The sequence below is a fragment of the Anabaena azotica SJ-1 genome (assembly GCF_047275885.1).
GTDB classification, from domain to species: Bacteria; Cyanobacteriota; Cyanobacteriia; order Cyanobacteriales; family Nostocaceae; genus Trichormus_B; species Trichormus_B azotica_A.
This window is the reverse complement of record NZ_CP178454.1, coordinates 5,188,744-5,246,414: the sequence shown is the minus strand read 5'-3', so window position 1 is coordinate 5,246,414 and position 57,671 is coordinate 5,188,744. Positions and strand designations below refer to the sequence as shown.

The window sequence follows — 57,671 nt, the reverse complement described above, 5'->3', positions numbered from 1 at the left end:
ACTGAAGTAAAAGATCGGGAATTTTATTGAGATTAAATATATCAGCAGAATCAAAACCTAAACCTTTGCCAGCCATTGTATAGCTTTGCATCCTGTATGTACCAATAGTTTTACCAGTATTTTTAGCAATAAGTATCAAGTGATGACAAATATCATCAAATTTATCTCGATCCATTTGTGTAACATTAGAACCAGAAAATCCCAAACCTAGTTCTAAATTAAAAACCTCAAAACGCAAACGGAAAACAGATTCTAATTCTTCCTCATTTGCAGCCAGTCGTACAATATAATTGTCATTTTGCAAAATGGGAAAATCAATGGGATGTAGTTGAGAAGAGATGATATGGTAATACATTTACATCTGTTTTCCTACTTATACAGCAAATGAGAGCAAAAATCACGGGACTAGTTCAAAAACCCTTTGAAGCTCTCTTTCCTATCCCTATGGCTCCTGCGTCGCCACGCAAGCTATCGGGACGCTACGCGAACGCTTTCTTTGCGTCCTTTGCAGTTTGTTTATTTCATGCCTTAGATAAGTTGTATGGTCAGATAAAAATAAACTTACACATTTGGGATGCTTCCAATGATTATGAAGCTGAAATTACTTTTATTATCGACATATTGAACAATAAAATCTGGCAATAAGATACAGATTTATCTAATTCACTCACAATTTAAATAGTAAATAGGGTGTGGAGAAAATTAACCCTCAAAAAACCCCCGAACATATCTACGGGGGCTGAAATAATTTTCCTTGCATTTGCAAACGCTAATAGCTAGTTAATTACGATGATTATTACTGTAGCGAACCCTTGTACCAGCCCAAAGTAACTTCTCCCGCAGCGTTTGATAATATGAATTATTCTCCCGCAAAACAATAAATTTAGCCCGACAATCAGCCATCCGCACATCAACACGATGCCCCGGCCAAATTGAAGTAGACAAAACCCCATCCATCCACAATTTTGTACTTAAATCATAATCACCCAGAGGCCAAATACTTACCACCGAACCAGGAGGTAAAATTAGAGGACGACTAGAAAGACTCATGGGACAAATGGGTGTAATAGTAATTGCCTCCATGCCATCATGCATAATTGGTCCACTGGCCGAAACAGTATAACCAGTAGAACCAGTGGGAGTAGAGACAATTAACCCATCTCCCACATACTGATCTACTACCTCACCATCAATTTCCATTTCCAGGATTGAGGTAATCATCCGGTCAGCAGAAGCGGGTTTCACACAAAACTCGTTCAAAGCGAGAAACTGTTCAGTCACCGGTTCTAGGTTTGTCCGATGACCCTCATATACAGCTGCTTGCAACATCATCCTTCGCTGGAGAGCATAACGATCTTCAAACAGCCGGTCCCAAACTTGTTCTGGATCTTGAAACTCATCCATTGACTCGGTTAAAAACCCCAAATGGCCTCCCACATTCACTCCCAGAATGGGGATACCAGCTGGGGCTAAATGCCTAGCACCGGTTAAAACAGTACCATCACCACCAAGTACCAAAGCTAAATCAATTGGTTGAGTTGAGGATGCTAAAAACACCGGATAGGGGTTATCTTTTGGTCCACTAGGCCCCACCAAAACTTGGCACTGAAGGTCTTCTAGTTGTTTAGCACAGAGTTCTGCCCAGCGTTTACTCTGGGAATCTCGCGCTTTATAAGCAATTATTACCTGCTTGAGTTGCACGCACTATTACCACTTCAGGAGATTGAACTGCTCCATATCGACGGTATCACGGTTGCGATAAATGGCCAGCACGATCGCTAACCCAACCGCCGCTTCAGCAGCTGCCACGGTAATCACAAAAACTGTGAAAACCTGACCCTTAATTAATGTTGAATCGAGAAAGTTGGAAAATGCCATTAAATTCAGATTAACAGCATTCAGCAACAACTCAATTGACATCAGTACCCGCACAGCATTACGGCTAGTAATTAAGCCATAGATGCCAATGCAAAATAAAGCTGCTGCTAGTAATAAAAAGTATTGGAGTTGCATAATTTGGTAATTGGTAATTGGTAATTGGTAATTGGTAATTGGTAATTGGGCATTGGTTGATCAACCTTCCCATCTCCCCATCTCCCCATCTTTTTATTCTTCAGTACCGCTACCAGTTGATACCAATTCTCTGGGGCGTTCTGGCAAGGTTAAGATTGTTTGTGGCATATCAGAAGAAGCTACTTCATCTGGTAAATACTCACGACGAGCCAAAATAATTGCTCCCACCATTGCCATCAGCAACAAAATAGAAGCCAATTCAAAGGGCAGCAAAAAGTCGGTGAAGAAATGTTCACCAATCACAACTATAGAACTTTCGCCAGCTACTGGCACAGAGGAATATGCCCAAGGCGTTGCCAGTACCATCGTACTTAAAAGGGCAAACAGTCCTATACTCACCACAGCTGTAATTATTTTCCGCAACCCAGCACTGGGTAAAGGTGAAAAATCCTGACGCTTGTTGACCAACATAATGGCAAACAAAATCAGCACGTTAATCGCACCCACATAAATCAGAATTTGTGCTGCTGCGACAAAATCACCATTTAGCAACAGGTACAGTCCAGCCATGCTGATGAATACACCACCTAGCAAAAATGCTGAATAAACGATGTTAGAAAACAGCACTACACCTAATGCTGCCCCAATCATCATTACACCTAATATGCCAAACGAAACAACTTGTACTCCTTCCGCTAGATTCACTTTTTTCGATCCTTTTGATGTTTGATAAATGCTGATTGGTGATTGGTAATTGGTAATTGGTAATTGGAAAAAACGATTTATTACCCATTACCTATTAGCTATTAGCTATTAGCCATTACCACTTTCCACCAAATCTTCTGGGAAAGAACCAGCACGGGGAGCATCTGCGGGTACACCGTGGGGTTCGAGTACGCCTTTAGGTAGGTAAACTAGTTCGCGCAAGGGAGTCACCATTGGATCGTCTGTTACCTTGTAAGGCAGTCGTCCTAATGCTACGCTGTCATAGTTAAGTTCATGGCGATCATAGGTAGCAAGTTCGTATTCTTCTGTCATGGATAGGCAATTAGTGGGGCAGTATTCTACGCAGTTACCACAGAAGATGCAAACTCCGAAATCAATACTGTAGTGTTTGAGTTTTTTCTTTTTGGTGGATTTGTCCATTTCCCAATCAACTACAGGGAGATTAATGGGACAAACACGCACACAAACTTCACAAGCGATGCATTTGTCAAATTCATAGTGAATCCTACCCCGAAACCGTTCCCCAGGAATCAATTTCTCGTATGGATACTGTACGGTAATAGGACGACGCTGCATGTGGTCAAAGGTGACAGATAAACCTTGCCCAATGTAACGCGCTGATTGTACTGCTTCTTTGGCGTAATCACCAACTTGTTTGAGGAACTTTAGCATTATTTGTGTCTCTCTTTAAGAATTTTGGATTTTGGATTTTGGATTTTAGATTTAAGATTCAATCCAAAACCTAAAATCTAAAATCTCCTTATCCACCGAAGGCGACGGGAAAAGCTAATTTTAGGGCTGCGGTTAATAGGAGATTAACCAAACCAACTGGTAGCAAGAACTTCCATCCTAAATCTAGTAATTGGTCAATTCTTACCCGTGGTACTGTCCAACGGATGAGGATGGCCAAAAATACTAGAAAATAGGCTTTTAGTACGGTCATTGTAATGCCTAAAGCGGCTGTTACTACTTGGAGTACAGGGTCAGTAGCACTCACTCCTAGCACTTTGCCGAGTAAATCAATAGGCACAGGAAAATGCCAACCACCCAAGTATAAAATTGCTACTAGCAAAGAAGAAAGGATCAGGTTAATGTAAGAACCCAGGTAAAATAAACCAAATTTCATGCCTGAGTATTCGGTTTGATACCCTGCTACTAGTTCTTCTTCTGCTTCGGGTAAGTCAAAGGGTAATCGTTCACATTCTGCTAAAGCGGCAATCCAAAAAATGAGGAAACCCAGTGGTTGTCGCCAAATGTTCCAACCTAAGATACCAAAATTAGATTGTTGATTGACGATATCAACTGTGCTAAGGCTATTAGACATCATTGCGATCGCTAACACACTCAACGCCAAGGGAATCTCATAACTAATTGACTGCGCTGCTGCCCGTAAACCACCCAACAGGGAGTATTTGTTATTGGATGCGTAGCCTGCCATTAACAAGCCAATGGGCTGAATGCTAGACAATGCAATCCATAAAAATACTCCCATCCCCACGTTGGTAATGACGATATTCTCCCCAAAAGGGACAATCAGAAACGATAAGAATACCGGAATCACCACAATTACTGGGCCAAGAGTAAAAAGCCAGCGATCTGCTTTTGCTGGGACGATATCTTCTTTAAAGATTAGCTTTAGACCATCTGCTACAGGCACTAACAACCCAAAAGGCCCTTGATATTCAGGGCCAATTCGTTGCTGTGCCGCAGCAGAAATTTTCCGTTCTAGCCAGGTCGCAACCAGTACGCCCACCGTTGCACCAATCAGCATCAGGATCATTGGTAATGGCATCCAAATCGCTTTGGCTGCCCCTGGTGGTATTCCTAAATCCCTGACAGATTGAATAAAAGTTCCTTGGAGGTCAATTCCTGCATTCATTTTTGCTACTCTTTAAATCGTCAAGTCATGGTGAATCACAACTAGTTGAGTTAATAACTGTCAATTCACTGGTTGATAATCTCTACCGAGATGATGCCTAATTGTAGATTTGTTGCCAATCCATGAGTTTAGTATATCCTTGGATGGTTTTCACCCCATGAACCAAGATGACAACTTCTGCTTATGGTTGGGATTAAGAAAGAAAAGGGTTTAGGGTATGGGGAGGATAGGGCGGATGAGGGAGATAGCGGGAGCAAATGTGAAATTTCTGCTTTTAACTCCCAATATTCCTGCCCAAATTGTCTGATTTTCCGGCACTGGTGGCTGTGATGACAGCACCAATTTTAAGATATCGAGTTGAGATATTTAAGTGCAAGCCCACTTCATCAGGCAGATGACACTTATCAATCTGTCCACTGTTGGATTTTAATCCCAAATCTCAAATCTAAAATTGGTTACTTGTCACCTAATTGCGGAAAAATTCCTCTTAACTCTCACCAATGGTGAAGAGTCAACTATTTTCCAGTTGGTTAACGCTTGTCCATGGGAGTGTAAGTGATTTCGTGACGACCGTTATAAACTTGGGTAGGACGGAAAATCCGGTTTTCTGCAAGTTGTTCTTTCCAGTGTGCTAACCAACCAGCCACACGAGCGATCGCAAAAACAGGTGTAAACAAATCCGTGGGAATTCCCATTTTTCTATACACCAAACCAGAGTAAAAGTCAACATTAGGATAAATTCCTTTGCTGCCAACTTTTTCTTCCATTACCCGTTCCACTTCCAAGGCAACTTCATAATACTTGTCGTAGCCAAACTTATCGAACAATTGCTCTGCCAATCGTTGTAAGATAGTTGCCCGTGGATCTTTTACCTTATATACACGGTGTCCAAACCCCATAATTTTCGCCTTCTTTTGCAGACGATCTTCTATGTAGGAACGGACATTATCCACACAGCCAATTTCTTCCAACATCTCAATCACTTCTTCGTTTGCACCACCATGCAGGGGACCGCCTAAAGTACCTACTGCACTGGCAACGACCGCATAGGGATCAGTTAAAGTGGAAGCTGTGACTCTCGCACTGAAGGTAGAAGCATTCATTGTATGCTCAACGTGCAGAATCAAACAGATGTCAAAAATCCTTGCTGCCAAAGGATCAGGTTCTTTCTCATTGAGCATATACAAGAAGTTAGCAGCGTAATCCAAATCATCCCTTGGCTTTACAGGGTCATTACCCTTCCGCATCAATTGAAAAGCCGCTACCATCGTGGGAATTGTCGCTACTAAACGTACCACTGCATCCCGAATATAGACAGGGTTATGTAAGTCACGACGAGAATAAAATAAACCCAAGGCAGCAGCAGAAGCTTGTAGCGCATCCATTGGATGTCCACTTTCGGGAAAGCATTTCATCATATCCCGAATGCGGTATTTGATCCGTCTGTGGGTACAAACTTCCACTTCAAAAGCCGCCAATTCTTCCTTGCTGGGCAATTCTCCCCAGATTAAGAGATAAGCAGTTTCCAAGAATGTACTTTTTTCTGCTAATTCTTCAATCCGAATGCCACGATACTCCAGTATTCCCTTTTGCCCATCTACATAACTAATACTCGATTGGGCTGCGGGAATGCCTTCTAAACCAGGCTTGTATTCGCACACCGTCATGGCTACACCGTTTGCTTTGTGAAATATCTGAACACGCTAACTTACCAGAGATTATTTTCACCATAACAGTTGCCGATTTAACAACAATTCTATGCGAAAGGTCGAAAAACTGTTATAGCAGGTACTTGGGTGGTGTCAACCAGAACATTTGACTACGACCCAAAGGAGAACCATCATCAGGTAGTTTTATTCCGATCATACCTGCTTTTTTCAGGACGAGGCGCTCTTTTGCTTCCCCCCACAGGAGAATTTCTGCCCAACTGCTCAAACAAGGCTCATGTCCTACTAATGCTATGGTAGTTTGTTGAGTATAATTTCTTATTTCTAACCAGTCTTTTAACCAGCTATTAATATCGCCTTCAAAGCTGAGATAGTGAGATATTTCTAATTGAGAACTGAGTCCGGCTGCTATAAGTATTTCTGCTGTTTGTTGGGCGCGGACTAAGGGACTGGTGAGAATTAAATCAAAGTGTAAATCTAGTTTTAATAATCTTTGGGCTACTTTTTCGGTTTTTTGTCTTCCTTCTTTGGTCAGTTGACGTTCTTCATCTTTTAGCCCTGGTTGATGTTCTTGGGCGATGCCATGACGAATTAAATATAGTTCCATATTCTTATTGTTGAGTATTCAAATATAAGTTAGGTTTTATCAAATTTATGGATATGGTAATAGGTTTAAATTTTGAATAAACCTATAATCTCGTTGGTTTTTAGTAACAAATGGATAATTCCCCGCTATTGCTGTTGCTGCAATTAGACCATCAGCAATTAATAAACCATGACTGAGCCGATAAGACCGCAATAAATCAACAGCTTTGTCTGAAATAGCTTCATCAAGCTTAATGATATAAAATTGTTTGAGGAATTTTTCTAATGTCTGTAGTTCTGCTTTGTTAGCACAACCAATCATTAGTTCCATTTGTGTGACTATACTAATTGCCAAGCTAGAATTTGCTTTCAAATTTTGTAAACAGTTTACTGCTTCGATAACACCGCGACCAACATCAATGATGATATCAGTATCAACAATAGTTGAGTTATTCATGAGAATTTGACCACTCATTTTTTCTCACACCACGTACCCAAGTATTGCTATCTGTTAAATCTTGACGTTCACTCCAAATACCGATAAATCCATCATTTATCAAATCAACATCTAGTGACTGAGTAGGAGGTTCAATCCTTGTATATTTTTGCCGTAAAAAAGCAATAAAATCTATCACTTGACGCTGTGCTTCAGCGGGAAGAGATGAAAATTCATTTAACAATTCTTGTTGTGTCATTTTTATACCTCTCAACAAGGTGAACATTATGAAGTTAAAGGCTCGATTTTTAAAGATATACCCATCTATGTAATAGCAAATGCTGGATTATAGTGATGATCTTCTAAATACATGAAGTTTCACCTACATTTTCGCATACTTTTCCGATTCTTGTTCGAGATAAGTCCAATCCTTAACCTGTTGAGTGAAATGTTTCATTATATCAATAAACTCGATATCACTCACATCTTTCAATTTTAATTGAACTTCTTGATAAACTTTCATTTCACTAACCTAAAATCAGAAAAAGTTAAAATTCCATCTTACTATGAGGATAAAAGTCTAAATCTAAAATTTCATCAACAGCAAAAGGACAAACAATAGGAAAGTTATCCTCGGCTAAACCAGTTTCCACAATTGCTTCTCTTCGCGCTCTTTGATAAGTAGTATTAATCCAATCCGCATCATTTAAAAATCGCTGCAAACTGGGACTTTCTGTTAATAACTCATCTAAATTCAGTCGTTCACGGGTAATGGTAATTTGCCAACTATTACTGCATTTTTCGGGCTGATATTTCCACTTTAGTAAATGCGATAATACCAACCTTAACGCACTCTGCAAAGCCCTCTGTTGACTCTTGCCCAAATCCACCACTTCCTCAATTAAGTTTTCTAAATCTAGCGTTTCCCAATTTCCTGATTTTAAAAGTTCTGCTGTTTGTTCTACCCAAGCATAAAAATCTTGGTCATACAAGCTTTGTAATATTTGCAGTTCTATAGTTTTCATGGGATTTGTCTGATACACTGCTTGCTAGTTAGGAATTTACCACCAAAAAAATAATTTGTAGGGGTTTGGCAATGCGCCTTACCCCCACTGAATCAACACCGTCTTTGAATCGGTTTTAACGTAATTCGGCTATTGATTCTTGTACTTGAAAACAATTCATTTTCTACGACTGAATTGGGTTATCTCTAGGATTTACCAATTTCAATAACTTCTGTTTAATTTGTGCGTCGTAAACTTCCCATTTCATTTTGGCATAAGCAGAATTTTCATTGCCCCCAGATAAAAAACCCATGGGAATTTCAAAGCCACCTGCACCTGTACGTCCACCACCAAAGAACCGCCCAGTGCTGTCTTGTCCAAAGGCTTCTTTAATAAATTCATCAGGGTCTAAAGTAAGTTTTGTGGTTCTTAGGGAACCTATGACTACTTCTAATTCGTCATCTTCATCGTGAACAATTCCATAAACTACTGCGGTGTGAACGTTTTCTTCTGTCACTAGAAAATCAGCCGCTTGCGGAATAGCATCCCGGTCGTCGTAGCGTAAATAACCAACCCCAGCAATGGAAAAGTTATTTTGGACAATGCGATTTTTGAGCGATCGCTCGATCACATCCATGACCCGCTTGGAACGATTTGCCTGTAAAATGGCATTCAGCAACTGAGCATCATAAAATCTGCTCAGATAGGCAGCAGCCATAAAATCTTCTTCCTGCGCTTGCATCAACCTATTGGTATCTGAGCGCAAACCATGCATCAAAGCAGTTGCACATTTAACGTGCTGGCTAATACTACTATCTAATCCCAGCAAACCCGCTTGTAAATACTGGGTAAATATAGTTGCAGTTGCACGTACATAAGGACGAACATCGACAAACTCGGCCTTTAGTTCTCCCTGCAAGCTATGATGATCCACCAGCACCACCAGGGGAAGTCCTGCTTGTTGTACTGCTGATAACAGCCCAGATGTGGTTCCCTGGTTATCAATTAGTACGAACCCTTGATAAGATGATAAATCTTTATTTTTCAGGGTTTGCATTGTCCACCTTTGAGCAGGTAAAGTAGTTAGCTTAACCAAGGCAATATTCTCTTGGTGGCTTAATGTCCCAGCATAAATGATTTCACATTTGATATCATACTGTTGAGCAATTAACTGGTAAGCCCAAGCACATGAAAGAGCATCAGGATCAGGGAAATCTTGCAAAATCACTAAATGACGCTCATGTCTGTGTCCAAGCAAGGTTTTCTGCAATTCTTCTGATTTTTGATGTGCTAGAGAATTACCTCGTTGAGCTAAATATATACCTCCATCACCATTATTTGATGGTGGTAAAGAAGGACGGGTAAGGGGTGGAAGTTCATAAGAAGATTCTTTATCTATCTCAACTTCCTCCGGATTCGGTTCTGTGGTCAATGAAAAACTCTCAAATTGAGTAACAGGAGAATTCAAGTACATAGGGCATTTGGTGTTCAGCGCGGTGGCTTGTGTATGCCTTCCGAGATACTCCAATCATTGCATCATTGGTTTAGCCACACACTATGATCTTGACAGAAATCAACTGTCTTTGCACTGCATACCTTGGTCTATTTTTTGTCAAGAGTATTAGTCAAGGATTTATCACATCTGTCTGGATTGAATATTGATTTTGGCATCAACGTTATGCAATTTTTGTGAAAACCTGATTTTGACAAAAATATTGATTTTTGCTAAAAAATTATAGGCATAAAGATATATACCTCATAAAAATGAGGTAGAATAGCTATTCTGTGTGTTATTTGCTGTCCTGGATTTAGGCAGAACGTTCATATGGCTTTTAGGAATTTGCCCCTTCAGCCGCAAATAAACACCAAGCAATGTCAAACTAAACCGTCTACTTGTGGTAAACTGTCCTGACAATCGTCAAACAGCAAGACCTACAGGTAAAAATTTGTTTCCCTGCTTTACTCATTGACTCTGTATAATGTCAAAGTCCTATTACATATTTTTGCCACTCTTGGTGAAGTCCACTCTTGAGATGTTTAGTCACCTCAAAGTAAAGACTACTGTAAGGTTGACGAGGTGGATGGCGCAAAGGCATCCGGGCTTCTTGAGGTGTACGACAGCCTTTTTTGACGTTGCAGCGTACACAGGCAGTAACAATGTTTTCCCAGGTATCACCCCCTCCACGCGATCGCGGCATTACATGATCTAATGTCAACTCGTCTCCTGTATAACCACAGTATTGACAAGTATGTCCATCGCGATGCAATATATTCCGGCGCGTCAAAGGAATTTCTTTATAGGGAACACGCACGTAATGACGCAACCGAATCACGGTTGGCAGTGGAAAATCCGAGTAGATGAATTTACCGTTATGTTCTACGTGTTCTGCCTTGCCTTTAATCAACAAAACTATGGCACGTCGCCAACTCGTAATGTTGAGCGGTTCGTAAGAGGCGTTCAGGACTAAAACCTTCCCCATTGATATTAGCTCAAGGTATTAGTTTTAAATATTTTAACACAGATATATCTTCCTGGGGAGATGAGAATAATTTATACTTCCTAAATAATTTAGTAGGGGAGATGGGGAGTAGGGGAGCAGGGGAGTAGGGGAGCAGGGGAGCAGGGGAGCAGAGGAGCAGAGGAGCAGGGGAGCAGGGGAGCAGGGGAGCAGGGGAGCAGAGGAGCAGGGGAGCAGGGGAGCAGGGGAGCAGGGGAGCAGGGGAGCAGGGGAGCAGGGGAGCAGAGGAGAAATATTTTCTTCCTAATCCTTACTTAATTAATTCTTTCTTCTGACTCCTGACTCCTGCCTTCTGCCTTCTGCCTTCTGCCTTCTGCCTCCTGCCTCCTGCCTCCTGACTTCTGCCTTCTGCCTTCTGCCTTCTGCCTTCTGCCTCCTGCCTCCTGCCTCCTGCCTCCTGCCTCCTGCCTCCTGAACACTTGTGCAAACTCCCGGATAAGCGGTAAACTTTCCTGATTAAATTGATATGGCTTTGAGCGGGGCAATCAGAATCATCAGATCGTCTGGAAGCTTTGCAGTGGTGTGATAGGAGTGAAGAGAAATGTTCAGTAGCAAGCAAACCCCTAGTTTTGCTGATAGTCAAGAACGTGATACCTATGCTTGGTTTTCGCAGCGAGCTTGGGTAGAAATTGATTTGGGTGCGTTGTCCTATAATGTTAAGCAGTTAGTAAGATTTTTATCATCACGTACCCAGTTAATGGCAGTAGTAAAAGCTGATGCCTACGGACATGGGTCGGTAACAGTTGCTAAAACAGTTTTGGAAGCTGGTGCGAGTTGCTTGGGAGTGGCTACAGTTCCGGAAGGGATTCAATTAAGGGAAGGTGGTATAAAAGCTCCGATTTTAATTTTAGGAGCAACTCATACTCTAGAACAAATTCATGCGATCGCTCACTGGAAACTTCAGCCAACACTATGTAGCCCCAAACAGGCCTTAGAATTTTCTAACACTCTTGAAGCTATTAATTATAATTCTGCCGTCTCTGTACACATCAAATTAGATACGGGAATGTCTAGATTAGGCACAAATTGGCAAGAAGCCGGCGATTTTGTGCAGTTGGTACAGGGATTACCCCATCTGGATATAAAGAGTGTTTATTCTCACCTAGCGACAGCAGATAGTCCTGATCCGGCCATCATGCAAGAACAGCATAGACGATTTGAGGAAGCGATCGCACAAATCAAAGCCAGAGGCATCAAAATTCCCAGCTTGCATTTAGCCAACTCAGCCGCCACCCTAGCAGATCCAACACTGCACTATGACATGGTACGTGCAGGTTTAGCCATTTACGGACTTTATCCCGCTACCCACCTAGAAAATAAAATCAAACTGCAACCCGTTTTACAACTCAAAGCACGGGTTACCCAGGTTAAAACAATTGCAGCAGGAACCGGTGTCAGCTATGGTCATCAGTTTATCGCACCCAGAGAAATGCGTATTGCTGTTGTCGGAATTGGTTATGCAGATGGAGTTCCCCGCAGTCTTTCCAACCAAATGCAAGTTTTACTCCGTGGACAGCGTGTGCAGCAAATAGGCACAATTACAATGGATCAAATCATGCTAGATGTTAGTTCTATACCCGATTTACAAGAAGGGGAAATAGTCACCCTACTAGGAGAACAGGGACAAGAACAAATATCCGCAGATGACTGGGCAAATCAATTAAACACCATTTCCTGGGAAATTCTCTGCGGCTTCAAGCATCGTTTACCCCGTGTAGCGATAATGTAGAGTGTGGGGTGTATGGGGAAAAGATTTTTTCCAATCACCCATTACCCTTAATTTTTAATTGATATGACCTCTTGCCATCCATAATTTGTTATGCTAATATTGAATACTGATGCGGATGTGGCGGAATTGGCAGACGCGCTAGATTTAGGTTCTAGTACCGCAAGGTGTGAAGGTTCAAGTCCTTTCATCCGCATTTATTCAGTTAAATATATTTTTCGTTGATCAAAATCCTGAAGCATAGATCATCTGTTTTGTCTTTCTCTCGCTTCTCAATATAGAAAGACATAACTTTGTATACAATTTTTTTCTGCCATTAATCAAAGATTTGATCAGCTTTATGTATCTGGTCTTCGGCCTTGTGCATTTTGCCTTCTATGATCTGGGGTTGAGACTTTTAGGGTTTTCAGCCTATTTTCTTATAATCGCAATATTCAGTAATAAGTTATTGAAAATCTACAAATTGGCTAAGATTTGATAATCTTGAACTAACACTGCTATCGTTAAGTTTTACTATCAGCGACAAAATCAGACTTTGTATTTAGGACTACAAAGGATTTGAGGCTTTATACTTGATTTTAAGTATTACCACATCTGTTGTCTATTAGCAGCTTACTTGTTACCTGCACGGATAGAGGTTTAGCAATGCTTATCCTTTACAAACCAAATAGAACTGCTATAAGCCCATTAGAATCATAAGTATTGAATCTAGCTAAAGAAAAAGCAAAATGATGACAACTCCTTTAGGTAGCTACAAGTTGTTTCACAAACTACATCCCCTCTCTCTTCTAGCACAATTAAGCACTAGGAAAGTCACGGGAAATTTAAGTGTATTCACTGGTTTGGTTTCTTGGTCAATCTATCTAGAACAAGGTAAACTAACTTACGCTACTTATTCAGATAAAGTTTTTGAACGTCTTGAAAGTCAATTACAAAGATTAAATCAGCAAATACCCGCTTTTAATCATGCCTCTTATGAACAGATGGGATTGGTATCAGAAACCAATCATAATCAGTTGATAGCAAATGCTGATTATTATGCTATCTGCTGGTTAGTAAAGCAAGAATACATTACTCCTGCACAAGCGGGAATGCTGATAGAAGAATTAGCAAAAGAAGTGCTAGAGTCCTTTATTTGTTTAAAAGAAGGTAATTATCAACTTCATGCTGATCATGATTTACATGACCTACCAAAGTTCTGTAATTTAGAGTTGCAATCAATTGTTGAACATTGTCAAAAACAATTAAATTATCGAGAAAATATTAAGCCAGGGATCGCATCTAATAATAATTCTCAAACACAAGCTGAAAACCAACTAGGAGAAAAATATTCAAAATCAAAAAAAATCTCCCCTGCCAAACAGATCAACCCTAAAAATACCCAGTCTTCTTTGAGTAAGGAGTTTTATACAATTGCCTGTATTGATGATAGTCAAGCCGTCTTGAATTCCATCCAACATTTTTTAGATGAGCAAACATTTTCAGTGGTGATGATTAATGATCCCGTTAAAGCTTTAATGCAAATTATCAGAAGCAAACCAGATTTGATTTTACTAGATGTGGAAATGCCCAATTTAGATGGTTATGAACTATGTTCATTATTAAGGAGACATTCATCATTTAAAAATACACCCATTATTATGGTGACTGGTAGAACGGGGTTTATTGATAAAGCAAAAGCTAAAATTGTTAGATCATCAGGATATTTGACTAAGCCTTTTACAAGAGCAGATTTGCTAAAAATGGTGTCTAAACACATTGGTTAATTTAGTAATCATCAACAATCAAACCCAAATATTCGTTGACAATTGATATAAATTTTTTAAGCAATGACAAATTCCAAACAAACCCTTTATTATCAACCCAGCCAAAAGTCTTTACCAGATAGTTATCTCAAGTTTCAACTCAATCAACAAACTACGGCAGTTTTATCAATTCATCATACTCAAGAAGCGATCATTGTACCTGTTACATCAGTAACAGCCATGCCTAATATGCCCGCTTTTATATTAGGATTAATGAATTGGCGTAGTCGAATTATTTGGGTAATTGATTTGCCAAAGATGTTTAATTTAGAAGGAGTAGATTATCGTCTTCAGCAGTACAATATTATTGTTGTCAACGTGGAATCAATGGTTTTAGGTTTAGTTGTGCAGGAAATTAAAGGTACAACTAAATTAATGGCGGATGATATTCATTCTCCTATCGGACAAGTTGCAGCTAGTTTAGTCCCTTATTTATGTGGTTGTGTGGAACAAAAGGAAGAAACATTGCTAGTTTTAGATGCACAGAATATTGTAAATTATGCTAATTCTTGCACTGATTACAGTAGCAGTCAGGTTTAGCAGTGTGTTCTACTCGTTTAACTATCTTGGTGCATTACTTTATCAATCTTATTTTGTACTTTCTACAAATTACAATACACTGTAAGTGTTCAAGTTTAGGAAAATCAGATTTTACTGATATTATTAAATAGATTCAGGGGGAATTAATTTATGTTTAATAAAACTGATACCACTCAAAGTGGTAATACTCACAATCCGGCATCTTTGCTGGCATCATCGAAAGTTAATGAAAATAAACGAGAAGTTATCAATCAATCTGATATCACAATTCCTGATGATAATCATAGAAATTATATAGTTAGATATCTACAGAAATTTAAACTTAGTGCCAAAGAAGTAATTTTTGCCATTGCTGTAGGTACATTGCCTGTATTGGGAATTGGCTTTATGGCTTATAGCTTTAGTAGTAAATCTATTAATAAGCAAATTGTGAGAACTCAGGAAGCAGAAGCAACTAGTTTAAGTGATAGTATTAACCGTTTTATTTTATCAAGACAGGGAGATATTAAAATTATCTCAAATCTACCATTTTTGACAAATCAAGAAATTAGTAAAATTACCAGTTTTTCGGAAAAGCAAGCTATATTAAATCGGTTTGTTGATACCTATAAAATTTATGACCATTTGGCAGTTTTTGATCTTAATGGTCGAGTGATGATCCAATCTAGAGGTGGAACTAGTGGACAAGAAAACGTCCGGAAATATTTTCAAGAAGTTCTACAAAGTAATGCTCTAGTTATTAGTCAGCCGGAAACATTAAAAAATAACAAAGTGGTGATATATATTGCCGCACCTGTAAAAGATATTGTCACCCAAAAAACTATTGCTGTGGCGCGAACTCGCATACCCATAGATATGTTAGCAGCGGAAATAAAAAAATATGCCCCTAATAGTGATGACTATTATTTGCTAGATGATTCAGGAAAATTTATTTTCAGTCCCAAGCAAGATTTATTAGGACAGGAAGCTACTGTAATATATCCTGGTTTGTCTAAAGTGCTAAACAAACGAAATGGTGGTGAATTTCCACAAGCACAAACAATTAATCAACCATTACAACTAGTTAGTTATGTGCCATTTAAAAAAATTGAAGGTTTACCAAATTTAAACTGGCAATTAATTTTAGCTAAAGATGCGGCGATCGCTCTATATCCCCAAAGACAACTTTTGATAGCAATTGCTCAGATCACAGCCATAACAGCCTTATTGATGACATTGCTTGCCGCTGGGTTAGTGAAGGTGTTCACAAAGCCAAATCTCTCTGAATCTGCAAGGATAGAAACCTTAGCCGATGATGAAACTAACATTCCCCTGAGCCAGCAAAAAAATGAAGAATTACCCACTGCGCTTAAAGAATGGGATATTCAGGCTCATCAAGAATCTACATTTGAACAACAATGGCAAGAAAAAGATACTTTACGTTTGCAACTTGTGAAGTTAATCAACCAAATAGAAAGTGCTGCTCAGGGAAATTTAACTGTACAAGCTGATGTTATGGATGGGGAAGTTGGTCATATTGCCAATATTTTTAACTCAATAGTCGCAAATCTCCGCAATATACTTATCCAAGTTAAACAAACTACTGGTCAAGTTAATACATCCCTTGATTCAAATCAAAATTATTTCCATGACTTAGCACAGGAAGCAACTACACAAGTTGAAAATATCAATTGCTCCTTCACCATAATTGAGCAAATGACTAACTCCATGCAAATTTTAGCAGCTGGCGCTCAAGAAGTGAGTGCGATCGCTCATCATGCTCATCAGACTGCTGCTCAGAGTGAAAAAGCGATAGATTTGACAGTGCAGAATATTCTGTCTTTACAAGAAACTGCGGGTGAAACTGCTAAAAAAGTCAGGTATTTGGGTGAATCTTCTCAACAAATTTCCCGCGTGGTGTCTTTAATTAATCAGATTGCTATGCAAACTAATTTGTTAGCAATTAATGCGGGAATTGAAGCAGCGCGTGCAGGAGAAGAAGGTCAAGGTTTTGTTGTCGTTGCTGAAGAAGTAGGAGAGTTAGCGGCTCGTAGTGCGGCTGCTACCCAAGAAATTGAGCAAATTGTCGAAAAAATTAAACGAGATACAAATGAAGTTGTACAAGCAATAGAAGGGGGCAATAATCAGGTAGTTGAAAGCACCCAAATTGTTGCAGATGCCAAGCAGAGTTTAAATGATATTTTAAATATTTCTCAGCAAATAGATACCTTACTAAATTCAATTGCTACTGCTTCTAGTTCTCAGTTAGAAACATCTCAATTTCTTAGCAAATTGATGCAAGATATTACTGTTATTTCTCAACGTACTAAAGATTCTTCTCTCCAAATTTCTGAATCTTTACACAATACTGCGGTTATGTCCCAGCAATTAAAAAAGAATGTAGAAGCTTTCAAAATCAATTAATTAAGATGTTGCATTTTTCATTTTCAAATTTAAGTTTCTAAACTGAAATTGCTAAAAACGTTACTAAAGATATGTTTTTGATTTTGAATTTCTCATTTTATAAGTTTATTTTTGGCTAACGATTAGTGACTAACAACTAATGAGGACTGATAATTTATGACTAATGATAAAGAAATGGAAATCCAGATGCAATTCCTGGAAGAAGCAACCGATTATTTGAATACTTTAGAAACTATTTTGTTGGAAATTGATACGAGTAAACATATCGAATTAGACAAGATTAATGCAGCCATGCGAACTGCTCATTCTATTAAGGGTGGTGCAGCGATGATGGGTTTTAAAGTATTGAGTAATTTAGCGCATCGTTTAGAAGATTCTTTTAAAGTTTTAAAAACTCGAAATAAATCTCTAGAAATTGATACTCATTTGCAGAGTTTACTGTTATCTGGAGTTGATTGGTTAAGGCAAATTGTGGATTTGCTATCAGAAAAAAAATCTCTAGATGATAAGTGGTTAAAAACTTTTTGTTATCCCATTTTTGATGAATTGCATCAGCGGTTGGGTGATCCTTCTCCAGAGGATATTACCACCATGATATCACCGGAAGATGGACAAGAAATAGTTCCTTTGCTGTTTGAAACTGAGGTGGAAGAATGTTTACAACATTTAGAATCTTTATTAGCAAGTCATCCAACAAATGATTTAAAAACGGCCGTAGAGGTGATGGCTTCCGAGTTGAGTGGGTTGGGAGAAATGCTTCAATTACCTGCTTTTATCCAGCTTTGTAAATCAGTTAATCACCATTTAGAAAATCAGCCTAATCGTTATTTGGAAATTAGTCAATTAGCATTGCAAGCTTGGAGACGATCGCAAGCTTTAGTTCTGACAAATCAAAGGGATAGATTACCTACAGAAATTAACTTAGGTGAAGTAGTCGTTAACCTTAGTCCTCAGCAAATCAATATTCCCAAAATAACTATCAAGCCAGAAAATACCTTGGTAGCTGAGAAGCCAGTTTCTGATTTTGAGCCTTTAGAAATAGAGTTACCACCAGAAATTAATGCTGTTGAGTTTTCTGAACAAAATATAGCATTTATTCCTGAGATTCCCTCTTTAGATTATAAACATATTGAACGTAAAGGAGAAATTGTTGGTGTTTCTAAAGATAAGGAAAATCATGAAAACACAGTGAGAGTTCCCAGTAAGCAATTAGAAGAAATTAATGATTTATTTGGGGAAATAATTATTCAACGGAATGGCTTAAATTCCCAATTAGAAAGATTACGCAAACTGGTTTTAGGACTGAGCCAAAGAGTGCAAACTCTTGACCAAGAACATCAAGAAGTGCGTTCAGCATATCAAAAACTTTTTAACAAAACTATGTCTTCTGGAGTATCAACACCAGATGAGCAGGTTACAGAATCCGGGGTAATTAGTTTAGAAATAGATCGCTATCAAAAATTAAATCTGCTATCTCAGGAGGTGATGGAAACTATTGTGCAGGTAGCAGAAGTTGCCAGTGATATTCAGCTGAGTGTGGATGATACAGATCAAATTGCGCGGAAGTTAAATAAAACTTCTAAGCAAGTACAGAGAAAGTTAACACAGGTGCGGATGCGTCCTTTATCTGATTTGGTCGAAAGATTTCCTAGAGCCATCCGCGATTTAAATATTGAGTATGGTAAAAATGTTCAATTAAAAATAGAAGGTGGTAAAACATTAATTGAACGTAGCATTTTAGAGGCTTTAAATGAGCCTTTAATGCATTTATTACGGAATGCGTTTGATCATGGAATTGAAGATTATGCTACCCGTCATGCTCAAGGGAAACCCGAACAAGGATTGATTGAAATTAAAGGATATCATCGGAGCGATCGCACTATCATAGCTATCAGTGATGATGGTAGAGGTATTTCTCTAGAAAAAATCCGCCAACGTGCTATAGCTATGGGTTTGGATACAGCATTAATAGCTGCGGCCAGTGAAGAAGAACTTTTATCACTGATTTTTGAACCTGGGTTTACCACCTCTGATCAAGTTACGGCTTTATCTGGTCGTGGTGTGGGAATGGATGTAGTACGTAATAATCTACAACTTGTCCGGGGTGATATTAAAGTTGATACACAGCCAGGAATTGGTACAACTTTTACTTTATCAGTACCATTTACACTGTCTGTAGCGCGAGTTTTATTAGTAGAAAGTGAAACAGGTAGCGGTTTAAATCACCGCATGATTTTGGCATTTCCTACAGATGTAGTTGCAGAAATATTTTTACTAGAAAATGATCAAGTTTTCGCTATGGATGGTGGGGAATTTCTCAAATGGCAAGATACCATGCTACCTTTAATGCGACTTGGGAATTACTTTGATTTTAATTGTTCCCACTACAATAATTTAGAATTGGAAAGTCCCACGGGAATTAATGCCAGCAGTGTGTTAATTATTAAAAATGACCATCAACCCGTAGCTGTGCAAATAGATCGCTGTTGGGGTGAGCAAGAAGTGGCTATTCGTCAAGTTGAAGGAAAAATCCCTTTACCTGATGGTTTTAGTAACTGTACAATGCTCGGTGATGGTCGGGTAGTGCCATTAATAAACACTAATGAATTAGTATCTTGGATTACTAACAATCAACGTCCCCATAGAAGTAGTCAGTTAAGTAATAAATCACCCGCAACTAAATTAAAAACAGCTTTTCTCAAACCACAAAAGCATAAACCCATTACTAGCCCTACTCACCAAAAAGGCATGATTTTAATCGTCGATGACTCAATTAATGTCCGACGTTATTTAGCTTTAACTCTAGAAAAAGGAGGTTATCAGGTTGAACAGGCTAAAGATGGTCAAGATGCTTGGGAAAAGTTAGAAAGTGGTTTAAAAGTTCAAGCTGTAATTTGTGATATAGAAATGCCGCGTCTTGATGGTTATAGCTTTTTAGAACGAGTTAAATCTAATGATAATTTAAAAAATATTCCTGTGGCTATGTTGACTTCTCGTAGTAGTAATAAACATCGTCAACTAGCAATGCAATTAGGAGCAAGAGCTTATTTTTCTAAGCCTTATAATGAACAAGATTTGTTGAGAACATTGGAAGAAATGATTTTTAGAATGGTGGAAAATAGCTCTGTCAATAATTGAATAAATGTCAGAGTAGTAAGGAAAGAAATAACTGATAACTGATAACTAAATTCAGAAAATTATTCGGTTTTAGGCTTATCAGAACTAGATTCTTCGGTTGTGGTTGTTTCTTTTTTCTTCTCCTGTTGTTCAGTTGCTTGTTGAACTTGTTGTAGGTGAATGTTATTGACTTGGTTAATAAACAATTCTACTGCTTGACTTACTCTTTGTTGTTGTTCAGCTTCTCCAGAAACATCATAACAACGGTAAGATGGTGAAATTCCCAAGATAAATTTCTCTTGTTCTGCTTCTAACAACTCAACAGTTGTGTTAGCTGCAACCGCATTTTTTTGGAAAGGAAATGAAGTCACAATACTAGCGACGATAGAAGCAAGAGCCGGACAAATTACTGGTAGCCACTTTAGCCAAGCTTGTCCTGCTTCTAATTTATCTACCAATACTAAAATTGGTGTAACACCTGACAAAATAACGGTAGAAATTTGCAAGACATAGTAAAGATTTCTTGCCCAATTTCTCGTGGCTTTGTAGTCATTGATCAAATCTTGACAATACTCTAAAGCTTTGGCTCTAGCAGGAACGATGGTATTGTTTTCCAATGAATTACTATTAGTTAATAACGAGGTATAAATTTCTGCTTTTTTTTGGAGTTCAGCCTGTTGTGCTTCCTTGCGAGCATTATTAACTGAGCTTCTGTTGAGCAAAAACAAAAAAATTGCAATAGCTAAAGCTCCTGCTCCAACTATTACATATTGTTGATTACTGGAGTCGAAATAAATGATGATTGCCGCGCTGATAAAAACAGCTGCTAATAGATAATCAATCAGCTTTAAAAACAATAGCATTTTTTCACCTGGCTAAGAAAATAGATGAAATGTACAGACAATTTCTGGCTCAATTAAAAATTGAGTGAAAAGCCCGAACAAGGTTTATTTCACAAACAACCAATCATGTTACACTAAAGTAGCATTCAATACAAGATTATTAAGCTACTAGTTACCAAAAATACAGTCCTGAAAATACTAGCACCCAGGTTGAATCTAAGAAAGATGAGATAGTTAAAATTTACTTAAATTTTTTGAATAAGTAACTCAACATAACCAAACATAAAATTTTAGAACTTTTGTTCACGAATAATTACAGCAGGAGTCAGGTGTATGACTCTCTTGTTGTCTAGGTTTCAATTTAGATTCTGTACCTCATTGATTTGCCCTCTCTTGTAAGAAAAAGTAGAGCTATTTTATGAAAGTCAGACCATACACAATCAATGATACTGAAGAAATTTTGAATTTGTTTTATGATACGGTTCACCAAATCAATATTCGGGACTATACGCAAGAACAAGTAAATGCTTGGGCGACTGTTATACATGATAGGGAACTATGGATGAACAGATTTAATAATAGTTTTACTTTTGTAGTAGAGAAAGAGGCAAAAATTTTAGGATTTGCTAATTTAGAAAATACTGGATATATTGATTGTTTTTACGTTCATAAAGATTTTCAGGGACAAAGGGTAGGAAGCATACTTTTAGAAACAATTGAATTAAAAGTTAAATTTTTAGGTGTTAATAAATTATTTACAGAAGCTAGTATTACAGCCAAACCTTTCTTTGAAGGTAAGAATTTTGTAGTTTTAAAACAGCAGGAAGTAGAACGCAGAGGACAAAAATTTATAAATTTTCTTATGGAAAAGGTTTTTATTTAATCCAGATACAATCTACATTTTTAGAGACATTGGTATTGATATAGCAGGGAATAGGGAACAGGGAACAGAGTTGAAAGTCTTTTAGTGTATGGATTTTTAACGTTAATTGTGTATCTCATTCAAGTGCATACCGCTATATTGTTGTTATTTTAATTAATTCAAAAATATTCTGTCTAAAGATTGAAAATCAATCATGAAGATAAAGTTTATAAGTCTTTAGATATAAATTATGTTTATTCCATTAGCTAGAAGTCTTGATAAAACAAACTCTTTAAATTAAACCCAAGCCAAGATAAATTTTTGGGTAAATGAAAGCCAGAAATAAAATTTCTACACCTGTAGAGATGTTGTTTGTAGCGTTTTTATAATGTGGGCTATTGAAATCTAAACCGCTGTATATACCAATTTAAGCTCAACTTTTCAGCAAATAACGTTGATTATTCTCTAAAAACCATGACCACCCAAGAGCAACTATATCAATGGCAAGAACTAGCTCAACAGTTGCGTGTGGATAGTATTCGCGCTACAACGATCGCAGGTTCGGGTCATCCTACCTCTTCTATGTCTGCCGCTGATTTGATGGCGGTTTTTCTATCTAAATATCTTCGCTACGATTTTGATCATCCAGATAACCCGAATAGCGATCGCTTTATTCTTTCCAAAGGACACGCTGCACCTTTGCTGTATTCTATGTATAAAGCGGCGGGAGTCATTTCTGACCAAGAATTACTATCATTACGTCGGTCTGGTAGCCGTTTAGAAGGTCATCCCACACCAATTTTACCTTGGGTGGATGTCGCAACGGGTTCGCTAGGGCAAGGTTTACCCATTGGTGTAGGGGTGGCTTTAGCGGGTAAATATTTAGATCAATTACCTTACAATGTTTGGGTATTATTGGGGGATAGTGAAACGGCTGAAGGTTCGATTTGGGAAGCTTTTGATCATGCTTCTCACTATACTTTAGATAATCTAATTGCCATTATTGATGTTAATCGCCTTGGGCAACGTGGTCAAACTGAATTAGGCTGGAATACACAAGCCTATGCTAACCGTGCTAAGGCTTTTGGTTGGCAAGCCATAGAAATTGATGGTCATAATTTAACAGAAATTGACCAAGCTTTTAGTGCAGCGGTAGCTGTAAATGACCGTCCCACGGTGATTATTGCTAGGACAAAGAAAGGCAAAGGTGTAGCATCTTTAGAAGATTTAGGTGGTTGGCACGGTAAAGCACTGAAAGCAGAACAGGAAAAACAAGCTATCGCAGAATTAGGTGGAGAACGTCACATTACTATTACCGTAGATAAACCCGAAGCACAAAGCCAACCCGCTGCACTGGGAGTATCTCAACCCCTACAACTGCCCACCTATCAAAAAGGTAATCAAGTAGCCACCCGTCGCGCTTACGGTGATGCTTTGTTGGCTTTGGGGACTTCGCAACCTGATGTGGTTGTCCTTGATGCTGAGGTGAATAATTCCACCTATGCGGAAGATTTTGCTGAAGCTTTTCCAGAACGCTACTTTGAGATGTACATTGCTGAACAGCAAATGATAGCTGCTGCTGTGGGCTTACAGGTACGAAAATACAAACCCTTTGCTTCTACTTTTGCAGCCTTTTTAACTCGTGGTTATGACTTTATCAGGATGGCTGCGGTATCTCGTGCCAACATTAACTTAGTTGGTTCTCATGCAGGTGTCTCCATTGGTCAAGATGGTGCTTCCCAAATGGGATTGGAAGATTTAGCAGCTTTTCGCGCTGTGTGGAATAGCACTGTATTGTATCCTTGTGATGCTAATCAGACGGCTAAACTAGTGGCACAGATGAGCGATCGCTATGGTATCGTTTACCTCCGTACCACCAGAGAAAGCACACCTGTAATTTATGGTAGCCAAGAACAATTTTCCATTGGTGGTAGTAAAATTATCCACCGTTCCCAGCGCGATCAAGCCACAATTATTGCCGCAGGTATCACTGTACATGAAGCCCTGAAAGCTTATGACAGATTGAAAAATGAAGGCATCACAGCCCGTATTATTGATGCCTATTCCGTTAAACCCATTGATATCCAAACTCTACATCAAGCAGCGAAAGATACCAACGGTAATTTAGTAGTTGTAGAAGATCATTGGCCAGAAGGAGGATTAGGTGCGGCTGTCTTAGATGCCTTTGCAGGGAATAGTAGCACCCCTGCCTACAAAATTTCGCAATTACAGATTATTAAACTTGCCGTTCAAGATATGCCAACTTCTGGAACTCCTGAAGAACTACTCCATGCTGCTAAAATTGATGCAGATGCCATTGTGGAAGCGGTGAAATCGCAAGTGAGACGACTGGTAGGAGTATCTTAGCCAGATTGGTTCAGAAGCCCACACTTAGCAATTTTTCAAGTGTGGGAGGAAGTTTTCAGCAGTTTTGTAGATTTTGTAGATTGGGTAGATTTGGTAGATTGGGTTGATGCGATCGCAATTCTCAATCATCTACTTTCACTTTTTAACCAAAATATAAGGTGTCGCATATTCAGGTAATTGCTGGATATGCTGCCTAAAATCTTTTTGATCCTCAAAAATACCTGCCAAAAAATCGAGTTGATGCAAATTTGGTAAAAATGCCCCACCAGTATCAGCCATTACACCCATTTGTAGACGTTTGCGTCCACCTTGATTATATTCCATCACAATCACTCTACCCAAGCCAATATTCAGGACATCTCCAGCAAAAGTTACACCTGGCTTAATAGAAATCTTCGCATCAATCTTATATCCATAACCTTTGATTTCATCAACTTTTCTAAAATACCAATAACGTTTTTGTGATATGGGTTTTACTCCTCTTACATAAGAAATTCCATTATTTCTATCCACATTAAAAAACTCTTGTGAACCATCTGTAAAATTAATCAAAATAGTTCCCTGCATTAATGCTTCCTCTAAACCTTGACGGGTCAGATATGCCAAAGCTTCTACCCTGCCAAATTCTTTGCCACCAGGCTCATAAATACCTGACAAAACATCTTGTTTAGTGTATTTAGTGTAGAAATTATCATTTCCTAAATTCTCTTTTAAACTATAAATCGGTATATTATATTTGGATGTTTTAGACCGAGAACCAGGATGTTTAAAAACGGCATATTTTGTAATTCTTAATTGTTTTTGTTGCGGATCATCAAGATTATAAGCTGACCATTTAATTACTCGAAAATTAGCATTGATAAAATTAGGATCTTGTAACCGAGTAGGACGATTATTACTAATATCTTCCTGCAAAACAGTAATCATAAAATCCAAAGTTTTGAGAACATCCTGAACAGTCACACCTTGGCTTAATAACAATCCATTGCGAGAAATATTAGGATCTTTGTCAGCATTATCTTGAAAATATTTGCGCGTATTAGCGAGAACAGTTAATAAATCAGCTTGATTGAAATTAACTTTAGCCGTTGGTAATTGTACAGATTTTAAAATGTGTTTCCCATTGACACTATATTTATATTTTTGCCATTCATCAATTACAGAATAGAATATAGATGTAGCTTGATTTTGCTGACTGAGTAAATTAATAGGTTGAGTTTGTGTAATTTGTGCTTGCGTAATTACTTGCGGAATTTCTGACTGTGCATATAGATTTTGGTGAGCTAAAACAACCAGAAAAAAAGTAACAATACCTGCTGTGATTTGAAATTTACGATTGAATAAGATACTCATAAGGCTAAGTCGGGAACTAAACTTCTAAATTCATTTCTAAGCTAAAAGTAATGCTTCTTACTGCATCACTGATACGTATTAATAATTACTTTTATCTTTATCAACAAAAGCAATTATTAAACCCAATTATTAGCAGATAATCTGAGATTCTGCACTAAATATTTGTCTAGATTCATGAAAAATTTTTGGAACTTGACAAAATGTAAGCATTCAGGAATGGAATGATAAGATCCCCGACTTTTTTGATTATCATTTTAATAAAATTTGAATTGATTGCAGAAGTGGGGGATCTGGGTATCAACAAAAGCTATAGCTGAATACTTACGACAAAATTACCAATAAACTTTTTAATTTTAGGGAAAAACCGTGAATCTTTCTCCTCTGCTCCCCTGCTTGTCTCAATGTGCAACTTAAATGTTTAATAGCTTATTCCTACTCATCCATCTCTTTCAATGTAGCCAATGCAGAAGGAGATAAGCGACTTAGATAGCGGAATATCCAGTATTTAAATATAGTATTTAGAATTACTGGAAATGTAGCAATAAACAAAAATATTACATTTCTACTTGCTGGTAAACCTAAATGCTCTGCGAAACCTTCTAAAAGAATCTCCCACCCATGGGGAGAGTGAAATCCTACAAATATATCTGTCAATAAAATAATTAAAAAAGCCTTCGCACTGTCACTTAAACCGTAAACAAGTTTATCTATAAAAGATTTAACAATGATGATATCTTTTTTGCTCAAAACAACTACTATAGCAAAAGAAATCAGTGATATAAAATCAGCAAATAAATTGCTGATAGCACCGTTAGTTTTTTTGCGGAATTCTTCTGCTATCTCAATCGCTTTATTTTTAACCTTGGCTTCAACGTTCTCAGATGAAAGTTGTGGTGCTTGACGGAGTAGGGATCTAAATTTCAATCCTTGCTCAAAAGTTTTTAATTCATTCAGTGCTTTCTCCTCCATTTCTGAATTGATAAAAATTTGCGTTGTTTTTTCGGTTTTGAAATGTTTCACCACAGGGCTAACTAATAATAGTTTAGAAAAATGCTGAGTTAATAGTGGGACAAGAATCAGTAGTAAGAAAAATTTAACTGCCCTGATCGTTCTATTTCTAGAATTTCGATATTTTTTGACAAATTCTTCTTCTGCTTGGGGAGTAAAATCTTGAGCAATTTTATTAAAAGTTCTGCCAATTGACCCTGGAAATACACCAAGATTGTGATTTACAGATGCTTCTTTAAAAATTGTTGTATTCGATGAATTTGGCTGTTTTTTAACTGCTCGAATAGAATTTTCTATTGGTTCATTACTAATTTGATTTGGAGCTATATATTTAGATATTACTTCATCAATAAAATTGAGTTTTTCTAATAAACTAGGATCTGAACTATTGACCAAACTAAGTCCTAATTGAAATTCAGCTAATCTAACTTTAATAATAGCTAAATTCCTATTTAAATTTCCTTGCCAAAAAGCCATCACATTTTCACTAAAATCACCTGATTCATGGGTAATTTTTTTACCACCAAATTGCTCAATTTCAATTTTTTGAATTGCTTGTGCTGCTTCATAAGCTTCTAAAATAGCTCTTTCTGGAGTATTTGAAAACCACTGATTCAATAAACTCCAGGATTCCTTAATTTTTTGGCTGATTACTCTTGTATTTCGAGTAAAAAATGTTCTATTCATAAAAATATCCTAAATACAGTTTATTGACCGTGCCAATTTTAGATTTTTTGCGATTAATAACGCCCTGTTACCAACCTTGCATTTCAACTAATTCCATACACAAATCATTAATTTTTTCCAAATCTGGTCTGTGAGGTAAAGTAGATTGGTCATAATAAATATCCATTTGATTCACTAAATCTTCTGCCATTTTCATCAACTGTTCATAAGTATACTCTCCTCTGAGAATAGCTTTTAAATCATCAATATCTCCAGCAATGTTTCTATTGACAATTACTTCTCCTGTTTGCAATATTTCTAAGCCACTACGCAGTAATCTAATACAGTGCATTCCGTGTTTCAAATCATAACCTGACTTTCTTTCCATTTCCGCCCTAGCGGGATTTCTATTTTGCTGCCAAGATATATAAGCCTTCCATTCTCTTAACGCAATTTGATAGCTTTGACTTTTTTGCAACAGACGAATAAAATCTTTACGGCTATTAGTGAGATTTCGGCTGTATTCTAAAGCTTCATCTGCTAAAGCATATTGTTTTAATATGCCTTTAAAATCAATATCTGCTGTTAGCAATGTGTATAATTGCTCGGATTCTTCTAAAAATTCAATTTTACCCCTAATCAAGAGATAAAGATACTCTAAAAAAGCATTGAGTTCATCTTTGCTCAAAGGTGGTTCATCTTCTATACCAAAATCACTAGGTATTGGTTTTTTTGTTGGTGGATTTAACAACCATTTGCGATGAGTTTCCATTTTTTTGATTTGAGCAAAAGCATAGCCAGAATAGGTATGTTTAACTTTTTTACTCAAAAATAACTGTCTGTGATTAATTAAATGCTGTCCAACCTCAGTTAAAATAGGATATGTGGGCAACCAAAGTAACTCTAAAACGTTGGGATTAGCACCTGCTAATAAATGTAATACTTTCCTTAACTCATAAATAACAGTATCTTCATTACCATCTATGAAGGGAAATATACCTGGTTCATCCCAGCCAGTATCTTTTTGTTCTATGCTATCGAATCCCAAATAGTAACGTTTAGGAGCAATAAATACGCCCCGATAATCATAATCGGAATCGGGACGATTTAAACCATAGCCGTGACTACCTGCCAAGCCGATAAAAATACTTCTTTGTTCAACTGCTATTCTTTTCATATCTTTTTATCAAACCTGATGATAACTAGTGGCACGACACCCATAAAATGTTTTTTTACTGAAATAATATTGTTGATGTAGTCCCTAGATTTTATTTTTACCAAATTGTATTATATATAAAGGCTAAATAATAAAGGCTAAATAAAGGCTAAAAAAAAATCTGAGCAACTCTACCCGTAGATACTGCCCAGATGGTTAAATTTTTATTCTGTCTGTGTCTCAATTGACTACAAACACATACGTCTCCATTCCGGTAATCAAGTCAAGTTTTCTAGATAAGATTTTTGAATCAATGATAATCTTGACCGAATGCTGCTCATTAAGATAAGATTTTAGATTGTCTGTCTAACTTCCTGCTCGGATCAGGTAGACATACTGCAAAAGCTGGTAAAAGCCATAAATTATAGTCTCTACAGGAGATTAAGACCAGCTACCTGTACGGCAACTTCAAGGACAATTTCATGACCTACGCAATTATTGAAACTGGCGGTAAACAAATTAAAGTTGAAGCAGGTCGTTTTTACGACATTGAACTGCTGAGTACCGAACCAGACGAAAAAGTGACCATAGACGCAGTATTGCTGGTGCAGCACGAGGGCGAAGTCTCAATTGGACAGCCGCGAGTGACAGGTGCGACAGTAGAAGGGACGGTGATGCGACATTTTAGAGGTCGTAAAGTCCTGGTTTACAAAATGAAACCTAAGAAGAAAACCCGCAAAAAACGCGGACACCGCCAGGAAACAACCAGACTTTTGATTAACTCCATTAACCTCAACGGTGAGGTTTTGGCATATCAAGAAGCGCCAATTACTCCAGAAAGTCCTAATCCTGTGGATAGCATTCCTGAAGAAGCTGTTGCTGCTGAATCATAAAAATAAGTAGATAAATTTAAGAGGAAATTATGGCTCACAAGAAAGGAACGGGTAGTACAAGAAACGGTCGTGACTCTAATGCTCAACGTCTGGGCGTAAAGCGTTTTGGTGGTCAAGCTGTGCGTGCAGGAAATATTCTGATCCGTCAGCGTGGTACTAAATTCCACCCTGGTAATAACGTTGGTATTGGCAGTGATGATACTTTATTTGCTTTAGTTGATGGTGTTGTGACTTTTGAAAGAAAGGGCAAAACCCGGAAACAAATCAGCGTTTATCCTGCTGTTGCTGAAGCGGTAGCTAGTTAAGTTTTAGTCATTAGGAGTAGGGGTTAGGGATTAGGGATGAAGGATTATTTATCTTTTTCCTGAATCCTTACCCTGGGCTAACTCCTGACAAACTTATTAAATAAACCTGTGTAATAAAGCGCCTGTAGCTAAACCTGTTAATGACAAGATAGATGTCAACCAAAAAGCTATACCTTGTTTGAAGCCAGCGGTCTGAAAGTCTATCTTCACTAAAATAGTAGCTGAGAGTACCAGCAAAGTATCAAGGAATACTCGAAACCAGGCAATCATGAGAAAGAAGAGGAAAGCTGCTAATACAGTGATGCCAAAAGACCTGATATTTGATTGAAACAGCATAGTGTAATACTCTGCTAGTTTTGACCATGAAGCAGTAAGACTGGCTAGTAAAAGCAATGTAGCTAATGCAACTATCAACCACACGAACCAAGGGGCTTTGGTTTCGGATATGACCCAGCCCAAAGTGCTGTAACTCAGCACTGCTAGTGCTAGGGAAAACCAAGGAATTCTGTTTAAGGTTGGCATAGATTGGTGTTCCCAGTAGCTGTTGGAGATATTATTTTACAATTTTCAGTTGATTGGCTCAGTTAAACAAGGGTTTAGGTTGAGGATATTGATCCTTTTTTCAACTATTTTCCAACTATGAGATGAATCAACTATCAATTTTCCCGGATTATTTTGTAAAAATTAGTTAAATTATGATCTTAAACATTTGTAAACTATTAGCAGTCGAGTAGCCGCGTGTCACATTTTATTAAGGTTAAGGGCTGATCATGAAACAACTAGTTATTGTTGAGCGCGTATGCCTGATTGGTCATATCGTGTCTATGGTGTTTGGACTAGTAGGGATATTATTAATTATTCCTAATGCGGAAGTAATTTTGAGCTTATCTGAAGTCGGGCAGACTGTCATGCAGTGGAGTATGGCAGGTGGCGGGGTGGCTTATATGATTTTAGGTGCTGTAGGTGTTTTCCTGTATGCTTACCGGACTTTGGGTTTAGGCCGTGCTTTGTGTTTTCTGTTGCCTTCGGTGTTAATTTCTTTGACTAGTGAGTTATTGGGAACTAGCACAGGTTTTCCTTTTGGTCACTACAGCTATTTGAGTGGCTTGGGTTATAAGATTGCGGGTTTAGTGCCGTTTACGATTCCCTTGTCATGGTTTTATGTGGGATGTGTTTCTTACCTGCTGGCGCGTGTAGGTTTAGAGGTAGATAAAAAGCCTAGTTTGTTCCGTCATGTAGGTGCGATCGCCCTTGGTGCGTTATTACTCACTTCTTGGGATTTTGTCCTTGACCCGGCTATGAGTCAAACTTCCCTTCCCTTCTGGTATTGGCAACAACCAGGGGCTTTCTTCGGGATGCCTTACCAAAATTTTGCCGGTTGGATGGGTACTGGTTCAGTGTTTATGGCAGTAGCGGCGCTGTTGTGGAGAAATAATCCAGTAAAATTAGAGCGATCGCAACTCAATATCCCTTTGATAGTGTATTTGGGTAACTTTGGTTTTGCAACCGTGATGAGCTTGGCTGCTGGCTTCTCCATTCCTGTCTTACTAGGCTTGGTACTTGGCGTTGCACCTGCTGTAGCACTGTGGTTGAGAGGCCCTGGCACATCCACTCCTGTAGGTGTTGAACCTGCAACCAAAGAAGTTTCTGTTGCCAGCGTCAAAGTAGCTTTCAAGTAACTTCGTTAGTGCTGAGTGAACTAGTAGCAATTCTACTCAGCACTACTCAATAATTTGTAATTAACAATTTAGACAAATTTGTATTATTTTAAATTTTATTGGCGTAGCCTACTGTCAGCACTATTTTGAATTGGTATAAATATTTTGATCATAGAAAGCACTATTTCCCTCTTATTACTACTTATTCAAGTACCAGCAACGGCACTTCTACTATCACGGCTACTCAAAGGCCCAAGACGACATACGCCCCTCAAACCACAGCAACCAACGCCTGATATGTTAGGTCGTGTCAGTGTGATTGTTCCAACTTTAAATGAGGCATTACGCATAAGTCCGCTATTAACGGGGTTAAGTCGGCAAAGTTACGAAGTCCGAGAAGTAATTGTGGTTGATAGCAGATCCCAAGATGGTACTCCCGATTTGGTAAAAGCGGCACAGCAAAAAGATCCACGGTTTCGGGTGATGACAGATGATCCTTTACCTTCTGGTTGGGTAGGTCGTCCTTGGGCGTTACATAACGGTTTTTTGTTTAGTTCCCAGGGAAGTGAGTGGTTTTTGGGGATGGATGCGGATATTCAACCCCATCCTGGTTTGGTGGCAAGTTTGGTAAAAACAGCCGAAACTGAGGGTTATGATTTGGTTTCTTTGTCACCTCAGTTTATTCTCAAGTATCCTGGGGAATGCTGGTTACAACCGGCTTTGTTGATGACGCTGTTATATAGATTTGACCCTGCGGGTATTTATACGGAACAACCGGAAAGGGTGATGGCCAATGGACAGTGTTTTTTGTGTCGTCGCTCGGTTTTAGCGGCTGTAGATGGTTATAGCAGTGCCAGTGGTTCGTTTTGTGATGATGTGACTTTGGCGCGAAATATTGCGGCGGCTGGTTTTAAGGTGGGGTTTTTGGATGGGGCAGAAGTGCTAAAGGTGCGGATGTATGAGGGGGCGATGGAAACTTGGAAGGAGTGGGGGCGCAGTTTAGATTTGAAGGATGCGTCTAACCGCGCTCAAGTTTGGGGTGATTTATGGCTATTGTCAGCGGTGCAAGGTTTACCTCTGATGATCGTTTTGGCTTTCCTCCCCTTCTTCCCATCTCCCTATCTCCCTATTTCCTTGGTATTAGCACTGAATGTATTTCTATTGTTCATTCGCTTTGCTTTATTATTAGCGATCGCACCTTCTTACGACCGTAAAGATGCCAAGGGAGGTTGGTTATTCTGGCTTTCCCCCCTGGCTGATCCTTTGGCTGTACTGCGAATCTTTTTATCTGCTTTCCACACTCCGCGAGAATGGAGAGGAAGGAAGTATTAAGGCAAATTAGGCTGATACAGCAGATTGCAGATCAATAAGGTACAGAATCAAAATTGAAACCTATACACGAAGCCAGTTTCACTCCTGACTCCTGCTGTAATTGGGAATGAATTATTCGGCTTCAGTTCCTATTTGATCACCTCTTTCCAGTTCCCACAGAATTTGATTACCTTCCCGTCGGACTCGTGAAACTATCCAGTTTCGCCAACGCCACTGATCTCCCCGACTAGTGACTGCACTGGCGTGGACATCCATCAGGTCTGCTAGTTCTGAACTAGTGATTAAATAGCCTTTTTCTGCAATTTCGTCAGCCACACGCAGAGTTTCAACTAAGTTGCGGAGTTGTGAAATCCTCAACTCAGGTGGTTTATCGTCGTTTGTATTGGCAGCTGACGCTGTAGATGGTTCCATAGTGGTTATGTCTGATGACAAAATACTGCTTTGGGAAATGTTTTCGTTAATTTTTGTAGAGTTTGTTGAAGAATCAGATACATTTGCTACATTGATTTCCTTTGTAGTGGTTAAAGTTGGGTAAGGATTTGCAGGCGAAAATTGTTGAAGAGATGGGATTTTACCGCTGGCAAAGGAGCGAGCAATCACATCACAACGTTCGTTACCTATGTTACCAGAATGTCCGCGCACGTGCTGCCATTTGACGAGTCTGCTGTTGAGTCTATCGAGGGTTTCTAAAAGGTCTTGATTTTGGACTGGGTTGCCATCTGATTTTTTCCAGCCTTTCTTTTTCCAGCCAGGCATCCATTTGGTAACGGAGTTGATTAGATATTCGCTATCGGTGTAGAGGATGATGGGTTGGGTTTGTCCAGAGTTGGCAAAAAATTCTAGGGCTGCGATCGCCGCTTGCATTTCCATTTTATTATTGGTGGTATGGCGTGATGCGTCACCCATTTCGTGAACTGAACCATCGTTAAAATAAACAACTACAGCCCAACCACCAGGGCCGGGGTTGCCTGTGCAAGCACCATCAGTATATATGCTTTCAATTATGGGTTGTGTAGACATGGTGGGAGTATGAAACCGCAGAGAAGACAAAGGAAATAGTTAACGTCGAATTTTTGTTAATAATAACCAGGCTATTATACTGACAATCACTCTAGTTACAACGCTAATGTAGCTTTATGAAAAATTTTTCCTTCTGCTTTCTGCCTCGCCCAAAGGGCTGTTAAACTGAAGCATGATAAATAGCTGTGCGGGTGATGCCTGTATAGGTAAGGATTTAGCAATGTTTAACCCCTTCTGTATCAGAACTTTAACTCACCTTGAGGGAATAGGAAACACTAGATTTTATAGATAGTAAAATGTCAGAATCAGGATGAATAGTATAAAAATAGGGATTTTATCACCAATTACCTATTACCCATTCCCAGCATCAACTAGATATTTAGCAATTTGGGTTATGACAGAACATCAAAACTACAAAATCAACTAATAACTGCAACTAAGTAAGGTCAATAACCATGACGCAAGAATTAATGGAATTAAGACAAAGCATCTTAGAAGGGCGTTATGATGATGCGTTGGAAATTCTTGATGATTTGGAGGATATGAGCAAACAGGGAACTTTGCGAAAAATAGAAGCTTTTTTAGTTAGGTTAGTTATTCATCTGATTAAAAATCAAATTGAACAGCGTTTAACTAATTCTTGGATTGCTTCTATTTCTGATTCTGTGATTCAAATTGCCAAATTGAATATTAAAGATAATCAAAAATCCTATTATATTAAAGCTGATGAATGGCAAGAATATTTAGCAGAAGCTGTAGAAATGGCAATTCGTCCCGCTAGTGCGGAGATTTTTGGCGGGACTTTAAAACCAAGTCAAGTTTCTCAAAGATTGCAAGGAAAAGAGTTGATTGATTTGGCTCAAAATCTTTTGTTATTAACTTATGAATATCAACCTAAAGAGTTAGCAAAGATGATTGATAATTATTTAGCTAAATTACCGGGAGGTGAAGATTGGTTTGAGTAATTTTGGTAAAACTAAGTTGTTTGAAAAGTTTTCGGCGACTAGAAGTCGCTACTATACAAACAAAGTCCGCGAAGGTGGACTAATTAAAAATTAAGGGTTTTGCATTTTGCTATTTAGTGAAAGAATTTAACCTGTAATGTATTCAAATTAACTTAAAAAGTGAACAGGATAAACTCATGTTTATTAGTATTGATCAAATCAAAGAGTCTCTTAAACATTTGGAAAATGTAGATTCTTTTTGGGGAATTACTTTTTTGAAGTTTAAGCAATTACAATTACCAGTAGGTAATACGATTGAAATATCTCTATATTCGGAAATTAAAGATTTTTTAGAAAAAAACTATAAACTCTATAAGGACTCAACATTTTCTTATAGATGTTTCCGTTTATCAAAAAATAAAAATAGATGGATAAAACTTAACAGATATGTAAATTCTATAATAGAAGATGTTTATAGAGAGATTTATAAAGATATCCATACACCAATATTTAGAGAATCATTAATCAATAACATAAATGAAGACAGATGGGGCTGGAAAGATAACTATATTGAAATTTTAAAATCCTGTTTGTTTCAGTATGATAATCAACTGATTCCTACTTTTCATTTAGCTGTATGGCTATATCGTGAAAAAGAATGGTCATCTGAAACAACACCAGAAGATATTATTGAAAAATTTAAAGATGATTTTTTGATAAATGAGCAAGAATTTAACAACTTATTTGATATTTCTATTCCTGAAAATACCAACATAAGCCAGCTTTTCAAAAATAAAAAAGTGTCTTGGACAGAATTAAAAACTGTTATTGAAAAACCTCCATTTATACCACCCGAAGAAGGTGCTTTGACTTATCTAGAAATACAAGGTGTAGGTGCTGCAAAAAAACTTTGTTTTGAACCAGCAGAAAGACTGAGCTTAATTACAGGTGATAATGGATTGGGTAAAACTTTTTTACTAGAATGTGCTTGGTGGGCTTTAACTGGACAGTGGGCAAATTTACCAGCATATCCAACGCAAACTTTAAGTGATGATGAACCCGTAATTACATTTAAAATCTCTGGCGATTCGGAATCTGATACAGAGAGTATTTCTTATGACTGGCAGCTTCAAAGATGGAATGAAATTAAAAATCGCTCAACTATTCCAGGTCTTTTAATTTATGCCAGAGTAGATGGTTCTTTTGCCGTATGGGACACAGCAAAACAATATTTGTCATCTTCATTGCGGATTAGAAATATTGAAAAAAAACCACTTCCTTTTGTGTTTACAAAAGATGAGTTATGGAATGGTCAAAAAGATGAAAATGGCAATACTTTTATTAATGGATTATTACAAGATTGGATTCAATGGCAAAGTAAACCAGATAAATATCCATTTGACACCTTAGAAAAAGTATTAGCACGTTTATCACCTCCCGAAGAAGGAGATTTAGGAATTTTGAAACCGGGAGAACCTGTCAGACTTCCTTATGATGCTAGAGAAATTCCCACCATAGAACATCCTTATGGAACTGTTCCCATTATTCATGCTTCCGCAGGGGTACAGCGGATAATTACAATGGCTTATTTGATAGTTTGGGCTTATGAAGAACATAAAATACAATCAAAACTTATCCGCATAGAACCACAGAAGAGAATGGTTATTTTAGTAGATGAATTAGAAGCACATCTTCACCCCCAATGGCAAAGGGCTATTTTACCTGCTTTGTTAGATGTGAGAGATGATTTAGCATCTGATTTACAAGTGCAAATTATGGTTGCTACTCATTCTCCTTTAGTAATGGCATCTGTAGAACCTAGATTTGATGAAAGAGTTGATAAGTTATTTAGTCTAGAACTGGTGAAAAGCGATTTATTAGGTAATGAAGTTCAAATTGAAGAACTTCCTTTTATCCGTCAAGGTGTGGTAGATTATTGGTTAATGTCTGATGTTTTTAAATTGCGTCATTCGCGTTCTTTGGAAGCAGAAAAGGCTATAGAAGCAGCGAAAATTTTACAATTATCAAATAATCCCAATTCGGAAGATGTGGCAAGAGTATCAAATGATTTGGCAAGGTATTTATCAGAAGATGATAGATTTTGGCCAAGGTGGGTTTATTTTGCAGAACAGCATGGAGTAGATTTGTGATTCCTATTAAACCCCAGCCTGAACCTGATGATTTTGACGAAAAAGTTAGAAAAGAAGGTAAATATTTTTTAAGTAAAGTTCCTAATCCTAAAACAAAAGATTGGAAAAACCGTGATTATTGGCGGAGATCATTGCGTGATTTATACGATGCTTGTAATCAGATTTGTGCATATTCAGCACAATGGATTCCTTATGACACAGGTAGCCCAGCAGTTGATCATTTTATTCCTAAAACGGTTAAACCTGAACTAGCTTATGAATGGGATAATTTCCGTCTTATTTGCTCAAAAATTAACACTAATAAAGGAATAAAAGAAGAGATTATAGATCCTTTTTTCTTACCGGCAGATAGTTTTATTCTTGATTTTCCTTCCATGCTTATTAAACCTAATCCTAAGCTTTTAGAACCACTAAAAGAAAGAGTAATTTATACAATTAAAGAACTAAAACTTAATGAAGAAACTTGGCAATTGGGGCGTTCAGATAGGCTGATAGAGTATTGCAAAAAAAAGTGTTCTTTCGACCATTTAAAAAGGAAAGCTCCATTTATTGCTTATGAATTAGAACGTCAAGGGTTAGTAGAAGTAGACAAGATAGCATATATTATGGGGGTGAGATAGGTTTATATATTTATTTACGTTAATTAATACTTTGTATTTTCAACTTTATCCAAAACTCTTCTCACTGCTGCCAAAATAACTTCTGGCTCGTCTATCCATACAAAATGACTACTTGTTTCTGTCAATAATTGTTCACAGTCAGTTGAAAGTAAAAGCAAATTAGATTGTATAGAATCTCGCAGTTTATCGGCTGGTGAAATTGAAAAAGAAAACCTTCCCAATCCAGGCTTAAGAAACGTAGTAGCTTTGATATTAATAATTGGCATATTTCCAAAATAATCAGCTTTTTGTAATTGATGACCGCTGGTATTTAAACTCCACATTTCTCGAAACATGGTCAACCAATGTCGTGAAGAATAAAAAGAACGCTTGACGATTTTTAATTTAGTTGCGGGAAACTGACGCAGTTCTTTTTTGATAACTTCAAAAGCGCCTATTATCCCTAATAATCTGACAATTCCTAATGCTGCACCCAAGAAAGCAATAAAAAAAGAACCTGTAAAAAATAACTTCAATAATTGCAGACTCAATGGCATTGCTAACATCTGTTTTTCATGCAACCCATCTGTTAAAACCATTCCCACCACTTCTTCCGGGAACAAATGAGCATAAAGACGCATATTATAACTACCAAAAGAGTTACCAACTAATATGTATGGTGGTTCAATTTCTGCCTTCTGCAATAAAATATGTAATTCTTTAACTATGTGTTCACTAGTACGAGGTTTATTACTAGATTGACTCGAACCATAACCGGCACGATCATAAATACAAACTCGTGAAATTTTTGCTAATTCTTCTACTAAAAAATAGCCATCTATTCCGCCAAGACTATGATCTAAAATTATTGTCATCTTTCCTTGTCCAGCCGAATAGAGATGTAATTTATGTCCACCGACATCAATCAATTTTCCTATGGGTGGTATTTTTGATTTTTCTTGAATGCTGGCAATTTGATGATATGTAGTGATTCCTAATAATATCAATGATTGCCAGTTGAATAAATCTGATAGCAAAGTTTTAATCTCCCTGATAATTTTCTATTACTTATTCTATAAATCCATGTCAAATTTGATTAGAAATCCAAACTTTAGATAAAGTTAGTTTTACTTCTGCATCGCTATTAATAACAGATATAGCGTTTATCGGTTGAGTGAGGTACAAAAACCCCACCCCCAACCCCCTCCCCGCAAGCGATGAGGGGGCTATGATGTAACTCATAAGATTAGGAAACGCTATATAATGCAAATTTCCATGATTCATGTTTAGATTTAAATTTCATATAAATCACCATCTCGATGTGTGAAAATCCATCCACCATTATCACTAGATTTAGCTATTAAATCATCATCTGGATAATCTACTTCATCTCCTGGTGTTCTATCTCCAACTTCCAAATAAATTGCTATTTCTGAAGATTTATTGACTATTTGATGTCCATTTGCTTCTCCTGCGGGGAAACCTGCCATCATTCCCGGTGTGAGAATTTGCTCACCTGCATTAGTCACTAAAGTTGCTTCACCTTGAATAATATAAATAAATTCATCTTGTTTATGATGCCAATGTCTCAATGCTGAACAACTTCCTGGTGATAGTGTGACTAAGTTCACACCAAAGTTTTTCAATCCGGCTGCATTTCCTAAAGCTTGTTTGACTCGTCCTGCAATTCGATATTTAAAGACTTCTGGGTAAACTGAAGTGGTTCGATGAGGGATATTTTCTGGATTAATAATCATGAGCTTATGCCTCAAATTATGGGTTATAACGTCGCATTAACTTAATTCCATCTAAATCATATTGGAATCCCCATTTTTCATAGAAAGAAATCATTTCTGATAAGCAGTAAAGAGAAATATTTTCAACTTCTTTTAATTGTGGATGATGAATCACTTCATCTAATAATTTAGCACCCAAACCCATGTTTCTATAATCAGGTTTAATAATTACGTCATATAACGTTCCTCGATAAACAAAGTCGGTGAGGACTCGACAAAAACCAATCAATTCTTCGTGATCATCTACCAAAGCAATAATTATATCTGATGCCTTTAACATCTTGACTACTCGCTCATAAGTTCGGTCTTTGCTCCAAAATTCATTTTTATATAATTCTACAAGTTGATAAATTTGATCTTCGTTTAACTGGTTAACAATTTGATAATTCATGGTTAATTTTTAATTAATTTAATGTACTAAAACGTTTTTTGATGCCGTTTTATTGATAAATATAATTATTTGGGCAATATTATTATACAATTTAGTTGAGTTAAATAATTTTAGTAAAAATAAGAGAATGACACAACTAACTTTAGTTATTGGTAATAAAAATTATTCATCTTGGTCATTACGTCCTTGGCTGTTGATGAAGCAATTTGAATTAGATTTTGCAGAAATTCGGATTCCTCTCTATACTCCTGAATCCATATCTACACTTCAGCAATATTCCCCATCTGGAAAAGTACCTGTACTACTGCACGATGATTTAACTGTATGGGACTCTTTAGCTATTTGCGAGTATATAGCAGAAACATTTCCTCATTTATCCTGCTGGCCAGAAAATAAAATTGCAAGAGCATTTGCACGTTCTATTAGTGCTGAAATGCACTCTGGATTTCAAAATTTGCGTCAAAATATGCCGATGAATTGCCGCAATAAATATCCAGGTCAAGGTTTGGTAACAGGTGTACAACAAGATATTAATCGTATAACTGATATCTGGGAAAAATGTAAGCAAAGTTTTGGTGCAAATGGCAAGTTTTTATTTGGTAATTTTACTATTGCCGATGCTATGTTTGCTCCAGTTGCTATGCGGTTTATTGCTTACGATGTCAAACTAGATTCGATTGCTAGGAATTATGTACAGGCAATTTGGGAACTTCCGGCAATGCAAGAATGGATCAAGTCTGCAAAAAATGAAATTGAAGTGATATCCAAATATGAGTTTTAGATTCTAATCTGTGCATCAATATAATCATTGCTTAGATTTTAAGAAAGAGTAAATGCACCTAATTTGCACTTCTTGGTTGATAATTATTGGATATGACAACAAAACCCAAATCATCGAGGAGTAAATTAATTATGTACTGTCTAACAGCATTATCCCAGCGACTAAAGAGTATTACTTTGTTGGCGATATTATTAACCCTGATGATCAGTGTAATACTTCCTGGCGTAACTTGGGCTACTGGATTGGGAATTGATAATGGTCATCTTATTTCTTGTCCAGCTTCAGACAATTGTGTTGTGAGTCAAAATGCTGATGCTAAACACGCCATTGAACCAATTACTTATCATGTAGACCGGGAAAAAGCTAAAGAAATTTTACTCAAAGTTCTCACTGTTGTTCCCCGTACAGAAGTGATAGAACAAACAGATAATTACATTCATGCTCTTTCTAAAAGCCGCATCTTCAAATTTGTGGATGATGTAGAGTTTTATTTACCTGTGGATGAATCGGTGATTCATATCCGTTCAGCATCTCGCGTGGGAGAGTCGGATCTTGGTGTCAACCGCAGACGTATGGAACAAATTCGTTTAGCTTTGCGTGATTTAAACATTTGATTTGATGTGAATGCAGTTGTTGAAGTTGAATAATCATCATTTACGAATCAATAGATTTTTGATTGTGAACTTGAGATAAGGGAGTTAACAAACCATCAATGCTGACAAAATTTTTCTGCTGATGATATTCTTTAATTCCCTGTTCACCTTTCTTATTAGCCCAGTTAACTAAAGTTTCTCTTTGTCCTTGATATTCATAAAGTGGTACAGCAAAACCACAGGAGGTTTGTACTCGTTCAATATCAGCGACAATTATTTGTCGAGTTCCGGGAAGAGGAGTAAACAAGGAATATAAAGAATCCCATTGTGGAGAATTAGGTAAAATTGTTTTTCCCTTGCCATAAAGACGGACAATAGATGGAGGTTCTTGAAAAGCGCAAAACATAAATGTGATTCTGCCATTTTCTAATAGGTGGGCAGATGTTTCATTTCCACTACCTGTTACATCTAGGTAAGCAACGCAAAGGGGTGAGATGATACGAAAGCTTTCTAAACCTTTGGGAGAAAGGTTAACATGGCCTGTAGGACTTAAAGGAGCAGTCCCAACAAAAAACATCTGCTGAGTTGCAATAAATTTTTGCAATTCTTCCGTAATAGAGTCAAAAACTTTAGCCATAAACGTTGTGAGAGTTTTTGCAGATTTGTTGTTATCTACTATTTTAGAAAAGCTTAACTTCTGTTTTAAATGTCGTCAATCTTTCTTCCTCCACCTATACAAAGAATTAATAGTCAAATAGCTGATAGTGTTGGTGTTGAGTTATACGTATTACGTCTTGATCTCATGCACCCACAGGTTAATGGTAATAAGTGGTTCAAACTGAAATATAACCTGTTGTCAGCCAAGGAGAAAAAGGTATCCACTATACTCACTTTTGGCGGTGCTTATTCTAACCATATTTTTGCTACAGCAGCCGCAGGAAATATTTTTGGTTTTCGTACTATTGGGGTGATTCGGGGAGAGGAAACTTTTCCCCTCAATGGTACTCTGAGTTTTGCGGTAGAACAAGGTATGCAGTTATTATATTGCGATCGCACAACTTACCGACAACGCCACACAATACAACTACAACAAGACTTAAAACAACGCTTTGGTGAAGTATTTATCATTCCCGAAGGTGGTTGTAACCTCAATGGAATGAGGGGTTGTACAGAAATAATGCAAAATTTAGAACTATTTGATACTATTTGTCTGGCCTGTGGGACAGCCACCACATTAGCTGGTATTGCCCTATCATTACATTTAAAACAGAAAATTATTGGCTTTCCTGTATTAAAAGGTGGAGAATTTCTAGCAGCAGACATAGACAGTCTAATCAACAATTATCTCACATCAGATTTGCCAGCACCAGTTAATTATCCAGCGTCTTGGCAATTAGTTTGTGATTATCATTTTGGCGGTTATGCAAAGGTAAACCAGGAATTAATCATGTTTTGCCAAAACTTTACACAAGAACACGGAATACCTTTAGATTACGTATATACGGGAAAAATGTTTTATGGAGTCATGGATTTACTAAAACAGGGATTTTTCCAACCAGGTCGTCTACTATTAATACATACAGGTGGTTTACAGGGAAATATCGGCATGAATGAGAAATTACTTCAGAAAGTATTTAATTAACGTAATCAGATAAATTAGTATTACATAATTTTCACCGTAAGGTATAGCATAGGGTAGTGTTGATAATGAAGGTAAATTTATAAAAGACGTTCAAGTTCTAATTTCTTTTTATTCTCCTCAACCAGGGAGGCATAGCTTGTTTTTTCTCCTAATGTCAATATTTGAGACTCAGAATTGTTAGTGGTAGTGGCTGTAATTACAAGACAGTTAATTAGCCATCCTTCACCACGATTTAAGAGTTGAAACTCAAATTTAGCTGCTCCTTTTTCAAAATCTGATTCAGAAGCAAATTCTGCTACAAGTAAATTTTTACTTGCTTCTAGATCATCTTTTTTTGCTATCAATCGCATAAAAGATTCTAAAATATTAAATATCGGTAATCCCTGAAGCGATCCCGTGGCAACTTTATATAAGGTCAATTGACCAAGGTCTTTTTCAAGCTGTGCTGAGTAAGTTTGTAGTTGAGTTGGAGCAATTAATTCCATTAACTTTGGGGTGGCATTTTGAACTAGGTTCTGCAAGTCCCAAGGATTTGTAATTGCATGAATGTTCTGCTCAATGTATTTATTTACTTCTTGAGAGAGTACACTTATTGATGGTATTGAGCGAAAAAGAAGAATAATTATCACAATAATTATGAAAATTACCAACAAAATGCACGCAATGATAAATAATAAAAATACGCCAAGGCTTTCAAGCAAAAATTGCATAAGCTTCTGTTCCTATACTATTCATGTAACACTTGAGGAAGACCTGTCTTTATTCTAGGGAAGATTAGAACAAGTCTGTTCCCAAGTCAGCTTTTTTTCAACTGTTTGTTTTTCACCAGGGGGAACAGTCCGCTCATCCATAAAGTAAATGTTGAGGGTCTCTAATTTTTCACCACCTTTGTGTTTAATATTCCAAGCGTAACAAAGATATTTTCCATAAAAAGGATAAAGCTTTTTACCGATCGCTCGATTAAGATTAATAAAGTAAGTACGCCATTGCATATTGTGATAAATAGCACTTCTGGTACTCAAGCTGGGTTTATCCCAATTCACAGGGTTTCCGCCACGAAAAATATCAACTTCGCTGCCATTTTCTAGCTTACCTGGTATAATATGCCAGCCATCATCTCTAGGTGGTGCAGGTGCAAAAATACTCCATGATTGATCAAGCCTTGTAACTCGGCCAATAGCTTCTGTTTTTTGCCATATTTTCCGCTTGAATAAATCGGGAGCGTAGCTTTGGATATTCCAGATCAAAGCGTAAATTAACAACACCACAGCCAAAATATTTAAAAAGCGGGATTTACGAATTTCCAAAGGACGGAATTTAAAAGGTTTGGTGAAATTACCAGCAAATTTACGATTAGATGCGATCGCTTCATAAAACTTTGTCCCCCCTGCCATTACAGGTTTCCAGCTTAATAACGGCACTAAAAACCTAAATACAGGGGACAAACTGACTACATAAACAATACCTTTAAACTTAAAATGCCGCTTTCCTTGATAATCTTCAATTACCCAAGAATTCTGAGCTTCCATATCAGCATAAATATCTGGGTAATCTTGCGCCATTAATAACGGTGTTCCTGGCAAAATCAACAAAGTACGTAAGATATGAACTACCTTTTTACAAAAACCACAATCAGCATCAAAATAAATTTTTAAGCCTTGACGTGCTGGTGTTTGTAGCCGCTGTTCCAAATTATTCCAAAAAGAACTAGGAAGAAATGCTAACCAACTAAAAATACTCAAAAATGGGAAAATGCCGATATTTAAAGTTAAACCGAATCCAGCATGAAGTCCGATAAAAGTTACAACTGCACCTAACCGAAACAAACTATTCCGAAAAGGAATAAATATAACCAGTGGTCCTACCCATTCCAAGACCAAAGTAATTTGAGTGAATACCTTTAAAATCGGTTGAAAATTGAGGAGAAAATGACCAAAAGGGGTAACATATTGGTCAAAACTCAAAGCATAATAAACCGCACTACCATCAACCCAAATGGGGCTTTTAGTTTTAATTGCAGCGGAAAAAATATAGATAAAACACTGCTGACACATCAGAGCAAAAGTAGCACCAGAAACCACTGTTTCCGGTAACTGACGTTGAGAAGTATTCAGCGCACTATCAAAGGAATAACAAGCGCCCCAAGGTAGAAACATCGCCCAAAACATGAGAGCGCGTAAAACATCATCCGCTGCAAAAATCAAGACTGGATTGCGATTGTGCATGGATATGAGCAATATCCAAGAAGCAATGGTAGCAACTCTGGTGCGATAACCCACTAACATCAACAGCGCAAAAAAAGCTGCTACAGCAAATAATAATGCCTGAACAATCGGTTCGCCGCTGATAGCGTGTAAAGACCAATGTCCAGGTTTGGCGATTTCCGCTAGTAAAGTACGGGGAAGAACACCGAAATCAGTATAGTGGGCGGTGAGATCACCAAAGCGAGTAAATAAATCTACGAGAATTATAATGGAAATACCGATACGAAAGGCAGCGAGCGATCGCAAATCTAGTCCTAAGACAGGTTCTAATTTTTGTCTCCAGGATGTTTTTGATGTTTCTTGTTGAGTAACCATAAATTTTCATTTAATAAACCACGAAGGAACGAAAAATGGAGAGTATCAATAAACTTTGGACTTATAAAACACTGAATACCAAATCTACAAAATTAAGGGGTGTTTACTCCTGACTCCTATTTTTTAACTCTTCCAAATATCCACTTTTTAGCTACTTGAAGTTTATGTTTTAAAGTTGGTAGCCGCTGAATATAAACTCCTCTGCGAATTATGCCAGCTAGATTACCATCTAAAGTAATACCAAAGCTAAAAACTACAGCATTCTTAATACCTAAAGTTAACATTTCTCCTAAATATAAATATCTAAAGGATTTTAATCGCTGACCTGTAATTTTTGCCCAAATATTACGAGCCACACAGGGTGCTTGTTGAAAGGCTGCTTGGGCTGTAGCGGGAGATTTCTTACCTTTAATATCTCTAATTTCTGCTAAGTCTCCTAATACAAATACATTCGGATATTCTGCTAGTTGCAAAGTTGGAGTTGCTATTAATTGTCCCTGTTGATTATGTTGACAATTTAGCTCTTTTACCCATTGAATTGATTGATTTCCTCCTGTCCACAAAACTAAATCTGTCTGTAAGTTCTGAGTTTTACCTTGATGATTAATAATAATTGCATCAGATTTGATCGCTTCAATATGAGTATTCAAATCTATCTGCACACCCCTTTTTACCAAAGCCCTGTATGATGCAGTCCGACAACCTTTAGGGAAAGTTGGAAGTATTTCATTTCCTCGATCAATTAAGCGAATTTCTCCGCGTTTTTTCAGCTTATCTGCTAATTTGCAAGCAATTTCTACACCATTAGCACCAGCACCAGCTATAGCTATTTTAATCACAGGTATATCAGATGTTTCCAAAACCCGTAACCGTTCTTTTAAATATTCAGCATCTTCTAAACTTCTAAAAGTTTGGGCGTTTTCTGCTGCACCTGGAACTATATCTAACCGCGTTTCTTTACCAACAGCCAACACTAAAAAATCGTAATTTAGCAGAGTTCCATTTTCCAAACTTACCAAGTGTTGCTCTAAATCAACACCCTGAATTTCTGCCTGATAAACTTTAACATTACTACCTGCTAACAACTTTTTATAAGTGGGTGCAACCTCCCAATTAAATAATTCTCCTGTCACCACTTCATAGAGTAAAGGAGTAAATAAAAAATGCTCCCTTTTTTCAATCAAAATAATCTCATATTTAGGTTGACAGATTAGAGGGATTTTTATTAATTCTAAAGCCGTATACAACCCACCAAAACCACCACCTAAAATACAAATTCGCATCGGATTATTAGTGATATTGTGGTTTTTGATATTTACATTTTTAATAAACTTATTGCTGATATGAGACATAAGTTATAGTTCATGATTTATGCTTTGTGCCAAATAAAAATAAAGATATCATTTAATATTTGCTGCCTTAAACTGCTCAACCAATTCACTCGTCCGAGTACGACGGCCATTAGGATTCAGATGATAATGAGTGTCAGCAAATAAACTAGAATCAGTCTTCACGTTTAAAGTTGCTTTGTCATAAAGTACAGGTGCAATTTTTTCTAATTCTGTTGCTGTCGTGCGGATATTATCAAGAGTTTTAGTATCAGTGCTGCCATAAATCCAAGAAAGTCCTAATACTAAAGTTGCCCCTTTCGCTTCTACTTCTTGTTTAAATTGCTGAATTCGTCGCAGAGAATGGGGAGAAACACTATCACCGATTTTCAATGACCACCATTCGCTTTTAGTCCGTTTTTTCAGGACTGTGGGATCACCGTTAGCTGTCACGGGGTCAGAATAATAACCGGTTAAATGGCCTTTCTGCACCACATCCAGAGATGATTTAGTTGCAGCTTTGAGGGTGGGTATACCTAATAACATTAGGTCTTGAGCGAGTTGTTTAGGGGGTACATTTCCTAAACCGGGTTTTCCAATAGCTGCACCAAATTGACCAGAGCGATCGCCAAAACCATCATCATCTAGTAATAATAGATACTCAGGTATTAAAATGACAATATCGCCTTTTTTAATCACATCGCTAACACTGGGCAGAATCACATCTAATCCGATTGGCCCATCTGTGGCTATGTTGATGGTAGGGATGCCTAATTTCTCTTGCATCAGTTTGGCATCGACGGTGTAATGAGCGCCAGAACCACCGACAATGAGAATACGCTGGGGTGCTTGTACTTCCTTAGCAATGGCCATTTTCTGCTCATACATCATCCGTAACCAGCTAAGTTCACCCCCATAACGAGCATTGTAAACATAACCAACACCCCAAGTTAAACCTGCGATCGCAAACCAACTAGAAAGTCTGAAAAACTTGTTCATAATAGGTGACAGGGAACAGGTGACAGGTGACAGTAAGAAGGGAATAGGGAGTAATTAACTAATGACTTTAAAACTCGAAGTAAATAAAGGGAGAAGGTGTATTAGCTGCAAACAAAATAGTTAGCACTAACAAAACCCTTGACATCCAAGGGGAAACTAATAAATCATAGTCTGTTTCTCCTTGTCGCCAAACTCCTATTTGTTCCATCAATAACAGTCCTATTGACAGTACCAAAGTGAATACTAAAGCTGCTGCTCCATTCTCATTAAAGAATGTTAAAGCTTCACCTAAATTAGATAGAGAATAATTCCAAGGAGTTACTAAAACTTGCAATTTCTGCCATAAGCGTCCTGTGTTTGTTTCCATAAAAAACAGGCATCCCAAAATTACAGATCCAAAAGTTAAAGCCCAGGAAATAAACTGTGGCATCAGAAACTTTTGCTGTCCTAAAAACTTATAAAATGGTCGCCCAGCATAGCGCAAGACTAATAACAATAGTCCGTGATAAGCTCCCCAAAGAATAAAATTCCAGGCGGCTCCGTGCCAGAAACCAGATAGGGTAAAAGTTATAAAAAGATAAAATGGGGCATACTTCATGTTTTTCCCCATCAAAGGCAGAAACACATAATCTCTAAACCAAGTGCTAAGGGTAACGTGCCATCTGCGCCAAAACTCGTTAATGCTCTGGGAAGTATAGGGAGCAAGAAAGTTAAGGGTTAATTTAACGCCTATAAATTTTCCTAACCCTACGGCAATAAAACTATATCCACCAAAATCAAAATAAATTTGTAATGTAAACAAAAAGGCGAAAAACCAAACCAACCAAGGATTATCTACTTGATCTAATTTGATATAAGGTGAAATGTTATCTGCTAGAACAAACTTCATAAATAGTCCTAGAGATAACCACCGCAAACCAGATTCAAAACCATCAAACGTCAACTTAAATCTAAAGTTTTCAATTTGCGGAAATAAGTCTGCTCTCCGTTCAATTGGACCTGCTACCACTTGGGGGAAAATGGAAACAAAGTTAACGTAATCTAAAGCAGCAATGGGTTGTTTTTTGGTGCTGGTGTAGGAATCAACCACAAACCCCACCATTTGAAATGTATAAAAAGACAATCCTGGTGGAATTGAACCCATACCAGGAATAGACTTTGATTGCCAACTTTCTGATAATCCAGGGACTATTAAACCTAAAATATCTTCAACAAAGAAGTTGAGATATTTGAAATAGGCCAGAATAGCAATATCAATTACAACTACAATTGTAGCGATCGCCTTAGCTTTCCATTCTGTTTGTCTCAACATCAACCACACCATCACGTAGTTGAAGATGATTTCACACATAAAGATGGCAAAGCTAGACTTGGAAGCATTGACAAATAGCAACAAAGACATCGCCGCTAAACCAACCGCATCAAAAGCACCCTTCCACAGGTTCAAAGACTTGGCAATATAGCGGACTGTGAAGTAGGGAATACTAAAAAGTATTAGCACCCACCAAAACGAAAACTCCGAAAAATTCAATTCACCCTACCTCCCACCTGTTAAATTACTGGGGATTGGGGACTGGGGACTGGGGACTGGGAACTGGGGATTGGGGACTGGGGATTGGGGAAGATAAGATATTCTTTTTTCCTCCTGCCTTCTGCCTCCTGCCTCCTGCCTCCTGCCTCCTGCCTCCTGCCTCCTGTCTCCTATCACCATATCAACTACCACTAATCTTGTTCCAAAGACCACCCCAACCTTTACCTTGAGTAGCTTCTTCTTTCGGTTTGTTAGCAACAGCAGCTGGTTGAACATTGCTAGTTTCCGCAGGGGATACACCTATTTCATCAACCAAATATTTAGCAGCTTTATCAATAGTTGGATAGTCCCAAAGCAAAGTAGAAGGCAATTCTGCACCTAACCAATCTTCCATATCACCAACGATAGTTACAGAGTCAATTGAATCTAAACCATAGCGGGTCAAAGGTTCAGTAACTTTAATGGTTTGAGGATTGATCCCCAATTGTTTAGCAATCTGATTAACTAACCATCCTTGAATAGTATCAACAGCGTTCATAGTTTCAGGTTTGGAGTTGGAGTTTTGGAGTTGCATCTGTGCTAGTTTCCTGTGGTTGAGATTTTGCTAGTTGAAAAGGAACAATGGAAAACATCCGGTCTTCGTTATACAAACGAATCATTTCTTGGACTACACCACCGTCGTCGATTCTTCCAGGTAATGCTTTCGCTGGTCGGCAGTTTAACATTAACTTACGTAAGCTAAGTGCTAACCACTCTCCATTAGCAAAGAATTCTCCCAGATGATTACGGTTATAAATCCATGTATACACACAAGCGGTAGCAGCGTGTAATACACAGTATTGTTTTGCCATGTCAAACAACTCTGGGGATTGTTCATGCCCAAACTGGAAGGTTGACTCTGTAATCTGTGCATCCAGATTGTTTAACTCTTCCCGCACTATATTTATGAAAGTAATGATTTGGTAGAGAGTATCTGGATTCAGATTTGAGTCTGTTTTTAGCTTCTCCAGTGATGTTAAAGCCAAGTCTAGTCCTTGCAGGACATCATCTCCACCCCGATTGACCAATTCCAGTTTTTTGCCATCAAAGGCTGGTACTGGTTGTGTGAGGTCAAAAGTTGTGGAAAGACGTGCTTCCAGCGTTTCTAGATTCCGTCCAGCGTTTCTGGTGCGAGATTTGGCTAACTGCCGTAATTGCAGTAATAGAGCATGAAGATTAACAATCGTGCTGCCATCAAACATACTGATGATGGAGTTATCCCGCAACACTTTCTGAAAAATTCCCCAGTCGTATGCTTCCCGCATATAAAAGCGCGAACCTAAAACGACGGATACATTCTGTACCATTGTTTCCAAGGTGGTGGTGACAAAGTATTTCACCACTGCTGACCAGACACTAATTTGTTCTGGCATGGTACTAAAACCACGTCCCACTCCAAAGGTAGAACAGTCGCAAATCAAGATATCCAAAAACGCATCGGTGAGGGTGCGTCGGGGTTGGGGCATATCAAAGACTGTCTTACCGTATAGTTTGCGTTCTAGGGCAAATTTCAAGGTAGTACGCAAAGCAGTATCAGCAGCACCTTGGGAAAAGGCTGCACATAAGGCTCTAGTAATTTGGAAGCCTTTTAAGGCTATTTCCAAACCCGCACCTTCAGCCCCTAACCGCATAGATTCGGGGATAAAGCAGTCATCAAAACGGATACCGCTCATATCCGAACCCCGAATCCCATGGGTGAGGATTTTGGGTAAATTACTATAATTATCTGGGTTAATTTTGCTCTTTTCGACCATGAATAGGGAGAGACTGCGGGGTCCTCCTTCTGGGTCTGTTCTAGCCAGGACAAAGGCGACTCCGGAGAGTGTAGCGCGGTTAATTGGCCATTTTTCGCCATTGAGGATATAACCACCAGGAACTTTTGTGGCTTCCATATCCCCACCTAAAAGGTCGCTACCATGTGCTTTTTCTGAATAAGCTAAACACATGGTGCCATTGGTATCTTTCATAAAGCTGGCTAGGTTTTGCTTCTGCTCATTTGTTCCTGCCATCCATACCAAATATGACCAGAACATGGTGGTAAAAGCAATTCCTGCTGTTTGATCACGCCGTGCAAGCACGCGCACAAAGGAGATAAATTCGTCAAAGCTTGTAAATTCACCACCGCATTCTGTGGGAATGTAGTAATGTTGCAGTTTCCAGTTATATAACCAGTCGATAATTTCCTGGGGAAATTCTTCCTTTTCATCCAGGTCGATTACCTGTTTGAAGGACATCATATTATCGGGGTTGCCAGGGTCGCCTAAATCCCGTTCTAGTGCTTCGGCAACCCAAAATTGTTTAAGTGGCTGCATAATGTTCTCCTTAGTGGGCAACTTGCACTTGATCTAGTAAGGTATCAACTTCCTTGGATAATTTGCGGTAGTTGGCGTTGTATTTAGGGTTTTCACTCCAGTCTGCTAACACTTCCAAATCTCCTGCGAGGAAACTGGTTTTGCAAGCGCGACGTTGAATTTTACCGCTGGAAGTTTTGAGGATATTACCTGGTTTAGCTAGGACTACAGCGAAAACTTGAAGTTCATGAATTTCTGCGATCGCTTGGCGAATACCAGTCATTACTTCATCTGGTGTAAACTCTTCCGGATTGCGTTTTACTTCCTGCACTATCACCAGTTTTTCCACACCATCTACATCTATGGAGAAGGCTGCACCATAGTCAGGACGCAAACAAGGATTAACTTGCTGCACTGTCCACTCTAAATCTTGAGGATAGTGATTTGTACCCCTGATAATAATCAAATCTTTAATTCGTCCGGTGATGAATAACTCACCACCTCTCATAAAACCTAAATCACCTGTCCGCAGGAATGGGCCTTCTTTAGTATCAGCAGTGTAGGCACGGAAGGTACTCTCACTTTCTTCTGGACGATTCCAATAACCACCAGCCACACTAGGATCAGATACCCAAACCTCACCCACTTCATCAGGTTGACAACGAGTTAAAGTTTCCGGGTTAGCGATCGCTACTTGAGTATCACACACAAGTTGTCCACATCCCGGAATAGCCCGAACACCATCACCCCAACTAACAGCTTCAACAATTTTATTTTTCTCAATTTCTGATGTTTTCACCAGACACAAGACCGGCGGTTGTTGTCTAGGACTAGTTGATACTAGCAATGTATCTTCTGCCAAACCATAAGCAGGTGCAAAGGTTTCCCAGCGGAAACCACAAGCAGAAAATTTTTCAAAAAATTCTTCTAATACTCTAGGATTAATAGGTTCTGCCGCATTTCCCGCAGCTTGCCAACTACTCAAATCAAGGGTAGCCAATTGTTCATCACTGATGCGACTAACACATAGTTCATAAGCAAAATTGGGAGCTTGACTATGAGTACCACGATAGCGAGAAATCGCTTGTAGCCAGCGCAGGGGCTGTTTAATAAAAGCTAGAGGAGACATCACATAGCAAGGATGACCATTGTATAGTGGTTCGGTCAATCCTTCCACCAGCCCATAATCGTGGAAATAAGGCATCCACGTAATGGAAACACTCTCAGCATCGTATCCACAGGCTTTTTGGAGATAGCTACAGTGGTGCATGATGTTGTGGTGGCTGATCATCACCCCTTTAGGTGTGGAAGTCGAACCAGAGGTATATTGCAAATATGCCAAACTATCTGCACTTATTTGCGGATCTTGCCATTGATCAGCTAAGTTTAAATCAACCTCTTCCGTAGCAATCCAAGTCATTTCCTTGAATTCTGGAAAATCTGACGCAGCTTCCTGCAAAATTTTCAAAAAACGTTGATTGGTAAGAGCAAAGGACGCATCGGCATCTTTGACTATGGCTCGTAATCGAGGTAATGCCCGCTTCAGTCTACCCGCATCAGGGGGTGGTACTGGTATTGCTATGACTCCAGCATAGAGACTACCCAAGAAAGCCGCTATGACTTCCAATCCCTGGGGGTACAGCAATAATGCTCTCTGTCCCTTGCCATTATGTTGCTGCAACAATGCCCCAATAGCACGGGCTTGACGGTCAAGTTCTTGATATGTTAACTTTTGACCCTCTGTTTTCCCATCTATCAGAAATGTATACGCGACTTGATCCGGTTGCTGGGTGGCACGCCAGCGTAGTAGTTCAACCAGGGTAGAGAAGTTGCTCATGGGCAAATTTTGGGTAGCGAGGCTTTGAGTCATCTGACGACTCCGAAATAATGAGGGTATTTAAAATAATATATATCACTATATACCATGTAGCTTGTACGGATACAAATATACAGTTATATGGTTGATATTTTTTTGTCCAGATAATTACTTATTGTGACAGATAAAACTTATTTATTAATCCATTCTCTCGGTATTTTTACTAAAAAAATAAATTCAACCCCTGGGAAGAATTCGTCAGTTTAGTGTATTTGGATTATTATAATTTGGATTTTTAGCGGTTTTTTGTCTTAATCAGTATTGTGTAACTGAAAAGATGATCATAAATTTTTCGTAAAAACTTATTCGTTCGTGAAAAATTAGTACAGTTATGTGCTTTCAGTATTTATGGGTATGAAGTTTTAGTAGCTAGTTAGCTTATATCTGATCCAAAAAAACTAACAAAACAATTGACATACTCCCCACCCTGAAAGGACAGAGATTCTGGGTTCAAATAACAGTTGCATAGCCCATCTGACACTATCTATCTCGCTCAACAGATAATAATGCGCTGCCTGTTGCCAACATTGTATCAAAAAGCCTTCCTAGAAGCACGGGGAACTTTAAACCCATTTTTTCGGTAAGGAGAGGGAGCAGGGGGAGCAGGGGAAGCAGGGGAAGCATAATCTGATAGTCGTCACCTGTCACCCCTCCGGGGTTCGCCGCTTAACGGCAGTTGCTACAAGTCGGGAAATCCGCCCATTGCACTGCCTCCTTTATGCCGGGGAACCAGTCCACCGCAGTGGCTCACCTGTCACCTGTTGTCTATTCCCTATGTGAACCTAGTTTTTGGCTGGGTGTAACAGAAGATTCACGTTGATTTGTTGTCCGTAATCTGGGTTTTGGTGTTCCCCGTCCTTCATCACCACCGTTATCTGATTTAGACCAAGAGGAACGGCTACGTTCACGTTCACCACCACCGCTGCGTGGGTATTCGCCACTATCACGACGCTTGTTAAGTTTGGGTTTGGGAGATGGTTCTTCTTGGGGAATATCTACACCAGATTGCAACCAGTCGGGACGGGTTTGATCATAGGCGATTTGTAAAGCCGCAGCTGCGATCGCCTGAGCATCATATTTTTCAATCAACTCACTGATGATTGGTAAAAATGAAGCCAAACGTTCACCGGTTAAAGCTTCTGCTACCTGTTCTTGCAATTTTTTGATGTGTCTAGCTTCAATTTGCGCTCTGGTAGGAATTGTCAACACCTGCCAATTTTGGCGGTTATGGCGTTCAAATGCCTGTTGTTTGCGGCGTTCAAATGGTTGTACCAAAGAAATCGCAGTTCCTTCTTTACCAGCACGACCAGTCCGACCAATCCGGTGAACGTAGGTTTCCACGCTATCGGGTAAATCAAAGTTAATCACGTGGGAAAGCAGATCCACATCTAAACCCCGTGCAGCAATATCAGTAGCTACTACCCAGCGGACTTGGCGATTGCGGAAACGGGTTAATAATCTTTCCCGTGCTTGCTGAGACAAGTCACCATGATATTCATCCACACTATGGCCAGCAGCTTGCAATTGATTGGTTAGTTCTGCGGCTGTGCGTCTGGTGCGAACAAATATTAAAGCTGTTTCTGGGTCTTCCATTTCCAGAATTGGCTGTAAAGCTTTAGCTTTTGTCCAATGGCGAGGAATCAAGTAAGCTACCTGATTGATTTTATTGGGTGAGGCTTTTTGCTGCTCAACGGTGACTGTCACTGGAGAGTTTAAAAACTTATTCACCAGTTGGCGAATGGATGGGGGCATAGTTGCCGAGAATAAAGCTGTTTGCCGGTCTGTGGGCGCTTGGGACAGAATTCTGATTACATCATCAATAAAGCCCATGCTCAACATTTCATCAGCTTCATCAAGGACAAACCATTTCACTTGATCCAGCTTTAAGCTACCGCGCTCTAGCAAATCTATTACCCGTCCTGGTGTACCCACGACTACATGAACGCCGCGTTTTAGCTGCATCATTTGACGGTCAATGGACTGACCACCGTAGATTGCTAATACTCGTAATCCATCATTCCCCATGAATTGGGAAATAGCGTCATGAACTTGCATTGCCAATTCACGAGTAGGTGTTAACACAATAGCTTGTACAGCTTTTTTGCTAACATCTAGCTTTTCTAACATCGGCAGTGAAAAGGCTGCTGTTTTACCTGTTCCTGTTTGCGATTGCCCAACTACATCACGACCCGCTAATAGTTGCGGAATAGCTTGATTCTGAATATTTGTAGGTGTGCTAAAGCCAAGTTTTTCTAGAATTTCAACACGCTCTTGAGAAATGCCTAGTTCTTGAAAGGTAAGATTCATTAATTCTCCTAGATTTTATTTATTGTGAGTTTTGGACTTGTAAACCGATACTTATTTGTAAATTGGGAATAGGAGTTCAGGAGTTCAGGAGTTCAGGAGTCAGGAGTCAGAAGAAAGAAGAACGAATTAATTTTTACTCTGCTCCCCCTGCTCCCCCTGCTCCCCTGCTCCCCTGCCCCCTGCTTCTTCTTCCTGTCACCTGTCACCTAATTCCCGGCAATGACAATTTGACCATAGAGGTCATAGGCATCGGCACTGTGGATCTTTACTGGCACGATGGTTCCTAGCCTTGCGTCACCTTTAACATAGACTTGACCATCAACTTCTGGGGAAAATCTGCCGGAACGGCCGATTAATTCTCCACTTTCGGGGTTTTCTTGCTCAATCAGGACATCAACTATTTTGCCTACTTCCTGTTGATTTTTGAGGAGGGAAATTGGTTGTTGGAGTGCCATGAGTTGATCACGACGCTCTACCATCAATTCTTGTGGTAATTGATTTGGTAAATTGTAGGCGGGGGTTCCCTCTTCCGGTGAGAAGGTGAAGACACCAACATGATCAAATTCATGTCGCTCGGTAAACTCTAGTAAATGTTCAAAATGCTCTTGTGTCTCTCCAGGGAAACCGACAATAAATGTGGTTCTTAGCACTGCTGAGGGGAGGGCAGTTTTGATACTTTCGATAATTCCATCGTTAACTCTTCCTTGCCAAGGACGGTTCATGGCTCGAAGAATTTCTGGATGAGAATGTTGTAAGGGCAAATCTAGATAAGGCAGTACGTTTGGTGTCTCTTGAATTGCCGCTATCACATCTGGTGTGAGTCCAGTAGGATAAGCATAGTGCATTCTGATCCACGGTATATCTACTTTCCCTAAAGCTCGAAGTAATTCCGCTAACTTTGGTTTTCCGTAAATATCCAAACCATAATTGGTGGTGATTTGGGAAATCAGAATTATTTCTTTTACTCCTTGATCTGCCAATTGCTTGGCTTCAGCAACTATTGATTCAATAGTGCGCGATCGCTGATTCCCTCTCAGATGAGGAATAATACAAAATGCACAACGATAATCGCATCCTTCGGCAACTCTTAGGTAAGCTACTCCTTCGGTTGTAGTTCGGTAGCGTGGTGTGGTTTCATCCGCTATGTAGGTAGGTTGGGCGGTAATTTGTTTCACCCTCTCTCCCTGTTCTACCCGCTCGATGACATTGACAATTTTGTGATAATCGCCTGTGCCAATCACGGCTACTGCTTCTGGCAACTCTTCCAATAATTGTGCTTGGAAGTGTTGCGCTAGGCAACCAGTAATAACGACTTTTTTATTTGCTTCTGCCAGTTCTACTAAGGTTTTTACCGATTCTTCTCTAGCAGCTTCGATAAAACTACAAGTATTGACAATTACATAATCAGCTAACTCTTCATTTGTATCTACACCATAACCTGCTTCTACCAACAGACCTAACATATGTTCTGTATCTATTCGGTTTTTCTCGCAGCCCAAGTGAGAAATGGCTATTGTTGGCTTGTCACCCATATTTTGAAAATATCTTCAGTTTTCTTTTCGTGCTGTCAAACATAACAAGTAATAATTAGGTGCTTTTTCCCGCACCCTGATCAGGACACCGTAGTAATAGATTTCCACTACCAGTTGTTTTTCGTAAATGCCCGTGGACGTATGACCCTAATCAGTAAAGATATAGCGGTCATGCTATGATGTTTTTATTAATCTGTTTCCCAGGGTAAACTTGAGTGTCTTCTGGTAATTTTGACACTCGTAATATTTTTTAACGATTCGCTTATTGGTATTTTACACTACCGCAGCGTGTGCGTTGTTAATTTACCCATCGGGAAGCCGCCCAAAGGGCTGTTTTTGAGAAGTCGCTACCCTCAGGGAAATCGCAAACGCGACTGCGCCCATAAAGCAGTAATGCTACCCTATATCTTA

General features: G+C 38.5%; 51 protein-coding genes and 1 tRNA gene (1 of these 52 running past the window's edge). 19 read left to right on the top strand and 33 right to left on the bottom strand.

Annotation, left to right across the window (positions count from 1 at the left end):
• Window positions 1-355, bottom strand: partial view of a GNAT family N-acetyltransferase gene (locus tag ACLLO5_RS22720; protein WP_413172770.1) — the start only. It extends 449 nt beyond the left edge of the window; the window shows 355 of its 804 coding nt (coding positions 1-355); it begins with the start codon at window positions 353-355; its stop codon lies beyond the left edge, outside the window.
• 89 nt (window positions 356-444) lie between these two features.
• Here ACLLO5_RS22720 and ACLLO5_RS22715 point away from each other — a divergent pair, with 89 nt between their 5' ends.
• A complete protein-coding gene (locus ACLLO5_RS22715) occupies window positions 445-645 on the top strand; it encodes a hypothetical protein (RefSeq protein WP_413172769.1) in 201 nt (66 codons plus the stop codon).
• Window positions 646-780: 135 nt separating this feature from the next.
• On the opposite strand, the gene ACLLO5_RS22710 is transcribed toward ACLLO5_RS22715, so the two are convergent.
• From ACLLO5_RS22710 to ACLLO5_RS22655, 12 genes are all read right to left on the bottom strand, one after another.
• The gene (locus ACLLO5_RS22710; protein WP_413172768.1) at window positions 781-1,701 is read right to left on the bottom strand and encodes an NAD(+) kinase; all 921 of its coding nucleotides are present in this window, start codon (window positions 1,699-1,701) and stop codon (window positions 781-783) included.
• A 6-nt stretch (window positions 1,702-1,707) separates the two neighbouring features.
• Window positions 1,708-2,013: an NADH-quinone oxidoreductase subunit NuoK gene (nuoK, locus tag ACLLO5_RS22705; RefSeq protein WP_006199065.1), complete on the bottom strand. Its 306-nt coding sequence runs from the start codon at window positions 2,011-2,013 to the stop codon at window positions 1,708-1,710.
• 93 nt (window positions 2,014-2,106) lie between these two features.
• Window positions 2,107-2,718, bottom strand: a complete 612-nt coding sequence (locus tag ACLLO5_RS22700) for an NADH-quinone oxidoreductase subunit J (RefSeq protein WP_413172767.1) — start codon at window positions 2,716-2,718, stop codon at window positions 2,107-2,109.
• A 108-nt stretch (window positions 2,719-2,826) separates the two neighbouring features.
• On the bottom strand, window positions 2,827-3,411 hold the full coding sequence (gene ndhI, locus ACLLO5_RS22695) for an NAD(P)H-quinone oxidoreductase subunit I (protein ID WP_413172766.1): 585 nt from the start codon (window positions 3,409-3,411) through the stop codon (window positions 2,827-2,829).
• An 88-nt stretch (window positions 3,412-3,499) separates the two neighbouring features.
• Window positions 3,500-4,618, bottom strand: coding sequence for an NADH-quinone oxidoreductase subunit NuoH (nuoH, locus tag ACLLO5_RS22690; protein WP_413172765.1), 1,119 nt, complete (start codon window positions 4,616-4,618; stop codon window positions 3,500-3,502).
• Window positions 4,619-5,148: 530 nt separating this feature from the next.
• Window positions 5,149-6,285: a citrate synthase gene (locus ACLLO5_RS22685; protein ID WP_413172764.1), complete on the bottom strand. Its 1,137-nt coding sequence runs from the start codon at window positions 6,283-6,285 to the stop codon at window positions 5,149-5,151.
• Window positions 6,286-6,397: 112 nt separating this feature from the next.
• Window positions 6,398-6,892 carry a phosphohistidine phosphatase SixA gene (gene sixA / locus ACLLO5_RS22680; protein WP_413172762.1) on the bottom strand — a complete coding sequence of 165 codons (495 nt, stop codon included), beginning with the start codon at window positions 6,890-6,892 and terminating at the stop codon, window positions 6,398-6,400.
• 45 nt (window positions 6,893-6,937) lie between these two features.
• Window positions 6,938-7,327, bottom strand: coding sequence for a type II toxin-antitoxin system VapC family toxin (locus ACLLO5_RS22675; protein ID WP_413172761.1), 390 nt, complete (start codon window positions 7,325-7,327; stop codon window positions 6,938-6,940).
• Window positions 7,320-7,565 carry a hypothetical protein gene (locus ACLLO5_RS22670; RefSeq protein WP_413172760.1) on the bottom strand — a complete coding sequence of 82 codons (246 nt, stop codon included), beginning with the start codon at window positions 7,563-7,565 and terminating at the stop codon, window positions 7,320-7,322. The genes ACLLO5_RS22675 and ACLLO5_RS22670 overlap by 8 nt, the downstream gene beginning before the upstream one ends.
• A 289-nt stretch (window positions 7,566-7,854) precedes the next feature.
• Window positions 7,855-8,331 carry a DUF29 domain-containing protein gene (locus ACLLO5_RS22665; protein ID WP_413172759.1) on the bottom strand — a complete coding sequence of 159 codons (477 nt, stop codon included), beginning with the start codon at window positions 8,329-8,331 and terminating at the stop codon, window positions 7,855-7,857.
• 163 nt (window positions 8,332-8,494) lie between these two features.
• The gene (locus tag ACLLO5_RS22660) at window positions 8,495-9,784 is read right to left on the bottom strand and encodes a DHH family phosphoesterase (protein ID WP_413172758.1); all 1,290 of its coding nucleotides are present in this window, start codon (window positions 9,782-9,784) and stop codon (window positions 8,495-8,497) included.
• A 508-nt stretch (window positions 9,785-10,292) separates the two neighbouring features.
• Window positions 10,293-10,790 (bottom strand): HNH endonuclease, encoded by a 498-nt coding sequence (locus ACLLO5_RS22655; protein WP_413172757.1) that lies wholly within the window; start codon window positions 10,788-10,790, stop codon window positions 10,293-10,295.
• Window positions 10,791-11,370: 580 nt separating this feature from the next.
• Here ACLLO5_RS22655 and alr point away from each other — a divergent pair.
• From alr to ACLLO5_RS22625, 6 genes are all read left to right on the top strand, one after another.
• The gene (alr, locus tag ACLLO5_RS22650) at window positions 11,371-12,558 is read left to right on the top strand and encodes an alanine racemase (protein WP_413172756.1); all 1,188 of its coding nucleotides are present in this window, start codon (window positions 11,371-11,373) and stop codon (window positions 12,556-12,558) included.
• A 111-nt stretch (window positions 12,559-12,669) separates the two neighbouring features.
• Window positions 12,670-12,751 (top strand) — tRNA-Leu (locus tag ACLLO5_RS22645).
• 532 nt (window positions 12,752-13,283) lie between these two features.
• Complete coding sequence (locus ACLLO5_RS22640) at window positions 13,284-14,321, top strand: response regulator (RefSeq protein WP_413172755.1); 1,038 nt, start codon at window positions 13,284-13,286, stop codon at window positions 14,319-14,321.
• 63 nt (window positions 14,322-14,384) lie between these two features.
• Complete coding sequence (locus tag ACLLO5_RS22635; RefSeq protein ID WP_413172754.1) at window positions 14,385-14,900, top strand: chemotaxis protein CheW; 516 nt, start codon at window positions 14,385-14,387, stop codon at window positions 14,898-14,900.
• Window positions 14,901-15,050: 150 nt separating this feature from the next.
• Complete coding sequence (locus tag ACLLO5_RS22630) at window positions 15,051-17,303, top strand: methyl-accepting chemotaxis protein (RefSeq protein ID WP_413172753.1); 2,253 nt, start codon at window positions 15,051-15,053, stop codon at window positions 17,301-17,303.
• Between the two features lie 156 nt (window positions 17,304-17,459).
• Entirely contained in the window at window positions 17,460-20,441 is a 2,982-nt protein-coding gene (locus tag ACLLO5_RS22625) for a response regulator (protein ID WP_413172751.1), read from the top strand.
• A gap of 59 nt (window positions 20,442-20,500) precedes the next feature.
• On the opposite strand, the gene ACLLO5_RS22620 is transcribed toward ACLLO5_RS22625, so the two are convergent.
• On the bottom strand, window positions 20,501-21,283 hold the full coding sequence (locus ACLLO5_RS22620) for a DUF4231 domain-containing protein (protein ID WP_413172750.1): 783 nt from the start codon (window positions 21,281-21,283) through the stop codon (window positions 20,501-20,503).
• Between the two features lie 397 nt (window positions 21,284-21,680).
• Here ACLLO5_RS22620 and ACLLO5_RS22615 point away from each other — a divergent pair, with 397 nt between their 5' ends.
• Window positions 21,681-22,145 carry a GNAT family N-acetyltransferase gene (locus tag ACLLO5_RS22615; protein WP_413172749.1) on the top strand — a complete coding sequence of 155 codons (465 nt, stop codon included), beginning with the start codon at window positions 21,681-21,683 and terminating at the stop codon, window positions 22,143-22,145.
• 453 nt (window positions 22,146-22,598) lie between these two features.
• Window positions 22,599-24,491 (top strand): transketolase, encoded by a 1,893-nt coding sequence (locus ACLLO5_RS22610; protein WP_413172748.1) that lies wholly within the window; start codon window positions 22,599-22,601, stop codon window positions 24,489-24,491.
• 135 nt (window positions 24,492-24,626) lie between these two features.
• Here ACLLO5_RS22610 and ACLLO5_RS22605 read toward each other — a convergent pair whose 3' ends face one another.
• The 3 genes from ACLLO5_RS22605 to ACLLO5_RS22595 all read right to left on the bottom strand — a co-directional run bounded on the left by ACLLO5_RS22605 (window position 24,627) and on the right by ACLLO5_RS22595 (window position 28,695).
• Window positions 24,627-25,844, bottom strand: a complete 1,218-nt coding sequence (locus ACLLO5_RS22605; RefSeq protein WP_413172747.1) for a hypothetical protein — start codon at window positions 25,842-25,844, stop codon at window positions 24,627-24,629.
• Window positions 25,845-26,276: 432 nt separating this feature from the next.
• Window positions 26,277-27,539: a proton extrusion protein PcxA gene (locus ACLLO5_RS22600; protein ID WP_413172746.1), complete on the bottom strand. Its 1,263-nt coding sequence runs from the start codon at window positions 27,537-27,539 to the stop codon at window positions 26,277-26,279.
• A 67-nt stretch (window positions 27,540-27,606) separates the two neighbouring features.
• Complete coding sequence (locus tag ACLLO5_RS22595; RefSeq protein WP_413172745.1) at window positions 27,607-28,695, bottom strand: DNA polymerase beta superfamily protein; 1,089 nt, start codon at window positions 28,693-28,695, stop codon at window positions 27,607-27,609.
• A gap of 461 nt (window positions 28,696-29,156) precedes the next feature.
• On the opposite strand from ACLLO5_RS22595, the gene rplU reads away from it, so the two are divergent.
• On the top strand, window positions 29,157-29,567 hold the full coding sequence (gene rplU / locus ACLLO5_RS22590) for a 50S ribosomal protein L21 (RefSeq protein ID WP_413172744.1): 411 nt from the start codon (window positions 29,157-29,159) through the stop codon (window positions 29,565-29,567).
• 29 nt (window positions 29,568-29,596) lie between these two features.
• The gene (rpmA, locus tag ACLLO5_RS22585; RefSeq protein ID WP_413172743.1) at window positions 29,597-29,872 is read left to right on the top strand and encodes a 50S ribosomal protein L27; all 276 of its coding nucleotides are present in this window, start codon (window positions 29,597-29,599) and stop codon (window positions 29,870-29,872) included.
• A 96-nt stretch (window positions 29,873-29,968) separates the two neighbouring features.
• Here the strand turns inward: rpmA and ACLLO5_RS22580 are convergent, their stop codons facing one another.
• On the bottom strand, window positions 29,969-30,394 hold the full coding sequence (locus tag ACLLO5_RS22580) for a hypothetical protein (RefSeq protein WP_413172742.1): 426 nt from the start codon (window positions 30,392-30,394) through the stop codon (window positions 29,969-29,971).
• A 248-nt stretch (window positions 30,395-30,642) separates the two neighbouring features.
• Between ACLLO5_RS22580 and cruF the strand changes: the two genes are divergently transcribed.
• Both cruF and cruG read left to right on the top strand, forming a co-directional pair.
• Window positions 30,643-31,551: a gamma-carotene 1'-hydroxylase CruF gene (gene cruF, locus ACLLO5_RS22575; protein WP_413172741.1), complete on the top strand. Its 909-nt coding sequence runs from the start codon at window positions 30,643-30,645 to the stop codon at window positions 31,549-31,551.
• Between the two features lie 144 nt (window positions 31,552-31,695).
• A complete protein-coding gene (gene cruG, locus ACLLO5_RS22570; protein WP_413172740.1) occupies window positions 31,696-32,862 on the top strand; it encodes a 2'-O-glycosyltransferase CruG in 1,167 nt (388 codons plus the stop codon).
• Between the two features lie 111 nt (window positions 32,863-32,973).
• On the opposite strand, the gene rnhA is transcribed toward cruG, so the two are convergent.
• Window positions 32,974-33,882, bottom strand: coding sequence for a ribonuclease HI (gene rnhA, locus ACLLO5_RS22565; protein ID WP_413172739.1), 909 nt, complete (start codon window positions 33,880-33,882; stop codon window positions 32,974-32,976).
• 455 nt (window positions 33,883-34,337) lie between these two features.
• On the opposite strand from rnhA, the gene ACLLO5_RS22560 reads away from it, so the two are divergent.
• The 3 genes from ACLLO5_RS22560 (at window position 34,338) to ACLLO5_RS22550 (ending at window position 37,596) form a co-directional block, all read left to right on the top strand.
• Window positions 34,338-34,847, top strand: a complete 510-nt coding sequence (locus tag ACLLO5_RS22560) for a DUF29 family protein (RefSeq protein ID WP_413172738.1) — start codon at window positions 34,338-34,340, stop codon at window positions 34,845-34,847.
• A 176-nt stretch (window positions 34,848-35,023) separates the two neighbouring features.
• Complete coding sequence (locus ACLLO5_RS22555) at window positions 35,024-36,976, top strand: AAA family ATPase (RefSeq protein ID WP_413172737.1); 1,953 nt, start codon at window positions 35,024-35,026, stop codon at window positions 36,974-36,976.
• Window positions 36,973-37,596, top strand: a complete 624-nt coding sequence (locus ACLLO5_RS22550) for a hypothetical protein (protein WP_413172736.1) — start codon at window positions 36,973-36,975, stop codon at window positions 37,594-37,596. Before ACLLO5_RS22555 ends, ACLLO5_RS22550 begins: the two co-directional genes overlap by 4 nt.
• Before the next feature lie 23 nt (window positions 37,597-37,619).
• Here ACLLO5_RS22550 and ACLLO5_RS22545 read toward each other — a convergent pair whose 3' ends face one another.
• From ACLLO5_RS22545 to ACLLO5_RS22535, 3 genes are all read right to left on the bottom strand, one after another.
• A complete protein-coding gene (locus tag ACLLO5_RS22545) occupies window positions 37,620-38,612 on the bottom strand; it encodes an alpha/beta fold hydrolase (RefSeq protein WP_413172734.1) in 993 nt (330 codons plus the stop codon).
• Window positions 38,613-38,867: 255 nt separating this feature from the next.
• On the bottom strand, window positions 38,868-39,332 hold the full coding sequence (locus ACLLO5_RS22540; RefSeq protein WP_413172733.1) for a cupin domain-containing protein: 465 nt from the start codon (window positions 39,330-39,332) through the stop codon (window positions 38,868-38,870).
• 16 nt (window positions 39,333-39,348) lie between these two features.
• Window positions 39,349-39,762 (bottom strand): GNAT family N-acetyltransferase, encoded by a 414-nt coding sequence (locus ACLLO5_RS22535; RefSeq protein ID WP_413172732.1) that lies wholly within the window; start codon window positions 39,760-39,762, stop codon window positions 39,349-39,351.
• Window positions 39,763-39,889: 127 nt separating this feature from the next.
• Here ACLLO5_RS22535 and ACLLO5_RS22530 point away from each other — a divergent pair, with 127 nt between their 5' ends.
• Window positions 39,890-40,543, top strand: coding sequence for a glutathione S-transferase family protein (locus tag ACLLO5_RS22530; protein WP_413172731.1), 654 nt, complete (start codon window positions 39,890-39,892; stop codon window positions 40,541-40,543).
• 131 nt (window positions 40,544-40,674) lie between these two features.
• The gene (locus ACLLO5_RS22525; RefSeq protein WP_413176161.1) at window positions 40,675-41,157 is read left to right on the top strand and encodes a DUF1499 domain-containing protein; all 483 of its coding nucleotides are present in this window, start codon (window positions 40,675-40,677) and stop codon (window positions 41,155-41,157) included.
• Between the two features lie 40 nt (window positions 41,158-41,197).
• On the opposite strand, the gene ACLLO5_RS22520 is transcribed toward ACLLO5_RS22525, so the two are convergent.
• A complete protein-coding gene (locus ACLLO5_RS22520) occupies window positions 41,198-41,773 on the bottom strand; it encodes a pyridoxamine 5'-phosphate oxidase family protein (RefSeq protein WP_413172730.1) in 576 nt (191 codons plus the stop codon).
• Window positions 41,774-41,842: 69 nt separating this feature from the next.
• Here ACLLO5_RS22520 and ACLLO5_RS22515 point away from each other — a divergent pair, with 69 nt between their 5' ends.
• Complete coding sequence (locus ACLLO5_RS22515; protein WP_413172729.1) at window positions 41,843-42,778, top strand: 1-aminocyclopropane-1-carboxylate deaminase/D-cysteine desulfhydrase; 936 nt, start codon at window positions 41,843-41,845, stop codon at window positions 42,776-42,778.
• A 77-nt stretch (window positions 42,779-42,855) separates the two neighbouring features.
• On the opposite strand, the gene ACLLO5_RS22510 is transcribed toward ACLLO5_RS22515, so the two are convergent.
• The 10 genes from ACLLO5_RS22510 to rimO all read right to left on the bottom strand — a co-directional run bounded on the left by ACLLO5_RS22510 (window position 42,856) and on the right by rimO (window position 57,260).
• The gene (locus tag ACLLO5_RS22510) at window positions 42,856-43,263 is read right to left on the bottom strand and encodes a hypothetical protein (protein ID WP_413172727.1); all 408 of its coding nucleotides are present in this window, start codon (window positions 43,261-43,263) and stop codon (window positions 42,856-42,858) included.
• Window positions 43,264-43,542: 279 nt separating this feature from the next.
• Complete coding sequence (locus tag ACLLO5_RS22505; protein WP_413172726.1) at window positions 43,543-45,357, bottom strand: hypothetical protein; 1,815 nt, start codon at window positions 45,355-45,357, stop codon at window positions 43,543-43,545.
• Window positions 45,358-45,473: 116 nt separating this feature from the next.
• A complete protein-coding gene (locus ACLLO5_RS22500) occupies window positions 45,474-46,709 on the bottom strand; it encodes an NAD(P)/FAD-dependent oxidoreductase (RefSeq protein ID WP_413172725.1) in 1,236 nt (411 codons plus the stop codon).
• 48 nt (window positions 46,710-46,757) lie between these two features.
• The gene (locus ACLLO5_RS22495; protein ID WP_413172724.1) at window positions 46,758-47,684 is read right to left on the bottom strand and encodes a hypothetical protein; all 927 of its coding nucleotides are present in this window, start codon (window positions 47,682-47,684) and stop codon (window positions 46,758-46,760) included.
• 67 nt (window positions 47,685-47,751) lie between these two features.
• Entirely contained in the window at window positions 47,752-49,185 is a 1,434-nt protein-coding gene (locus ACLLO5_RS22490) for an MBOAT family O-acyltransferase (protein WP_413172723.1), read from the bottom strand.
• A gap of 211 nt (window positions 49,186-49,396) precedes the next feature.
• Window positions 49,397-49,753 carry an acyl carrier protein gene (locus ACLLO5_RS22485; RefSeq protein WP_413172722.1) on the bottom strand — a complete coding sequence of 119 codons (357 nt, stop codon included), beginning with the start codon at window positions 49,751-49,753 and terminating at the stop codon, window positions 49,397-49,399.
• A gap of 4 nt (window positions 49,754-49,757) precedes the next feature.
• The gene (locus tag ACLLO5_RS22480; RefSeq protein ID WP_413172721.1) at window positions 49,758-51,566 is read right to left on the bottom strand and encodes an acyl-CoA dehydrogenase; all 1,809 of its coding nucleotides are present in this window, start codon (window positions 51,564-51,566) and stop codon (window positions 49,758-49,760) included.
• 10 nt (window positions 51,567-51,576) lie between these two features.
• Window positions 51,577-53,415, bottom strand: coding sequence for a fatty acyl-AMP ligase (locus tag ACLLO5_RS22475; RefSeq protein ID WP_413172720.1), 1,839 nt, complete (start codon window positions 53,413-53,415; stop codon window positions 51,577-51,579).
• Window positions 53,416-54,186: 771 nt separating this feature from the next.
• Window positions 54,187-55,728 carry a DEAD/DEAH box helicase gene (locus ACLLO5_RS22470; RefSeq protein ID WP_413172719.1) on the bottom strand — a complete coding sequence of 514 codons (1,542 nt, stop codon included), beginning with the start codon at window positions 55,726-55,728 and terminating at the stop codon, window positions 54,187-54,189.
• Window positions 55,729-55,934: 206 nt separating this feature from the next.
• The gene (gene rimO, locus ACLLO5_RS22465; protein WP_413172718.1) at window positions 55,935-57,260 is read right to left on the bottom strand and encodes a 30S ribosomal protein S12 methylthiotransferase RimO; all 1,326 of its coding nucleotides are present in this window, start codon (window positions 57,258-57,260) and stop codon (window positions 55,935-55,937) included.
• Between the last annotated feature and the right edge of the window lie 411 nt (window positions 57,261-57,671).

Excerpts from the sequence above, each read along its gene's own strand:
- ACLLO5_RS22715 (WP_413172769.1), top strand. The coding sequence starts at position 445 with ATGGCTCCTGCGTCGCCACGCAAGCTATCGGGACGCTACGCGAACGCT.
- nuoK (WP_006199065.1), bottom strand. The coding sequence starts at position 2,013 with ATGCAACTCCAATACTTTTTATTACTAGCAGCAGCTTTATTTTGCATT.
- ndhI (WP_413172766.1), bottom strand. The coding sequence starts at position 3,411 with ATGCTAAAGTTCCTCAAACAAGTTGGTGATTACGCCAAAGAAGCAGTA.
- nuoH (WP_413172765.1), bottom strand. The coding sequence starts at position 4,618 with ATGAATGCAGGAATTGACCTCCAAGGAACTTTTATTCAATCTGTCAGG.
- ACLLO5_RS22685 (WP_413172764.1), bottom strand. The coding sequence starts at position 6,285 with ATGACGGTGTGCGAATACAAGCCTGGTTTAGAAGGCATTCCCGCAGCC.
- sixA (WP_413172762.1), bottom strand. The coding sequence starts at position 6,892 with ATGGAACTATATTTAATTCGTCATGGCATCGCCCAAGAACATCAACCA.
- ACLLO5_RS22675 (WP_413172761.1), bottom strand. The coding sequence starts at position 7,327 with ATGAATAACTCAACTATTGTTGATACTGATATCATCATTGATGTTGGT.
- ACLLO5_RS22670 (WP_413172760.1), bottom strand. The coding sequence starts at position 7,565 with ATGACACAACAAGAATTGTTAAATGAATTTTCATCTCTTCCCGCTGAA.
- ACLLO5_RS22665 (WP_413172759.1), bottom strand. The coding sequence starts at position 8,331 with ATGAAAACTATAGAACTGCAAATATTACAAAGCTTGTATGACCAAGAT.
- ACLLO5_RS22660 (WP_413172758.1), bottom strand. The coding sequence starts at position 9,784 with ATGTACTTGAATTCTCCTGTTACTCAATTTGAGAGTTTTTCATTGACC.
- ACLLO5_RS22655 (WP_413172757.1), bottom strand. The coding sequence starts at position 10,790 with ATGGGGAAGGTTTTAGTCCTGAACGCCTCTTACGAACCGCTCAACATT.
- alr (WP_413172756.1), top strand. The coding sequence starts at position 11,371 with ATGTTCAGTAGCAAGCAAACCCCTAGTTTTGCTGATAGTCAAGAACGT.
- ACLLO5_RS22640 (WP_413172755.1), top strand. The coding sequence starts at position 13,284 with ATGATGACAACTCCTTTAGGTAGCTACAAGTTGTTTCACAAACTACAT.
- ACLLO5_RS22635 (WP_413172754.1), top strand. The coding sequence starts at position 14,385 with ATGACAAATTCCAAACAAACCCTTTATTATCAACCCAGCCAAAAGTCT.
- ACLLO5_RS22630 (WP_413172753.1), top strand. The coding sequence starts at position 15,051 with ATGTTTAATAAAACTGATACCACTCAAAGTGGTAATACTCACAATCCG.
- ACLLO5_RS22625 (WP_413172751.1), top strand. The coding sequence starts at position 17,460 with ATGACTAATGATAAAGAAATGGAAATCCAGATGCAATTCCTGGAAGAA.
- ACLLO5_RS22620 (WP_413172750.1), bottom strand. The coding sequence starts at position 21,283 with ATGCTATTGTTTTTAAAGCTGATTGATTATCTATTAGCAGCTGTTTTT.
- ACLLO5_RS22615 (WP_413172749.1), top strand. The coding sequence starts at position 21,681 with ATGAAAGTCAGACCATACACAATCAATGATACTGAAGAAATTTTGAAT.
- ACLLO5_RS22610 (WP_413172748.1), top strand. The coding sequence starts at position 22,599 with ATGACCACCCAAGAGCAACTATATCAATGGCAAGAACTAGCTCAACAG.
- ACLLO5_RS22605 (WP_413172747.1), bottom strand. The coding sequence starts at position 25,844 with ATGAGTATCTTATTCAATCGTAAATTTCAAATCACAGCAGGTATTGTT.
- ACLLO5_RS22600 (WP_413172746.1), bottom strand. The coding sequence starts at position 27,539 with ATGAATAGAACATTTTTTACTCGAAATACAAGAGTAATCAGCCAAAAA.
- ACLLO5_RS22595 (WP_413172745.1), bottom strand. The coding sequence starts at position 28,695 with ATGAAAAGAATAGCAGTTGAACAAAGAAGTATTTTTATCGGCTTGGCA.
- rplU (WP_413172744.1), top strand. The coding sequence starts at position 29,157 with ATGACCTACGCAATTATTGAAACTGGCGGTAAACAAATTAAAGTTGAA.
- rpmA (WP_413172743.1), top strand. The coding sequence starts at position 29,597 with ATGGCTCACAAGAAAGGAACGGGTAGTACAAGAAACGGTCGTGACTCT.
- ACLLO5_RS22580 (WP_413172742.1), bottom strand. The coding sequence starts at position 30,394 with ATGCCAACCTTAAACAGAATTCCTTGGTTTTCCCTAGCACTAGCAGTG.
- cruF (WP_413172741.1), top strand. The coding sequence starts at position 30,643 with ATGAAACAACTAGTTATTGTTGAGCGCGTATGCCTGATTGGTCATATC.
- rnhA (WP_413172739.1), bottom strand. The coding sequence starts at position 33,882 with ATGTCTACACAACCCATAATTGAAAGCATATATACTGATGGTGCTTGC.
- ACLLO5_RS22560 (WP_413172738.1), top strand. The coding sequence starts at position 34,338 with ATGACGCAAGAATTAATGGAATTAAGACAAAGCATCTTAGAAGGGCGT.
- ACLLO5_RS22555 (WP_413172737.1), top strand. The coding sequence starts at position 35,024 with ATGTTTATTAGTATTGATCAAATCAAAGAGTCTCTTAAACATTTGGAA.
- ACLLO5_RS22540 (WP_413172733.1), bottom strand. The coding sequence starts at position 39,332 with ATGATTATTAATCCAGAAAATATCCCTCATCGAACCACTTCAGTTTAC.
- ACLLO5_RS22535 (WP_413172732.1), bottom strand. The coding sequence starts at position 39,762 with ATGAATTATCAAATTGTTAACCAGTTAAACGAAGATCAAATTTATCAA.
- ACLLO5_RS22530 (WP_413172731.1), top strand. The coding sequence starts at position 39,890 with ATGACACAACTAACTTTAGTTATTGGTAATAAAAATTATTCATCTTGG.
- ACLLO5_RS22525 (WP_413176161.1), top strand. The coding sequence starts at position 40,675 with ATGTACTGTCTAACAGCATTATCCCAGCGACTAAAGAGTATTACTTTG.
- ACLLO5_RS22520 (WP_413172730.1), bottom strand. The coding sequence starts at position 41,773 with ATGGCTAAAGTTTTTGACTCTATTACGGAAGAATTGCAAAAATTTATT.
- ACLLO5_RS22515 (WP_413172729.1), top strand. The coding sequence starts at position 41,843 with ATGTCGTCAATCTTTCTTCCTCCACCTATACAAAGAATTAATAGTCAA.
- ACLLO5_RS22510 (WP_413172727.1), bottom strand. The coding sequence starts at position 43,263 with ATGGAATTAATTGCTCCAACTCAACTACAAACTTACTCAGCACAGCTT.
- ACLLO5_RS22505 (WP_413172726.1), bottom strand. The coding sequence starts at position 45,357 with ATGGTTACTCAACAAGAAACATCAAAAACATCCTGGAGACAAAAATTA.
- ACLLO5_RS22500 (WP_413172725.1), bottom strand. The coding sequence starts at position 46,709 with ATGTCTCATATCAGCAATAAGTTTATTAAAAATGTAAATATCAAAAAC.
- ACLLO5_RS22495 (WP_413172724.1), bottom strand. The coding sequence starts at position 47,684 with ATGAACAAGTTTTTCAGACTTTCTAGTTGGTTTGCGATCGCAGGTTTA.
- ACLLO5_RS22485 (WP_413172722.1), bottom strand. The coding sequence starts at position 49,753 with ATGAACGCTGTTGATACTATTCAAGGATGGTTAGTTAATCAGATTGCT.
- ACLLO5_RS22480 (WP_413172721.1), bottom strand. The coding sequence starts at position 51,566 with ATGCAGCCACTTAAACAATTTTGGGTTGCCGAAGCACTAGAACGGGAT.
- ACLLO5_RS22475 (WP_413172720.1), bottom strand. The coding sequence starts at position 53,415 with ATGACTCAAAGCCTCGCTACCCAAAATTTGCCCATGAGCAACTTCTCT.
- ACLLO5_RS22470 (WP_413172719.1), bottom strand. The coding sequence starts at position 55,728 with ATGAATCTTACCTTTCAAGAACTAGGCATTTCTCAAGAGCGTGTTGAA.
- rimO (WP_413172718.1), bottom strand. The coding sequence starts at position 57,260 with ATGGGTGACAAGCCAACAATAGCCATTTCTCACTTGGGCTGCGAGAAA.